This is a genomic window from Methylobacterium terricola (assembly GCF_006151805.1).
Lineage (GTDB): Bacteria > Pseudomonadota > Alphaproteobacteria > Rhizobiales > Beijerinckiaceae > Methylobacterium > Methylobacterium terricola.
Map to the genome: position 1 here is coordinate 54,667 of NZ_VDDA01000011.1, position 54,978 is coordinate 109,644.

Sequence of the window (54,978 nt, forward strand, 5' to 3'; positions counted from 1 at the left end):
TTTCCGCCAGTCGGAGCAGATCCCGACCCGGGTCCGCCTCGCCGTCGCCGAGCAGGTCGAGGGCGAGGGGGGGAACTGGCGCGCCGGCGGCCTGCTGGTGCAGTTCCTGCCGCACTCGCCCGACCGGGCGCGGCTGGCCGACCTTCCGCCGGGCGACCTGCCGGAGGGGCACGCGCTCCTCGACGACGCCGCGTCGCGGGAGGACGACGCCTGGGTCGAGGCCAAGTCCCTGATCGCGACGATCGAGGACCACGAGCTCGTCGATCCGACCGTGTCGAGCGAGCGTCTGCTCTACCGCCTGTTCCACGAGCGCGGCGTGCGGGTGTTCGAGGCGCAAGGCGTGCATGAGGCCTGCCGCTGCTCGCGCGACCGGGTGATGGGGATGATCCGCAACTTCTCATCCGAGGAGCGCCGGGACATCGTCGGTGAGGACGGCCGCATCGGCATCACCTGCGAGTTCTGCTCGCGGCACTACGATCTCGATCCGGCCGAGGTCGAGGCCGAGATCGCCCGTTCGGCCGAGGCCTGACGCGGCGAAAAGGTTGGGCGCGACGGAACTTTTCGCACCGCAACCGACTCTCCCTGCGCCCGAGCGTGTCGGGCGCACGAAGCCGGAGCCGTCGATGTCCCGCCCCTTCCTCGCCGCCGCGTTCCTCCTCGTCGCTGGCGCCAGCGCCGGTCTGGCGCAGGATGCGAGCGGCCCGAAACCCGTTCCCGGCACCCCGGCCACCCTCAACAACGACCTGCGGCCGACCTTCGTCGCGCAGGAGCCGAGCGACCTCATGGCCTCGAAGATGATCGGCCAGAGCATCGTGAACGGCGCCAACGAGACCATCGGCTCGGTGGCCGACATCGTGCTCGGGCCGGATCTCGCGGTGAAGTCCTACGTCGTCGGCGTCGGCGGCTTCCTCGGCCTCGGCACCAAGTACGTCTCCGTCGCGCGGGAGGCGCTGCAGGTCACCCGGGTCGACGACAAGACCCTGAAGGCCGTGATCAATACCGACAAGGACCAGCTCCGCGCCGCGCCCGAATACGTCTATCTCGGCCAGCAGCCGTCGAAGGCCGATGCGGCGAAGACGACCGACGCGGCGAAGACCGATACCCCGGCGGCCACCGGCACCACCACGACGCAGCCGGCGCAGCAGTAAGATCGACGTCTGGCGGGGCGGCGGCGGGCATGGCACGCTGCCGTCCGATTCACCGCCGGACGCTGGAATGCCCCTCGATCTCTATCTCGGCTTCGTCGCCGCCACGATCGTCCTGATCCTGATCCCGGGCCCCAACGTCGCCCTGATCGTCGCCAACAGCGTGGCCCATGGCAGCCGCTACGGCCTTGTCACCGTCGCGGGCACCAGCCTCGCCCTCGGGGTCCAGCTCGCTCTCACCGTCGCCGGCCTCTCGGCGATGCTGAGCGTCATGGCGACGTGGTTCGAGGTGCTGCGCTGGCTCGGCGTCGGCTACCTCGTCTGGCTTGGAATCCGGGCTTGGCGGGCTCCCGCGATCGACCTCGCGCAGACCGCACCGCAGCCACGGGCCGCCCGGAGAATCGCGCTGCGCGGCTTCCTCGTCGCGCTGACCAACCCGAAGACGCTGCTGTTCTTCGGCGCCTTCCTGCCCCAGTTCGTCAGCCGCGACGCCGATCCCCTCGGCCAGCTCGGATTGCTCGCCGCGACCTTCCTGGTTCTGGCGATTGGCCTCGACGCCGTGTGGGCCCTGGCGGCGGGACGGGCGCGAGCCGTGCTGGCGCGCGGGCGCTGGCGCAACCGGGTGACGGGTGGGCTGCTGCTCGGAGCCGGTTTGGGCTTGGCGCTGGCGCGGCGGCCTTGAGCCCGGTCCGGAACATCCGTCCCCGTTCAAAAGGAGAGCGTGTCGCCCCCTCCCGTGTGGGAGAGGGGTGAGGGGTCGGTGACGCACTTCGGTGTAAGACTCGGATTGTCGTGCTGGCGGACGGACGGCGGGAGCCTCATTCGGCACCGTCTCCACCCTCGCGCGATCTCCGATCGCGCCTGCCCGTCGCCCATGCCCCGTAGCGATACCGGGCAAGCCCGGGACCGCCTGGAGAGGGGATCCCGGGCCGGTTTGTCAGCGAATCGTCATCGCGAGGCGAAACGGCCTCAAACCGGGCTCCACCCCGCCGCGCAATCCCGCACCAGCTGCCGCAGGAAGCCCTCGCCCGCCTCGAGCGCCGCCAGCGTGATGTACTCGTCCGGCTGATGCGCCTGGTCGATCGAGCCCGGGCCGCAGACCACCGTCGGCAGACCGGCGAGCTGGAAGCGGCCGGCCTCGGTGGCGTAGGGCACCGTGATGGTGTGGTTGCGGCCGGCGAGCCGCAGGGCCAGGCGCTCGGCCGGGGAGCCGGGCTCCGGCGCGAGGCCCGGCACCGCGGCATCCTCCTCGGTCTCGACGCGGCCGTAATCGCCGAAGCGGTTGAGCCGCTCGCGGGTGACCCGCTCCACCTCCACGGCGAACAGGTTCGGGATCTCGTCGCGCGGGAGATCCGGCAAACCGCGGAACTCCCACTGGAACTCGCAGGCCTTCGGCAGGATGTTGCGGGCGGTACCGCCGCCGATCACCCCGACATGGACCGTGGTGTAGCCCGGATCGAACCGGCCGCTCGCGTCGCCGCGGGCCGCCACCTGATCGGCGATGCGGTTGAGGCCGGCCACCAGCTCGGCCGCCGCCATCACGGCATTGGCGCCCAGCGCCGGCTTCGAGGAATGCGCCTCGTGGCCGTGGACCGTGGTGCGGTAGGTGTAGATGCTCTTGTGGGCGTCGGCGACCTCGAGGTCGGTCGGCTCGCCGACGATCACTGCGCCCGGCCGCGGGAGATCCTCTCCGAAGCGGGCGATCACGTCGGCGACGCCGAGGCAGGTCAGCTCCTCGTCGTAGGAGAGCAGGATGTGGATCGGCGTCTTGAGATCGGCCGCCAGCATCTCCGGCACCAGCGCGAGGCAGAGCGCGTCGAAGCCCTTCATGTCGACGGCGCCGCGGCCATAGGCCCGGCCGTCGGCGATGCGCAGGGTGTAGGGATCGCTCGTCCAGGACTGCCCGGCCACCGGCACCACATCGGTATGGCCGGACAGCACCACGCCGCCGTCCCGCATCGGCCCGACCGTGGCGAAGAGCGCCGCCTTGTCGCCGGCCTCGTTGGGGGCGATCACGTAGGGCACGCCCCAGGCGTCGAGGTACTCCGCCACCCAGTGGATCAGCGGCAGGTTCGACTTCTGGCTCTCGGTGTCGAAGGAGACCAGCCGGGCGAGGAGTTCGAGCGGGGTCAGGCGGGGGCCGGTCTTGGTCATCGGGGCGGGCTGTCTCGCAGGTGAGAGAAGCCCCGGTCTTAGCGCAAGCCCTCCGCCCCCGACAGCCGCGCCGGCGCAATCACCCCCAGACGCCGGAGCACGGATGATCGCTAGTGCATCACCCGGCGCACATGCGGCGAATCGAGCGAGAAGGCCGGAATTGCCGCCTCGAAGCTGCGGCCGTCGGCGGTCGCCATCGTGTAGGTGCCCTCCATCGTGCCGTCCGGCGTCGTGAGGGGGCAACCGCTGGTGTAGCTGAACGATTCGCCCGGGCCGAGCACCGGCTGCTTGCCGACCACGCCGGCGCCCCGCACCTCCTGCATCTCGCCGCGCCCGTCGACGATGCGCCAGTGGCGGGAGCGCAGCTGGACCTGCTCGCTGCCGTTATTGGTGATCTCCACCGTGTAGGCGAAGAAGTAGCGGCCGCTGTCGGGCGAGGATTCCTCCTCGACGAAGCGCGGCTGCACGGCCACGCTGATGCCGCGGGTCTCGGCCTTGTACATCAGGGAACCTCCGCTGGCGGCCTGCGCGTAAGCGCGACGGCCGGCGGGCGTCGTGGTACGTCCGGCCTCCTGGATCGTCAATCGCCGACGATTGGAGTCGGTAATCCTGCACGAGGCGCCCCACCCGGTCATGAGGCTTCTTCACCCGTCCACAGGGCTCGCCGCCGCGCTCGCTCTCGCCCTGCGTGCCGACCTCGCCGCGCTCGCCCTGCTCGCCGCCTGGGCGGGGTCGGCGCTGCTCGGCCGGCAGCGCGCGGGAGCCGGGGAGGGGCCCTGGATCCGTGCGGCCCTCGCCCTCGCGCTAGTCTGGCGCGCGCCGGGCGGGCCGGCGGCGGCGCTCGTCGCGGCGCTCCTGCTGGAGATGGCGGCGGGCCGCCTCACCATCCTGCTCGCCGCCCGGACCGGGACCGCGCTGCCCGGGCCCGACCTGCATTCGCTGATCCTTGCCGGCGGCAAGGGGGCCGACCTCGTCGCCGCCGCCGCCTTCGCCGCCATGATCCTGTGGCCGGACCGGCTGGCCCCGATCGCGAGCGCGCTCGCCGGGCTGACCGCCATGGGGGCGATCGCGCGGGCGAGCCTGGCGCTTGCCGTGACGAGGGGCGTCCGGGACGAGGCGTGAGAGTCTTCACCTCATCGAAACCCTGGCCTACGACAAGAGACCATCGAGGATGGACAGGTCATGGTGAAGCTCGAGGACGGGATTCAATCGGCGGAGAGCATCGCAGGCCTCGCCGCCGCCGGGGTGATCCGGCCCGCGGCCGCGTTCGCGGACGACCAGATCCAGCCGGCGAGCCTCGACCTGCGCCTCGGCGCCCGGGCCTGGCGGGTGCGGGCGAGCTTCCTGCCCGGCCGCACCCGCGATGTCGCCGCCTGCCTCGACAAGCTGAAGCTGCACGAGATCGACCTGCGCCAGGGCGCGGTGCTGGAAACCGGCTGCGTCTACATCGCCGAATTGCAGGAGGGGCTGGCCCTGCCGCCGGACCTCGCGGCGAGCGCGAACCCGAAGAGCTCGACCGGGCGGATCGACGTGTTCACCCGCGTCATCACCGATCAGGCGCGGGAATTCGACATGGTCGAGGCCGGCTATGCCGGTCCGCTCTTCGCCGAGATCTCGCCCCGCACCTTCCCGGTCCTGGTGCGCACCGGCTCGCGCCTGTCGCAGCTGCGCTTCCGCCGTGGCGCGGTGCGGCTCGACGATGCGGCGCTGGCGCGCCTGCACGCGGCCTCGCCGCTGGTCGATGCCGCCGATCCCTCGTTCCAGGGCGGCGTCGCCGTCTCGGTGGATCTCTCGGGCTTCGACGGGCTGATCGGCTACCGCGCCAAGCGCCATACCGGCCTCGTCGATGTCGACCGTCCCCGCTCCTATCCGGTGGCCGAGTTCTGGGAGCCCCTGCGGGCCGACGGCTCCGGCACGCTGATCCTCGATCCGGGCCAGTTCTACATCCTGGCCTCGAAGGAGGCGGTGCAGGTGCCGCCGGACTTCGCCGCCGAGATGGTGCCGTTCGATCCCCTGGTCGGGGAGTTCCGGGTCCACTACGCCGGATTCTTCGATCCGGGCTTCGGCCATGCCGAGGCCGGCGGCAGCGGCGCCCGGGCGGTGCTCGAGGTACGCTCCCGCGACGTGCCGTTCATGCTGGAGGACGGCCAGATCGTCGGCCGCCTCGTCTACGAGCGCATGGCCCGGCGCCCGGCCGCCCTCTACGGCAGCGCCGCCGGCTCGAACTACCAGGCGCAAGGGCTGAAGCTGTCGAAGCACTTCGTCTGACGGAAGCCGCCTCCGGCGGCGAGGCGGGCTTTCAGCCCGCCGCCGCCTCGTCGAGCAGCCACACCGTCTCGCCCCGGGCCTTCGCATGGCCCGACGGCAGGTCCTCGCCAGCCGCGAGGCGGGCGAGCGGCGCCCGCTTGCCCGCGCCGGTGACCAGGAACAGGATCAGCGGCGTGGAGCCGAGGGCCGGCAGGGTCAGGCTGACCCGTGGCACGAAGGGCGCGAGGCCCGCTTCGGGCACCGCCACCACCCAGGCGTCGCGCTCGTTTGCCTCGGGCTTGCCCGGGAACAGCGAGGCGGTGTGGCCGTCCTCGCCGAGGCCGAGGAGCACGAGGTCGAAGAGCGGCCGGGCAGGGTCGAGGGCGTCGGCGCCGTACCAGGTCCGCAAGGTCGCCGCGTAGGCGTCGGCGGCGGCCTGCGCCGGGCGGTCGGTCGGGATCGGGTGCAGCTGGCCGTCCGGCACCCGATCCCCGAATGCCTCCTCGGCCAGGCGCCGGTTGCTGCCGGCCTCCGCATCGTCGCCGACCCGCTCGTCGCCGAAGAACCAATGCAGTCGGTCCCAGGGCAGCGCATCGCGAAACTCCGGCCCGGCGAGGAGCCGGTAGAGCAGCTTCGGGGTCGAGCCGCCCGACAGGCAGATCCCGACCCGATCCTGCGTCGCCGCTGCGACCGCGACCAGCCGCTCCGCCGCCGCGCGGGCGACGGCGTCGGAATCGGGCAGAACCTCGTGGCCCGCAGGGAGGGCGGTCATGGCTGATGCTCCAGCGAGCGCCAGGCGCGCCCATCCCGGGTCAACAGTTCATCCGCTTCCTTCGGTCCGGCGCTGCCGGCCCCGTAGGGGATGGTCGTGAGGTCGCCCTTGTCGGCGGCGTCGAGGATCGGCTGGACGATGCGCCAGCCGGCCTCGATCATGTCGGCGCGCTGGAACAGGGTCGGGTCGCCGATCATCGCGTCGTAGATCAGGGTCTCGTAGCCGGTGCTCGGCTCGGTCTTGAAGTAGTCCTTGTAGCAGAACCGCATGTCGACGCTGCCGAGCCGCACCGCCGGGCCCGGGACCTTGGCGCCGAATTGCAGCGAGATGCCCTCGTCGGGCTGGAGTTGCAGCACCAGCCAGTTCGGCACGTCCTCGCGCACGTTGGTGCCCTTGAACAGCGACAGCGGCGCCTGCTTGAAGCGGATCGCGATCTCGGTGTCGCGCCGGGTCATCGCCTTGCCGGTGCGCAGGTAGAACGGCACCCCCGCCCAGCGCCAGTTGTCGATGCCGAGCTTCAGGGCCACGAAGGTCTCGGTGTCGCTGTCGCCCGCGACCTCCGGCTCCTCGCGGTAATCCTTCACCGCCTTGCCCTGGACCTCACCCGCCGTGTAGCGGCCGCGCACCGCATCCTCGGGCCTGGCGGAGGGGGTGGCGAGCAGCACCTCCTCCTTCTTGTCGCGGACGGCCTCGGCCTCGAACGAGATCGGCGGCTCCATCGCCACCAGGGTGTAGAGCTGGAACAGGTGGTTCGGCACCATATCGCGGAGCGCGCCGGTGGCCTCGTAGAACTTGCCACGGCCCTCGACGCCCACGGTCTCGGCGACGGTGATCTGGACGTGGTCGATGTGATCGCGGTTCCACAAAGGCTCGAACAGGCCGTTGCCGAACCGGAACGCCATGATGTTCTGCACCGTCTCCTTGCCGAGGAAGTGGTCGATGCGGAAGATCTGGTCCTCGGACAGGACCTTCAGGATGTCGGCATCGAGCTGTTCCGCCGAGGGCAGGTCGTGGCCGAACGGCTTCTCGATGATCACCCGGCGCCAGCGATCCTCGCCCTCCTCGGTCAGCCCAGCCTCGCCGAGCCTCGCGATGGTCGGCCCGAACAGGCTGGCGGCGACCGCGAGGTAGAACAGCACGTTGCCGCCGTTCTCCTGGCCCGAGACCTCGGCGATCGTGCCCTTCAGCTCCTCGAAGGAGGCCGAATCCGACAGGTCGCCCGAGCGGTAGTGCACCCGCCCGACGAGATCGCTCCACACCCCCTCGTCGAACGCGCCGCCGCCGGCCTCGCCGCCCTTGGCGGTGATGAAGCCGCGCACGGTCTCGCTCAGCTCGGAGCGGAACTCCTCCGACGACATCTCCGAGCGGCTGACGCCGATCACGGAGAAGTCCTCCGGCAAGAGGCCCCAGCGGCCGAGATTGTAGAGCGCCGGCATCAGCAGCCGGTGGGTGAGGTCGCCGGTCGCCCCGAAGATCACCAGGGTGCAGGCGGGAGGGGGCGCGGCCCCCTCGGCCATGGAACTCGTCATTTCGGCTCCTGGTGGCCGCCGAAGCCCTTGCGCATCGCCGAGAGCAGCTTGTCGGCGTAGGTCGCACCCTGGCGCGAGCGGAAGCGGGCGTAGAGCGCGGCGGACAGAACGTGGGCCGGCACTGCCTCCTCGATCGCGGCGTTCAGGGTCCAGCGGCCCTCGCCGGAATCGGCGACGTGGCCCGAGAAGGCATCGAGGTTCTCGTCGCCGGCGAGCGCGGTCGCGGTGAGGTCGAGGAGCCAGGACGAGACCACGCTGCCCCGGCGCCACACCTCGGCGATGTCGCCGATATTCAGGTCGAAGCGCTGCGCCTCCGGCAGCTCGGTCGAGTTGGCGTGCCTGAGGATGTCGAAGCCCTCGGCATAGGCCTGCATCAGGCCGTACTCGATGCCGTTATGGATCATCTTGACGAAGTGGCCGGCGCCGCTCGGGCCGGCATGGATGTAGCCGTGCTCGGCGCGGGGGTCGCGGCCGTCGCGGCCCGGCGTGCGCTCCACCTCGCCGAGGCCCGGCGCCAGGGTCGAGAAGATCGGGTCGAGCCGGTCGACCGCCGCCTTGTGGCCGCCGATCATCATGCAATAGCCGCGCTCCAGACCCCAGACGCCGCCGGAGGTGCCGACATCGACGTAGTGCAGGCCCTTCTCGTCGAGCTCGGCGGCGCGGCGGATGTCGTCCTTGTAGAACGAGTTGCCGCCGTCGATGATCACGTCGTCGGGCTGCATCAGGCCGGCGATCTTCATCACCGTGACCTCGGTCGGGTCGCCGGCCGGCAGCATCACCCAGGCGGTGCGCGGCACGTCGAGCTTCGCGACGAAATCCTCGAGGCTGTCGGCGCCGACCGCCCCCTCCTGCACCAGGGCCGCCACGGCCTTGGGATCCTGGTCGAACACGACGGCCGTGTGCCCGTTGCGCAGCAGCCGGCGGACGATGTTGCCGCCCATCCGACCGAGACCGACCATGCCGAGTTGCATCGCGTCACTCCTCGCCGGCGAGGCCGGGGCCGGCGGCCCGTGGGCGTCGAGCCCTGTCTCGTCACTGGTCCGGTCCCCCGTTTCCGGATGGGAGAGGGGGGACCGGACAATTGCCCTAACTAAGCGCCGACTTCAGCCGGTCGAGCCCCTTCGCCACATCGCCCTTGATGTGGACGCGCAGGGCCCGGCGGCCGCGCTCGGAGAGCACGCCGAAATCGCCCCGCGCCTGGGCGGCGATCACCGTGGCGAAGCCGAGGCTCCGACCCGGGATGGCGAGATCGGGCGCCTCCGAGGTGATCTGCAGGAAGACGCCGCTGTCGGGCCCGCCCTTGTAGGCCTGGCCGGTCGAGTGCAGGAAGCGCGGCCCGAACTCGGCGCAGGTCGCGACGTGCTTGGCCTCGCGCAGCGCCACCCGGGCCTCCTGGAGCGGCTTCAGATGCTCCGGGTTGCGGGTGACGTAGGCGAGAAGGGCGACGTAGTCGCCCGGACCCACCCGCGCGATCTGCGCCTTGATCCAGCTGTCGGGATCCGAGCCGGCACCGGCCTGGCGCAGGGCCTCGGCATTGCCGGCATCCGTATAGAGGGCCAGCCCGTCATCCTCCGCCACCGGCGTCTCGGCCGGCAGGGCGCCGTTCGTCTCCGCGGCCGAGAACAGCTCGCGGGTCTTGATCTTGCTCGCCTCGACATCGGGCTGGTCGAACGGGTTGATGCCGAGCACCGCGCCCGCCACCGCCGTGGCGATCTCGAAGCGGAAGAATTCCTGCGGCAGGCTCGCCTTGGCGGCGAGCGCGATCCGCACCACCGGGTGGCCGGCCTCCTCCAGCGCCTTGACCGCCGCGTCCTGCGCGGCATCCGCCCCCTCGTCGAGGCGCAGGTACACGAAGACCCGGTCCTTGCCATAGGCAGCGGGAGCGGCCAGGGGCTCGCCGTCGATCGGGATGAGGCCCTTGCCCTCCTTGCCGGTCGATTCGGCGATCAGCTGCTCGGCCCAGGCACCGAAGGTGCCGATGCCCGGCGACGCGATCAGCGTGACCTTGTCGCGGCCCTGTTCGGTCGCGGCCTTGCCCAGCACCAGGCCGAGCTGCACGCCCGGATTCAGGTCCGGCGGCACGTCGGAGCCGCAGGAGCGCACCATGGTGCGGGCGCTCGCCAGGAACGCCGCCACGTCGAGGCCCATCGCAGCGGCCGGCACCAGGCCGAAGGCCGAGAGCACGGAGTAGCGCCCGCCGATCTGCTTCACGCCGTAGAAGATGCGCCGGAAACCGTCGTCCTTCGCTGCCTTCTCCATCGCCGAGCCGGGATCGGTCACGGCGACGAAGTGCCGGCCGGCCTTGTCGGGCCCGACCACGTCGCGCATCCGGCCGAGGAAGTAGTCGCGAAACACGTTGGGCTCGAGGGTGGAGCCCGACTTCGAGGCGACGATGAACAGGGTGCGCTCGAGGTTCACGGCGGCCTCGACCGCCCGGACCTCGTCCGGATCGGTCGAATCGAGGATGCGCAGGCGCGGGAAGCCCGGCTGCTGGCCGTAGGTCTCGGCCAGCACCTCCGGCCCGAGGCTGGAGCCGCCCATGCCGAGCACCACCGCGTCGGTGAAGCCCTCCTGCTTCACCTCCGCCGAGAAGGCGGCGTACTCGGCGGCCTTCCTGGCCTCGTCCTCGACGATGGTGAGCCAGCCGAGCCACTGCGCCTCGTCGGCGCCGCTCCACACGGAGGCGTCGCGCTGCCACAGGCGGCGCACCAGCCTGTCCTTGCGCCAGGTCTCGATGGCCTTCTTCAGCGTCTCGTCGAGGCTTCCGAGCGAGAGCGCCTGCCGGTCGAGCCCGGCGCCCAGGAATGTCTGGCGCTTGCCGGCGACCGCGCCGAGCAGCTTGTCGGCGGCGTCGACGAAGAGCTGCACGCCCTCCTCGACGAGCTGGCGCGCCACCGCGTCGATGTCGATGCCGGCCTTGGCGAGATGGGCCATCACCCGCTCGGCCTCGTCGACGCCCTCTTCCAGGCTCGCCCGCACCTTGCCGTGGTCGCGGAAGGCATCCATCGTCGCCGGCGGGATGGTGTTGACGGTGTTGGGGCCGATCAGCTCCTCGACGTAGAGCACGTCGGAATAGGCCTTGTTCTTGGTGCCGGTGGAGGCCCAGAGCAGGCGCTGCGGATGGGCGCCCTTCTCGGCGAGCGTGTGCCAGCGATCCCCGGCGAACAGCCGCTTGTAGCGCTGGTAGGCGAGCTTGGCGTTGGCGATCGCGACCTTGCCCTTGAGGCCTTCCAGGGCGGCCTTCTCGTCCGGATCGTTGGCCGCCGCGATCTTCTCGTCCAGCAGCTTGTCCACCGCCGCGTCGATGCGGCTGATGAAGAAGCTCGCCACGCTCGCGACCCGGCCGATGTCGCCACCCTTGCCCGCGAAGGTCTCCAGACCCTCGATATAGGCGCTGGCCACCTCCTCGTAGGTGTCCTGCGCGAAGAGCAGCGTGACGTTGATGCTGATGCCGTCGGCCGTGAGGTCACGGATCGCCGGGATGCCCGCGGGCGTCGCCGGCACCTTCACCATGAGGTTGTCGCGGGCCACGGCCTTGTGCAGGCGCCGCGCCTCCGCCAGGGTCTCCGCGGTGTCGAGGGCGAGATAGGGCGACACCTCCAGGCTGACGAAGCCGTCCTGGCCGCCGCTCGCGTCGAAGACCGGACGCAGCACGTCCGCGGCGGCCTGGATGTCGGCGATGGCCAGCCCCTCGTAGAGGTCGATCACCCGCTCGTCGCCCGCCGCCTTCAAGGCGTCGTCGTACTCGTCCGAATGGCCGATCGCCTTCTCGAAGATCGCCGGGTTCGAGGTCACGCCACGCAGGCCGTCCTCGTCGACCAGCCGCTTGAGACCACCCTCCTGGACGAAGCCCCGGGCCACGAAATCGAGCCAGACGGCCTGGTCCTGTTCGGCGTGCAGCGTCTTGAGCGGGTTCATGCCTGGGTCTCCGCGTGTTTGCCGCAGATGTGGACCGCAGGGGGGTTCTGTCCAGGGGGGAGGAGTAAAGGAAGCTTGGCCGTAAGGAAGAAAACGGCCCCGGGGCTGGGTGTCAGCGCTTGGCCGGCACGAGCGCCGCGATCGCGACCAGGATCCAGCCGAGGATCAAAATCATGCCGCCGCTCGGCGCGGCCATCGGAAACAGCGGCACCTGCAGCAGCGCCCGCACCGAGAGATCGCCGGAGAACAGCGCCAGGCCGAGGGCCAGGGCAAATCCCGCTGCCCGGGCTACCCCGGGATGCGCCCGCCCGCTGCCGGCGTGGAGCGCGAGGGCGAGAAGGGCAGGGGCATGGAACAGCAGAAACTGCGCTGCCGTCGCGAGGCTCGTCGCCCCGGCGATATGGGCAGCCGCCGCCGACAGGCCGACGCCGAGCGCGCCGGCGAGGCCGGCGAGCGCGACAAGGGCGCGATCGGCGGGGTGCATCACTCGCCGCGCTCGGACAGCAGCCGGGCGATGCTGGCGCGCAGGTCCGTCACGCCGTCGTCGGTGCGGCTCGAGGTCAGGATGATCTCGGGATAGGCCGCCGGCCGCCGGGCGATGGCCGCCCTCGTGGCATCGAGCCGGGATTCCATCTCGCCCTTCTTGAGCGCGTCCGACTTCGTCAGCACGATCTGGTAGGAGACCGCGGCCTTGTCGAGCCCGTCCAGCACCTCGGCGTCGTTCGGCTTGATGCCGTGGCGCGAGTCGATCAGCACGTAGACCCGGGCGAGGTTGGCCCGGCCGCGCAGGTAGGCGTGGATCAGCTCGGTCCAGGCCGCGACCTTGGCCTTCTCGACCGCGGCGTAGCCGTAGCCCGGCATGTCGACGAGGATGAGCTTGCCGCCGCCCACGTCGAAGAAGTTGAGCTGCTGGGTGCGGCCGGGCGTATGCGAGGTCCGCGCCAGGGCGTTGCGGCCGGTGAGCGCGTTGATCAGGCTCGACTTGCCGACGTTGGAGCGGCCCGCGAAGGCGATCTCGTGACCCCGCATCGGCGGCAGGATCTCGAGCTTGTCGGCGGCGTAGAAGAAGTCGGCGGAGCCCGCGAAGAGCAGCCGCCCCGCTTCGCGCAGGGCGGCCTCCTTCTCGGCCTCGGCAAGGGTCTCGTGCTGAGGCTGATCGCTCATCTCAGCTCTTGGCCTTCGCCGTCTTCGGTGCGCGGGAGAACGTCGAGCGCAGGTTGTCCCACAACTCCACCTTCACCCCGTTGCGCCGCATGATCACGTATTGCTGGATCACCGACAGGGTGTTGTTCCAGGCCCAGTAGATCACCAGGCCGGCCGGGAACGAGCCGAGCATGAAGGTGAAGATGATCGGCATGAAGGTGAAGACCTGCGCCTGGACCGGGTCCGGCGGCGCGGGGTTCATCTTCATCTGCACGAACATCGTGATGCCCATGATGATGGGCCAGATGCCGAGGTGGAGGAAGTCCGGCGGGGTGTAGGGGAGCAGGCCGAACAGGTTGAAGATCGAGGTCGGGTCCGGCGCCGCGAGGTCGCGGATCCAGCCGAAGAACGGCGCGTGCCGCATCTCGATGGTGACGAACAGCACCTTGTAGAGCGCGAAGAAGACCGGGATCTGCACCAGCACCGGCCAGCAGCCGGCGACCGGATTGATCTTCTCCTTCTTGTACAGCTCCATCATCGCCTGCTGCTGCTTCACCTTGTCGTCGGCGTAGCGCTCGCGGATGGCGGTCATCTCCGGCTGGACGGCCTTCATCTTGGCCATCGAGACGTAGGAGCGGTTGGCGATCGGCAGGAACAGCAGCTTCAGCAGGAAGGTGACGACCAGGATCGACACGCCGAAATTGCCGAAGAGCCGGTAGAAGAAGTCCAGCGCCTTGAACATCGGCTTGGTGATGAAGTAGAACCAGCCCCAGTCGATCAGCAGATCGAAGCGCTTGATGCCGAGCGACTTCTCGTAGCCGTCGATGGTGCCGACCTCCTTGGCGCCGGCGAAGAGGTGCTGCTCGGAGGTGACGGTGGCGCCGGGGGCGAGCGACTTGGCCTCGCCGAGGCTGCTCGCCTGGTAGACCTTGGTGGCGCCCTCGTCGCGCTCGGTGAACGAGCCGGTATAGGCGGTCTTCTGGTCCGGGATGGTGGTGGCGGCCCAGTACTTGTCGGTGATGCCGAGGAAGCCGCCGGTCACGCCGGCCCAGGAATGGCCGCGGGTACCGGGCGCGCCCAGCGGGTTCTCCTTGGCGAGCTTGTCGTAGGTGAATTCCTGCAGGCCCTGGTCGCCGAGCACGCCGATCATGCCCTCGTGGAGCACGTAGTAGCCCTGGGTGTGCGGCTTGCCCCAGCGCGAGACCAGGCCGTACGAGTAGAGCGTGACGGGGTTGGCGCCCTTGTTCTCGACCGCGTCGGCGACCGTGAACATGAACTTGTCGTCGACCGAGATGGTCCGGCGGAAGGTGAGGCCGGCGCCGTTGTCCCAGGTCAGGACCAGGGGCTTCTGCGGCGTCAGCACGTCGCCCTCGGCGGTCCAGAGCGTGTCGCCGCCCGGCAGCGGGCCGGCATTCTGGCCGACCCAGCCGAACTCCGCGTAGTACGGGTTGGCCGAGCCGATCGGCGACAGAAGCTCGATGCGCGGCGAGCTGTTGCTGACCGTCTCGTGGTAGTTCTTCAGCAGCACGTCGTCGACGCGGCCGCCCTTGAGCGCCACCGAGCCGGCCAGCGCCGGGGTGTCGATGCGCACCCGCGGCGAGCGGGCGAGCGCCTCGTCACGGCTCGCCGCCTGTGCCGGGTTGCCGCCGGGCGCGCCCGGCAGGGTGCCGGGCAGCGGGGAGGCGGGGCCGCCCTCGCGTGGGCTCGCCGCCGGACCGTCCTTCGCCGCCTGCGCCTGCTTGGCCAGCTGCTCCTGACGCTGGCGCTCGACCTGCGGCGCGCTGACGAAGTAGTTCCAGCCGAGCAGCACCGCCAGCGACAGCGCGACGGCGATGATCATGTTCGTCTTGTCGTTACCCATGGACCCGCGACGCCTGCCGCCAAAAGAGCGGGGCCGAGGGCGGGCCTGGCGGCCCGTATCCCGGCCCTCACGACCAACACGACGAGGCGATTCCGGCTGCCCGGGATCGCCTCACGAATTCCGTTTCGGGGCGGACGGCCCCGGTCCCGGGGCTGCCCCCGGCTTGCCAGCCTTCTGGCCCGCGCCCCGGCCCTTGCCGCCGCCCTTGCCGCGTCCCGGCCTGCCCCCGTCCGCGGAAGACGGTTTCGGTCCCCGCGGTTTCGTGACGATGCCGAGGGCCTGGCGGACATCCTCGATCAGCTGCGCGAAGGGCGCCGCGAGGGCGTCGCGCCGGCCGATCAGCACCACGTCGGCCGCCGTGTCGCGCTGGCCCGCGCCCGCCTGACCGGCCGCGATCTGCGCCGCGACCTTGAGGCGGCGGCGGATGCGGTTGCGCTCGGTGGCGTGGCCTTCCCGCTTCGTCACGGTGAAGCCCACGCGCAGGCCGCCCGGCGGTCCATCGTCCCGCAGGCGGCCCTGTGCCGTCAGGCGCTCGGTATGAAAACGGCGGCCCTTGGCCGCCGCCAGATAGTCCGGGCGCCGGGTGATCCGGCCGATCGGCGGCGGACCGCCGGGCTTCGCGGCGCTCTCCGGCACCGCGCGCCGACCTTACGCCGAAAGGCGCTTGCGGCCGCGGGCGCGGCGGGCGGCGATCACCTTGCGGCCGCCGACGGTGGCCATGCGGGCACGGAAGCCGTGGCGGCGCTTGCGCACGAGCTTCGACGGTTGATAGGTTCTCTTCACGGCTCGTTCTCCGAAGGCCGGGGCCGGCCGGGCGCGTGGCGCCGCCGAGGCCCTCGTGGTCCAGAATGTCTCGACGAAAGCGAACCGCGCCCGAATGGGGCGCGGTCACGTCGCGCCGGTGTATGGCGGAATGGCCCCTGCGAGTCAATCGCGTTAAGGATCGCCCTAAGGACCATTCCGGGTGTCCGGGACGGGCGTCCGCAGGGGAGGATACCGATGTTTGACGACGCCGAGAACCGGCCGCGGCCGCAAGGCCAGCATCAGATCGGCCAGCATCAGATCGGCCAGGATCTCTCCGCCCTGTCGGTGTCCGACCTCGACGAGCGGATCGATGCCCTGCGGCGCGAGATCGCCCGGCTCGAGGAGGACCGGCGTCGCAAGCAGGCCTCGCAGGAGGCGGCGCGGGCGGCGTTCAAGTTCTGATGTGGGATAGGAACGGGCATGTCCCGTTTCGGGACGTCTCGGGGCGTCACTATCGTTCTTGAGGTGCGCGCCCTCTCATCGACGCAGGGTTGCCGGGGGCCAGCGTCAAGCGGGGGCTTTCTCGTCGTCTCACCCGCGGCAGGGCTCTCCGCGGGGCGAAGCGATCGTCCGCGCCGCATCCGGCCACCGACGATCGGGTGAGACGTCCGCCGCCCTCCGGCGGAGGCCCCCTCCTATCCGATTGCGCTGCGGGCGCTTTCCCTACCCCGCTCGATCCGCATTAACCATTTTTTAAGCCTTCCGGGCGATAACCAAACCCGTCCAGCTTTCTGGATGTCGAGTGGTCTCTGTCCACTCTGTTTGATGCCTCCCTGTACGACTCTTTCAGCCGCCCCCCTGTGGGCGGCTTTCTTTTTTCCGGTTTCCCCGCTGTCCCGGCGGAATTTTCCCCAGCCCACGGATCGCCCGTCCCCCGGCCGCGTTGGCGTTAAGGTTAAGGACTGGTTGACGGGGCGCGTCCCGCGCTCTGGCGTTATCGTTGCGCCAGACAGCCCGAGCGCACCGTGGATGTCCCGTATCGAGGCGGGACCGGCGTCGCGGTGGCACAGGAGGGATCATGGGCGTGATGGACGTGATGTTTCGGGACGAGCAGCCCACCGTGCGCTTCGGCGAGACCTTCGTGGCGTCCGAGGGGTTCAAGATGCTGTTCCGCGAGGGCATGACCCTCGTCGAGGAGACCGCCGCCTACCTCGACGGTCCCGGCCGCGACGAATCGCGCCTGCTCGCCCGCCACGCCGCCCTGACCTATGCCAGCGAGAGCATGCGGCTCACCACCCGGCTGATGCAGATCGCATCATGGCTGCTGGTGCAGCGCGCCGTGTCCGAGGGCGAGCTGAGCCTGAGCGAGGCCGCCGAGGAGAAGACCCGGGTACGCCTCACCGCCGTCGAGCCGAACGAGACCGCGCCGGTCCTCGTCGCCGAGCTGCCACTGTCGCTCCAGGCCCTGATCGGCCAGTCGAAGCGCTTGCATGCCCGCATCCTCCACCTCGACAAGCTGATCTCCGACGACCGCCCCACCCCGGAGCCGCGGGTGAGCCCGGTCTTCGCCCAGCACGACCTGCTGCGGGTCGCCTTCGGTTGAGACCCTTGCGGGGGAGGGCGCCCATCGCGTCCTCCCCGGCACGACAGCGCCCGGGTGTCGGGCACGAAAAAAGCCCCGGCCTTGCGGCCGGGGCTTTTTTCGCGCGAAGCAGGGCCGTCAGGCTTACTTCTTGGCGTTGAACGAGATGCCGGCGAAGCGCGAGTTGAAGCGCGAGAGGCGGCCGCCGCGATCCAGGAGCTTCTGCTCGCCGCCGGTCCAGGCCGGATGCGTGCTCGGATCGATGTCGAGGTTCAGGGTGTCCCCCTCCTTGCCGTAGGTGGAGCGGGTCATGAACGAGCTGCCGTCGGTCAGCACCACCTTGATGAAGTGGTAATCCGGGTGCTCGGTCGCGGTGCGGGCCACCTTGGGGGTCGCGACCGACTTGCCGGCGGGGATCGCCTGCTTGGCGACGGGGGCTGCTTGCTTTGCCATGACGAATTCCTAGAGTGCGACCCGCGCCGAACGCTCCGCTTCGGGCCGCGGCCATTGATCGCGCGTAATCGGATGAGCGGCGGCCTATACCTCACCTCCGTGCGCCAAACAAGCGCCGGCACCCCGGACACCACGACAGTTCAGATGGCACGTTCCGATACAGCCCGCCCCCGTGCGTCCCTCGGGGCGCTGAAGCCCCTCGTCCCCTTCGCCGCGCGCTACAAGGGCCGCATCGCCGCGGCGATCGTGGCCCTCATCGCCGCCTCGGGGGCGACCCTGGTGGTGCCGGTGGCGGTGCGGCGGGTGGTGGATCTCGGCTTCGCCCATGGCGAGCTCGGGATGATCGACGCGTATTTTGGCGGGCTGATCGGCGTCGTGGCGGTCCTCGCGGTCGCCAGCGCCGCCCGCTACTACTGCGTCGTGACCCTCGGCGAGCGGGTGGTGGCGGACCTGCGCGCCGCGGTGTTCTCCCGCCTCACCACCCTCGATCCCGCCTTCTTCGACCGGTCGCGCAGCGGCGAGCTGGTCTCGCGCCTCACCGCCGATGCCGCGCAGGTGAAGTCGGTCTTCGGCGTCTCGCTCTCGATCCTGCTGCGCAACCTCTTCCTGTTCACCGGCGCGATCGGCATGATGGTGTGGACGAGCCCCCGGCTCTCGGTGCTGGTGCTGGCCGCGATCCCGCTCATCGTCTTCCCGCTGATCCTGTCCGGCCGCGGCGTGCGCCGCCGCTCGCGGGCGGCGCAGGACCGGCTCGCCGACGCCTCGGCCTTCGCCACCGAGGCGGTGGGAGCGGTGCGCACCATGCAGGCCTTCGGCATGGCGTCGGCCACCGCCACCCGCTTCGCCGCCGCCTCCGAGGAGGCGTTCCTCGCCTCCCGCGGCTCGGCGCGGGCGCGGGCGCTGCTCACGGGCGTGGCGATCTTCCTGATCTCCGGCAGCGTCGTCGGCGTGCTGTGGTACGGCGCGCAAGGGGTCGCCGCCGGCACGATCTCGGCCGGGCAATTGTCGCAATTCGTGCTCTACGCGGTGTTCGGCGCCAGCGCGCTCGGCCAGCTCTCGGAGGTCTACGGCGAGCTGACGCTGGCGGCCGGCGCCGCCGAGCGGCTGGGCGAGATCCTCGACACCGTGCCGGCGATCGGCGCGCCGGACCGGCCGCGCGCCCTGCCGGTGCCGCCGCGCGGCGAGATCGCCTTCGATCGGGTGCGCTTCCATTACCCCACACGGCCCGAGCACGCCGCCCTGCACGAGCTCAGCTTCGCGGTGGCCCCGGGCGAGCGCGTGGCGCTGGTCGGCCCCTCGGGCGCCGGCAAGAGCACGGTGCTGCAATTGCTGCTGCGCTTCTACGACCCCGAATCCGGCGCGGTCCGGGTCGACGGCGTCCCGGTCGACGCGGTCGAGCCCGAGGCCCTGCGTGCCCGCATGGCCCTGGTGCCGCAGGATCCCACCGTGTTCAGCGGCAGCATCCTCGACAACATCCGGTACGGCCGGCCCGAGGCCAGCGCGGCCGAGGTCGAGCGCGCGGCGGCGCAGGCCCATGCCGACGGCTTCATCCGCGCCCTGCCGCAGGGCTACGCGACCCATGTCGGCGAGCGCGGCATCACCCTGTCGGGCGGCCAGCGCCAGCGCATCGCCATCGCCCGGGCGATCCTGAAGGACGCCCCGATCCTGCTCCTCGACGAGGCGACCTCGGCCCTCGACGCCGAGAGCGAGCGGGCGGTGCAGGCCGCCCTCGACGTGCTGATGAAGGGCCGCACCACCCTGGTCATCGCCCACCGCCTCGCCACCATCCGGGCCGCCGACCGCATCCTGGTGCTCGAGGACGGCCGCATCGCCGAGCAGGGCACCCACGACGCGCTGCTGGCGCGGGGCGGGCTCTACGCGCAGCTGGCGGCACTCCAGTTCGGGGCCGGCGTCGATTTGGCGGGGGAGCGGCAGATCGTGGAGGTGTGAGGAGCGGGTACCGGCATCCTTGGGCGCTCGCGCGCCGGCGGGACCGTCGCCCCACGTCATCCCCGGGGCTCGCCGAAGGCGAGAACCCGGGATGACGTCGGGGGGTGGCAGGAACCACTGGACTGGATTTTCGGAGGCCAGCGCTGAGCCCCCGCTCACCGCTCCGTCAGCTTCATCTCGATCCGCCGGTTGCGGGCATACGCGTCCTCGCTGGTCCCGGCATCGAGGGGCTGGAACTCGCCGAAGGCGCCGGCGAGCAGCCGCTGGGGCGGGATGCCCTTCCCCACGAGGTACTGCACGACCGCGATGGCGCGGGCCGCCGACAACGCCCAGTTCGACGGGAACTGGGGCGAGTTGATCGGCCGCGCGTCGGTATGGCCATCGACCCGCAGCACCCACGGGATGTCGGCCGGAATCTGGCGGTTGAGTTCCAGGATCGCGCTCGCGATCCGGTCGATTTCCGGGCCCGCCTCAGGCTTCAGCACCGCCTGGCCCGCCGCGAACAGCACCTCGGATTGCAGCACGAAGCGGTCGCCGACGATGCGGATGTCGGAGCGGTTGCCGAGGATCTGGCGCAGGCGGCCGAAGAAGTCGGAGCGGTAGCGCGCCAGCTCCTGCACCCGCTGGGCCAGCGCGACGTTGAGGCGGCTGCCGAGATCGGCGATGCGGGCCTGGCTCTCGCGGTCGCGGGTCTCGGAGGCGGCCAGAGCGTCCTCGAGCGCGGCGAGCTGCTGGCGCATCGCCGCAATCTGCTGGTTGAGGAGGTCGACCTGGCTGAGCGCCCGCGTCGTCGCCCCCTTCTCGGCGTCGAGCTGGCGGCCGAGCTCGGCGGCCTTGCCCTGCGCGCCCTGATCGGTGGCGAGCAGGCCCTGGAGCCGTTTCCGCTCGGCTTCGGAGCCGGAGAGGTTCGCCCGGAGGGAGGCGGCGCTCTCCTCCAGCGCCCGCTTGCCGGAGCGTTCCAGCGCCAGCAGGTCGGTCAGTTCCGAGATCTGGCGATTGAGCCGTTCCAGCACCGTGTCGCGGCCGGACAGCTCCTGCGACAGGAAGAACTGGCCGGTGACGAAGATCGTCAGCAGGAAGACGACCGAGAGCAGCAGCGTCGTCAGCGCGTCGACGTAGCCCGGCCAGATGTTGAGGGCGCGGTCGCGCCGGACGAGGCGGCCGGCCATCAGCGGAGGGTCTCCGAACTCACTCCACCTTCTCCCGGGCGAGGCGGTCGAGCACCTGCTTCAGCTCGCGCTCGCGGTTCGCCTGGGCCTCGACCCAGTCACGGATCATCTGCTGCTCGGCCCGCATGTGCTGGACGAGGCCCTGGATGCCCTCGGCGAGGTTCGCCATCGCCTGCGTGCTCGCCCGGCCATGGGCGGTGCTGTCGCCGACGAGGGTGCCGAGCCGGGTCATCGCGTCGGCGATGTCCTTGAGCACCGCGTCGCCCCGCGGCGCCGGCTCGGTCGGTCGTGGCGCGGGAGCGGCGGCGAGCGCGGCGGCGGCCGGCACCGTGACGGGCACCGGCACCGGGGCCGGCGCGGGCCCTGCGGCGGTGACGAGCCAGTCCTCCAGCTCGTTGTAGAACCGGGTATGGGCCTGCCCCGCCTGGAGGTCGAGGAAGCCGATCACCAGGGAGCCGGCGAGGCCGAACAGCGAGGCCGAGAAGGCGAGGCCGATGCCCGACAGCGGCACGGCGAGCCCGCTCTTCAGCTCGTCGAACATCACCGCGGCGTCGCCGCCGCCGGCCCGCATCGAGCGGATCACCCCGCCCACCGCCGACAGGGTGTCGATCAGGCCCCAGAAGGTGCCGAGCAGGCCGAGCAGGATCAGCAGGCCACCGATGTAGCGCAGGATCTCGCGCCCCTCGTCGAGGCGCGAGGCCACGCTGTCGAGGAGCGGCTGGAACTGCGCCTGCGGGTGCGGGCGGCCGGCCTTCGCCTCGCGCAGGGCCGGTGCCAGGGCGCCGAGCACGCGGGGGCTGCCGGGATCGGCGGCGCCGGCCGCGGTGCGGTTGGCGAAGCGCACCTCGCGGAACAGGCGTTGCACCTGCCCGAAGGCCATGAGGATGGCGATCAGGGTCGCGCCGAGGATCAGGCCGTTGAGGCCCGGATTGGCCATGAAGGCCGGCACGATCTGGCGGTAGAGCACGAAGGCCAGGAAGCCGGCCAGCGTCAGGAACACCGCCATGCGGATGAGGTAGATCCGCGGCGATGTCAGGGGAGGGGACGCTGCGCTCGCCGCCATCGCGGGCTGTACTCACTGTCTCGGGGCCGCCCCCGCCGGTCGCCAGGGCAGCGACCGGCGGCGACCGGCCTGCCGGGGATCGACCTGCACTCTGCCGGGTGCGGCTTGGCCGATCAAGCCGGCGCGGACCGGGGTCCCGGGGTTTCGGCGCGCCGGACCGGATCAGTCCCAGTGCCGCGGCCAGGTTTCCTCGAGATGCGGGCCGAGCCGCACCGGGCTCACGCGCCGGGCGAGGCCGGTGGCGTCGTCGGTCTCGACCGCGAGGCCGCACAGGGTGCCCTCGCCGGTCGCCGCCTCCAGCCGGCTGCCCGGCGTCTTCTGGAGGAAGCGGCGCACCGGCTCGTCCTTCTGCATCCCGAGCACCGAATCGTAGTCGCCGCACATGCCGACATCGGACATGTAGGCGGTGCCGCCCGGCAGGATGCGGTGGTCGGCGGTCGGCACGTGGGTGTGGGTGCCGACGACGAGGCTCGCCCGGCCGTCGAGGAACCAGCCGAAGGCCTCCTTCTCGCTCGTCGCCTCGGCGTGGACGTCGACGATCACCGCGTCGGCGGCGTCGCGTAAGGGGCAGGCGGACAATTCGCGCTCGGCCGCCGCGAACGGATCGTCGAGGGGGTCGAGGAAGATCCGACCCATCACGTTGACCACCAGGACCCGGGCGCCGCTCGGCGTCTCGACCACCGTGGCGCCGCGGCCCGGCGTGCCGGGCGGGTAGTTCGCCGGCCGCACCAGCCGCGGCTGGCGGGCGATGAACACCAGCGCCTCGCGCTGGTCGAAGGAGTGGTTGCCGAGGGTGACCGCGTCGGCGCCGGCATTGATCAGCTCCTCGCAGATGCTCTCGGTGATGCCGAAGCCGCCGGCGGCGTTCTCGCCGTTGATCACCACGCAATCGAGGCGCCAGCGCTCGCGCAAGGCCGGCAGGCGCTCGCTCACCGCCAGGCGGCCCGGCCGGCCGACGACATCGCCGAGGAAGAGGAGGCGCATGGCGGGTGTCAGTCTCCGGTGGTCGCGAGGAAGCCCACCTCGGTGACGATGCCGTCGAGGGGCCGGTCGTGCGGGCCGTCCGGCACGCGCGGGGTCTCCTGGGCGGAGAAGGCGATGCCGATGGCGAGAGCGGGTTCGCGGGCGTCCAGGCGGGCCAGCGCCCGGTCGTAATAGCCCTTGCCGTAGCCGATGCGGTGGCCGCGCCGGTCGAAGGCGGCGAGCGGGACGAGGAGGGCGCGGGGTTCGACGATCGCGGCGTCGGGCCCGGGCTCGCTGAGGCCGAAGCCGCCGGCGGCGAGCGCGTCGCCCTCGCCCACGAGGCGGAACACCAGCCCGTCCGGCGTCACCTGCGGCAGCGCCACCGCCTGGCCGCGGGCCCGCAAGCTGACGATCAGCGGCCGCAGGTCGACCTCGCTGCGGATCGGCCAATAGGCCGAGACGATGTCGGCCGTCGCGATGTCGGGAAGGCCGAGCACGATCTCGGCGATGCGGCGGGAGGCCGCCTCGCGGGCCTCGACCGCCAGCCCGTCCCGCCGTCCCAGCGCCGCCTTGCGCAAGCTGGCCTTGTCCGGAGAGGCGGGAGAAACGTCCGTCGTCATGAAAGTCCAGCGCGGAGCCACGAGAGCCGTTGGAGAATCGATCCCGGGAAACCTACGAAGTAGGTGGGCGCCGTAATGCCCCGGTCCACGGACCAGGGCAGTGACAGCTCCCGAGGGAGTCGATAAGGCCCCGGGGAATGTGTCTCCTGACGAGAACCGCAGCCCCGCCGACCTCATGTAGCGCTGCCGGGGCGGTTGCGAAAGGGGGCGGGAGGGGGATTTGCGGGGGCGGGCGGGGAGCACGGTTCGACGTGCCCGCCATCTCGCCGATCGTCGATCCAGAGAGCGATGGGAGGCCGTCACGCCCGCACCCTCGACGCCATCCCGGGGCTCGGCGAAGTCGGGAGCCCGGGATCCATCACCGCTGACGTCGCACGGCGAGGCGGTCAGCGCTCCGCGTCATCCTGCACCGACAGCGCTGGCGGAACCAGGGTTCCGCTGCGCGGCGCCAGGATGGGGAGGATAGGATCACGTCCGTCGGCGAAGCCCGGCGATCTTCAACGCGCATGTCAGGACCCCATGAGCCCCAAAGCCGTCCTCGCTCCCGTCTTCGTCCAGGTCCTGCTGACCTTCGGCCTGCTGCTCTGGACCGGGCGCAAACGCTTCGCCGCGGCGCGGGTCGGACAGGTGAAGCTGCCGGACATCTCGCTCGGCGAGCGCACCTGGCCGGCGCCGGTGCAACAGGTCTCGAACGCCTTCGCCAACCAGTTCGAATTGCCGGTCCTGTTCTACGTCCTGACCGGCCTTGCCCTCGCGACCGCCAAGGCCGACCTCCTGTTCGTCGGCCTCGCCTGGCTGTTCGTGCTGACGCGGATCGTCCATGCGGGAATCTATGCCACCACCAACGTGGTGATCCGCCGCTTCCAGGCCTATCTCGCCGGGGCGATCACCCTGATGGCGATGTGGCTGATCTTCGGGGCAAAAATCCTCCTGGCATGAGGCGGCTGCTCGCCATCCCGGCGCCAGGAGGGTAAGGGAGCCGCCTCAGTAGCGCGGGGCCCGCGGCGGCGGGCTGCCGTATTCGAGCTGCGTCTTGGCGTCGTAGGGCCGGGGCGGCGGCGGGGTGAGGTCGACGGCCGGCGCCGCCGGGGCGGTGGCGCAGGCACCGGCCGCGAGCGCGATCAGGCCGGCGAGACTCACGGCGAGGGCGGACGGAATGGGACGAGGAATCATGCGGTCGGAACTCCGGCCTTGCGGGATGAACGGTCGAGGTGTCACGGCCGTGCGGGCCGAAAGCTTGGCCGTAAGGGGCCCGTCCCGCGGCGCGATCGTGGCGGTTTCGCGACCGGGAGTTGCACGATCGATGGTGGCGCGATGACCCCCGGCGCCCGTCTCTCCGCCGCCATCGAAGTCCTGGCCGACATCGCCGAGCGCCGCCGCCCGGTCGCTGACGCCCTGAAGGATTGGGGCCTCGCCCACCGCTTCGCCGGCTCGGGCGACCGCGCCACCATCGCCACCCTGGTCTACGACGCCCTCCGCCGCCGCGCCTCGGCCGCCTGGGTGATGGGCGAGGACACGCCGCGGGCCGTGCTGGTCGGCTCGCTGCGGCTTCAGCGCGGCCTCGCGGCCCAGACCATCGCGGAGCTGTTCACCGGCGAGCGCTTCGCGCCCGCCCCCCTCACCGGGGCCGAGCGCCTCCGGCTCGAGAGCGGCACGCTGGCCGATGCGCCGGTCCATATCGCCGGCGACGTGCCCGAATGGGTGGTGCCGTCGCTGCAGACGGCGTTGGGCGACGACCTCCTGGCCGAGTTGCGGGCGCTCGCCCGCCGCGCGCCGCTCGACATAAGGGTCAACACCCTCAAGGCGACGCGCGAGGGCACCCGGGAGGCGATGGCGCATTTGAACGCGGAGCCGACGCCGCTGTCGCCGGACGGCCTGCGGGTCCCGCTCGGCGAGGATGGCCGCGGGCCGGCGCTCCATGTCGAGCCGGAATTCCTCGAGGGCTGGTTCGAGATCCAGGACGAGGGCTCGCAGCTCGCCGCCCGGCTCTCCGGCGCGAAGCCCGGCATGGCCGTGGTCGATCTCTGTGCCGGCGGCGGCGGCAAGACCCTGGCGCTCGCCGCCCTGATGGGCAACGAGGGCCGGCTGATCGCCACCGACGGCGATCCGCGGCGTCTGGCACCGATCCACGAGCGCCTGCGCCGGGCCGGTGCCACGGCCGAAGTGCGCACGCCGCGCGGCGGCAAGGGCCGCCCGGACGTGCTGACCGACCTCGACGGCACCGCCGACCTCGTCCTCGTCGACGCCCCCTGCACCGGCTCGGGCACCTGGCGCCGCAACCCGGACGCCAAGTGGCGCCTGCGGCCCGGCAGCCTCGCGACCCGCGTCGCCGAGCAGGAGGCGGTGCTCGACCGCGCGGCGCGTCTGGTGCGGCCGGGCGGACGGATCCTCTACGTCACCTGCTCGCTGTTGCCGGAGGAGAACGACGCGGCGTTGGCCGGGCTGGCGGCCCGGCGCGACGACGTCGCGCCGACGGCGCTCGACCTGCCCGAGGCCGTCGCCGCCAGGGTGCGGCGCACCGCGCACGGGATCCAGATGAGCCCGGAGCGGACCGGCACCGACGGCTTCTACGTCGCGGCCCTGGAGCGCCGGCCGGATCGTCCCTGAGGCGCATCGCCCGGCCGCGCCGGTATTTTTTCGCCGTGCATCGGCCGCGGCTTGCCTTATGCAAGTCGGACGATCAGTCCCGCGGCCGGCGAGCCGTGGGACGATATCGGGGTCTTCGCGGAGTGTCGGACGGTCGGCATGGTGCTGCATCGCAGGACGTTGCTCACGGGAGCGGCCGGCCTCGCCCTCGCGCCCGCCGCCGTCGCGCAGCCGGCGGGCCCCGCCGGGCAGGAGCCGTCCGTGGGACAGGGCAGACCCGCAGGGCAGGATAAACCCGCAGGACCCGACGCGCCGCCCGAGACCATCCCCGGCGCGGCGCTTGAAGTGCTGCCGCTCTGGCCCGGCCGGCCGCCGGGGGGAGGGGGCCCGAATCCCGACGGGCCGCGCTTCGACGAGAGCCGGGAGGGCGTCGTCACCGGCGTCGCCGAGCCCTGCCTGCTGGTGATGCGCCCGGCGCGCTCCACCGGAACCGCGATGGTGATCGCCGCTGGCGGCGGCTACCGCCGGATCGATCTCGGCCACGAGGCGGTGCCGGTCGGCCGCTGGCTGAACGGGCTCGGCGTCACCGCCTTCGCGCTGGTCTACCGGCTGCCCGGCGAGGGGTGGGCCGCGGGGGCGGACGCGCCGATCCAGGATGCCCTGCGGGCGGTGCGCCTGGTGCGCGCCCGAGCCCGGCGCTACGGCTACGAGCCGAACCGCATCGGCGTGATGGGCTTCTCGGCCGGCGGCCACCTGATGGGCGCGGCCAGCACCCGCTTCGCCGCACCGCTCTACGCGGCCGTGGACGAGGACGACGCGCTCTCGGCCCGGCCCGATGTCGCGGCCCTGCTCTACCCGGTCATCACCCTCAAGCCGCCGTTCGACCGCACCTCGAGCCGCCGCGTCCTCGTCGGCGACAGCCCGACCCGGGTCGCCACCGAGGCCTACTCGGTCGAGACGCGCGTTCCCCCCGAGACCCCGCCGACCTTCCTGGCCCAGGCCGCCGACGACCCGATCGCCGTCGTCGACAATTCCCTCCTGATGTTCGCGGCGCTCCGGGCGGTCGAGGTGCCGGTCGAGATGCACCTGTTCGAGCGCGGCGGCCACGGCTTCAATCTCGGCGTGCCGGGCTCGCCCGCCGCGGCGTGGCCGGGCCTGTTCGCGACCTGGGCGCGGCGGCGCGGATTCATCCGGGCGTGAGAGACCGGAGTTTCGAAGCCTGGCGATCGCAGGGGCTGCGATCCCCATACCGCAGGTTCCAATCTGGATTGACACCGCCTCCGGCCCGGCCGCATCATCGGCCCCGTGAGCGCGCTGCCCCCCGATCCGAACCTCTCCGCCCCCCTCCGCCACCTCGAGGGCGACGTTCCGCCGGCGCCCGACTGGTTCCGGGACGCCGTCGCGGATCGGCCGCGGATCGGCCGCGTCGCCGTGACGGGCGCCGGTATCGAGACCTTCGTCTGGGGCAAGAGCGGCCGGCCCGGGCTGATGCTGCTGCACGGCAACGGTGCCCATGCCGGCTGGTGGCGCTTCATCGCGCCGTTCTTCGCCGAATCGCACCGCGTCGCCGCCCTGTCCTGGTCCGGCATGGGCGGCTCGGACTGGCGCGAGACCTACGACCTCGACACCTTCGCCGACGAGATCGGGGCGGCGGCGGAGTCGGCCGGCCTGTTCGAGGCGGGGGCGCCCGTGATGGTCGGGCATTCGTTCGGCTGCTTCCCGATGCTGACCGAGGCCGGGCGGGCGGCGGGCCGCTGGCGCGGCGCGGTGATCGTCGATCCGCCGATCTTCTCGCCGGAGCGCCGCGCCGGGCGCCGGCGCGAGGACGGGCGATTCGCGCCGCACCGGATCTACCCGACCCTTGAGGAGGCGCTCGGGCGGTTCCGCTTCGCGCCGATGCAGCCCTGCGAGACGCTCTACATCGCCGACCTGATCGCCCGGGAATCCTTGCGGGAGGTCGCGGGCGGCTGGAGCTGGCGCTTCGACCCGTCGCTCTGGGCCCGCCTCGCCCTGCCGGACCGGGCCGCGATGGTGCGGGAGGCGCGCTGCCCGCTCGCCCTCGTCACCGGCGCCCGCTCGGACCTGATGCGCCCGGCCGACGCGGCCTATGTCCAGGGCCTGCTGCCGCCGGGCTCGCCCCGGATCGACCTGCCGGAGGCCTACCATCACGTGATGGTCGACCAGCCGCTCGCCTTCGTGGCGGCGCTCCGGGCGCCGCTGGCGGTCTGGCCGGGCTGAAGAAGGCGGCCCGCACGGGGCCGCCCTCTCGCGTCAGGTCAGAAGCAGCGGCGCACCTTGCGCACCACCACCCGGCCGAACGGGCCGCGGGTGCGGGTCACCGCGACCGTGCAGCGCGGACCGCGGCGAACCACCCGACGGGTGACGTACTGCGCCTGCTCGATCGAGGCGACGGGCGCGACCGTACCGCCGGGGGCGACCGGCAGGGCCGAGGCCGGCGCGAGGCTCAAGCCCGTGGCGAGGGTGGCGGCGATCCCGAGGACGATGGCTCGCATGGCGAGGCTCCTTGTCTGGTGGGTTGGGGGCGCCTCCCTCGCTGTTAGCGCATGAACGTCCGGTTAATGCCGTGGACGCACCAGGGACCCGCATCCCGGCGCGTTGCGCGCGGGGCGGCCCTCGTCTAGTTCATCGGTCCATGACGACCGAGCACGACAAGATCCTCATCATCGATTTCGGCAGCCAGGTGACCCAGCTCATCGCCCGACGGGTGCGTGAGGAGGGGGTCTATTCCGAGATCGTGCCGTTCCAGGCGGCCGAGGCGGCCTTCGCGGCGATGAAGCCGCGGGCGGTGATCCTGTCGGGCGGGCCGGAATCGGTCACGGTCGCGTCCTCGCCGCGGGCGCCGCAGGCGGTGTTCGAAGCCGGCGTGCCGGTGCTCGGCATCTGCTACGGCGAGCAGACCATGGCGGCCCAGCTCGGCGGCGAGGTCGAGGGCGGGCACCACGCCGAGTTCGGCCGGGCCGAGGTCGAGATCATCGCCGACAGCGCCCTGTTCCGCGGCGTCTGGCACGTCGGCGAGAAGTACCCGGTGTGGATGAGCCACGGCGACCGGGTGACGAAGCTGCCCGACGGCTTCACCACCGTGGCGATCTCGCCCAACGCCCCCTTCGCGGCGGTGGCCGACGAATCCCGGAACTTCTACGCGGTGCAGTTCCACCCCGAGGTGGCGCATACCCCGCACGGCGCGCTGCTCATCCGCAACTTCGTGCGCGACATCGCCGGCTGCACCGGCGACTGGTCGATGGCCGCCTTCCGCGAGGAGGCGATCGAGCGGATCCGCGCCCAGGTCGGCGGCGCCAAGGTGCTGTGCGGCCTGTCCGGGGGCGTCGATTCGGCGGTGGCCGCGGTGCTGATCCACGAGGCGATCGGCGAGCAGGTCACCTGCGTCTTCGTCGATCACGGCCTGCTGCGCCAGGGCGAGGCCGAGGAGGTGGTGCGCCTGTTCCGCGACCACTACAACATTCCCCTCGTCCACGTCGAAGCGTCCGACCTGTTCCTCGGCGAACTCGCCGGGGTCACCGACCCGGAGGTCAAGCGCAAGACGATCGGGCGCCTGTTCATCGACGTGTTCGAGGCCGAGGCCAAGAAGATCGGCGGGGCCGATTTCCTGGCCCAAGGAACGCTGTACCCGGACGTGATCGAGAGCGTGTCGTTCACCGGCGGACCGTCGGTGACGATCAAGAGCCACCACAATGTCGGCGGCCTGCCCGCCCGCATGAACATGAAGCTCGTCGAGCCCCTGCGCGAGCTGTTCAAGGACGAGGTCCGGGTGCTCGGCCGCGAGCTCGGCCTGCCCGAAGCCTTCGTCGGCCGCCATCCCTTCCCGGGACCCGGCCTCGCGATCCGCTGCCCCGGCGAGATCACCGGCGAGAAGCTCGACGCGCTGCGCAAGGCCGACGCGATCTACCTGGAGGAGATCCGCAAGGCCGGGCTCTACGACACGATCTGGCAGGCCTTCGCGGTGATCCTGCCGGTCAAGACCGTCGGCGTGATGGGCGACGGCCGCACCTACGACCACGTCTGCGCGCTGCGCGCCGTCACCTCGGTCGACGGCATGACGGCGGATTTCTACCCCTTCGACATGGCGTTCCTGGGCCGGGTCGCGACCCGGATCATCAACGAGGTCAAGGGCATCAACCGGGTCACCTACGACATCACCTCGAAGCCCCCCGGCACGATCGAGTGGGAGTGAGGCGGGGGGATCGCGGCGAGGGGATCGAGGAATGCCGGGGCCGGCCCGCCGCGATCGATGGCGCCGGGCCGGGCTCGGGCAAGAAAGCGCTCAACCTCCCGCACCAAATCGCTTAGCCTGCCGCCGGGATGTCGCCCGGTGGAGCGTTGCGGATGGCGAGTGAGGGGCGCATGGCGGTGGGGATCCACCGGGACGAGCCGGCTGCCGATTCGGTCCTTCACCGCGCCTATTCCCAACTCGTCTGGGGCGTGACGGACCATGCCCTGTGCCTGCTCGACACGGATGGGCGGGTGGTGGCCTGGAATCCCGGGGCGGAGCGGCTGACCGGTTTTCCGGCGGCGGAGGTCCTCGGCCGCACCTTCGCGTATGACGACACGCCCGACGTGAGCGTCGCCGCCCTGGCGGCCGCCCGCGCGGCCGGACGCTACGAGACCGAGGGCTGGTGGCCGCGGCGCGACGGCAGCCGCTTCCGCGCCCAGACGGCCATCGCGGCGATCCATCACGGCGGGACGCTCGAGGGCTTCGCTCAGATCATCCGCGACGTGACCCCGCTGCGGGACGAGGGCGGCCAGTACGAGGCGGTGGCGCTGATCCTCGACCTCGCCCTCTCGACGATGTCGCAGGGCCTGTGCCTGTTCGATGCCGACCGCAAGGTGCGGCTGATCAACCAGCGCTTCTTCGAGATGTTCGCCATGTGCGGCAGGGGCGACCTCGTCGGTACCGCGATCGAGGCGATCTGGGCGCTGGTCTTCGTCGGGCCGGAGGCCGACTTCCGGGACGGCGCCGCGCTCGTCGCCGGGCACGAGGCGCTCCTGAACCGCGACGAGGCGATCGTGGCGACCACCCCGGACGGCCGCGCGATCGCGCTGGTGCGCCGCTCGGTGCCCGGGGGGGCGTTCGTCGTCACCTTCGAGGACGTGACGCGCCAGCGCCAGGCCGAGCTGGAGATCAGCCGTCTCGCCCATCACGACGCGCTGACGGGGCTGCCGAACCGGACGATGCTGTGGCGCCGCTTGCACGAGAGCGCCATCGACGGGGCGCTGCCGGCCGGCACCGCCCTGCTGTTCCTCGACCTCGACGGCTTCAAGGCGGTCAACGACGATCTCGGCCATCAGGCCGGCGACGCGCTGCTGCGTCAGGTGGCCGAGCGCCTGGGCCGCGCGGCACCGGAGCGGGGCATTCCGGCCCGGTTCGGCGGCGACGAGTTCGCCCTGCTGCTGCCCGGCGGCGCCGGCGAGCTGGCGGTGTCGCTCGCCGAGGGGCTGCTGATCGATCTCGCCCGGCCCTACCGGATCGAGGGCCAGCGCCCGTGCCATGTCTCCGCCAGCATCGGCATCGCCTTCGCGGAGGACGGCACCACGCCCGACGCCATGCTGCGCCAGGCCGATTGCGCGCTCTACGCCGCAAAGGCCGCCGGCAAGGCGGCGTGGCGCCTGTTCACCCCGGCCCTCGAATCCGAGCGCAGCGAGGAGCAGCGGATCGAGCAGGACCTGCACCACGCCGCCGAGTCCGGCCAGCTCCGCATCGCCTACCAGCCGATCATCGGCCTCGCCCACGGGGCGGTCAGCGCCCGGGAGGCGCTGCTGCGCTGGACCCACCCGGAGCGCGGCCCGGTCTCGCCCAAGCGCTTCATCCCGCTCGCCGAGAAGTCGGACCTGATCCGGGCGCTCGGCCTGTGGGTGCTGGAGCGCGCCTGCACCGATGCCGCCACCTGGCCCGACCCGGCCCGGGTCTGCGTCAACGTCTCGGTGCGCCAGCTCGGCGACGGCAGCCTGCCGAAGGCGGTGGAGGAGATCCTCGCCCGTACCGGCCTGCATCCGCGCCGCCTCGAGCTCGAGATCACCGAGACGGTGCTGAGCAACGCCGGCACCGGGATCGTCGACGATCTGCAGCTCCTGCATGCCATGGGGGTGCGGATCTCGCTCGACGATTTCGGCGTCGGCTTCTCGTCGCTGGCCCGGGTCCGCGCCTTCCCGTTCGACCGCATCAAGATCGACGGCTCGTTCGTGCGGGACGCGGTCGAGCGGCCCGATTGCCGGGCGATCGTCGGCATCGTCTCGGAGCTCGGGCGCCGGCTCGGCATTGAGACGGTGGCCGAGGGCGTCGAGACCCCGGCCCAGCTCGCGGTGGTGCGCGAGGAGGGCTTCACCGAGGCGCAGGGATTCCTGTTCGGCCGCCCCGTGGTGGTCCAGGCTCCCGCGGCGCGCGCCGTCGGAGCGTGACGCACCGGACGCCTGCGCACCGGCATGGCGAGGCGCAGGCGGACGGAGGGACGATCCGATCAGGCGATCGGCCCGGTGTGCTTCTCGAGCAGCGCCCAGGCGTCGTCGCCGAACTTGCCCTTCCACTCCTTGTAGAAGCCGGCCGATTGCAGCTTGGCCTGGAACGCCTTGGTGTCGACGTCCTGGATCGTGAGGCCGCGGGCGCGCAGGTCCTGCTCGGTCGTGCCGCTGCGCTGGGCCATGTCCGCGCGCTGCGCCACGGCCTGGGCGTTGAAGTGCTTGGCGACCACGGTCTTCACGTCCTGCGGCAGGCCGCGCCAGATCTTGCCGTTCGACAGGAGCCAGAAGCCGTCCCACATGTGGTTGGTCTTCGACAGGTACTTTTGCACCTCGTAGAGCTTGGCGGTGTCGATCAGCGTCAGCGGGTTCTCCTGGCCCTCGGCGATCTTCGTCTGCAGCGCCGAGTACACCTCCGCAAAGTTGATCGTCATCGGGGCGGCGTCGAACGCCTTGAACATCGAGGTCCACATCGGGCTCGGCGGGACCCGGATCTTGAAGCCCTTGAAGTCCTCGGGCTTCAGGATCGGCCGGGTCGACGAGGTCGTCTGGCGGAAGCCGTTCTCCCAGATGCGGTCGAAGGCGTAGAGGCCGGATTTCTCGATCTGCGCCCGCACGTGGGCGCCGAAATCGCCGTCCATCGCCGGCCACAGCTTGTCGTAGGACGACCAGGCGAAGCCGACGCCGCTGATCGAGGCCGCCGGCACCAGGGTGGCGAGGATCAGGGGCGAGAGGGTGAAGAATTCCAGCGCGCCCGAGCGCAGCTGGCTCAGCATGTCGGTGTCGCCGCCGAGCTGGTTGTTGGGAAACAGCTTGATGTCGACCTTGCCGCCGGTCTCCTCGCGAATCGCGTCCGCCGCCTTGGTCATGTAGACCGTGAGCGGATGGCTGATCGGGGTGTTGTTGGCCGCCTTCAGGCTGAACTCGGCGGCGTGCGCCCGGGTGATGCGCAGCACCGCCGGGCCCGCGACGGCGCCGGCAACGGCGAGATGCAGCGCGCGGCGGCGCGTGAGCGTGGTCATGGCGTCCTCCTGGTTGTCCGCGCCTCGCGCGGACCGATTCCCGTCGCCCGCGTCTCCCGCGCGGGTCCGTCGAGGCTTAAAGCACGTTTTTTCCCCTCCGGCATCCGACCATGGCGACCGGCCGGTCGTCGCGCCCCCGGCATCCCCTGTTCCGCGCGCGGCGAAATGCTCTAAGGAGAGCGCACCGCCCCGTGCGGGCGGCGCTTCGACCGGGCGCCGCGGTCCCGTCCGCGCCCGAGGGGCGCGGCCCGAAGGTTCGCTTTGCCGCCCGTCATGCCGCTCGTCCGTTCGATCCTGTTCACCATCGCCTTCTACCTCGTCACCGCGGCGCTGCTGATCGCCGGCCTGCCCACGCTGGTCAGCCGGCGCGGCGTGGTCTGGCTCGCCCAGACCTGGGGCCGCATCACGCTGACGCTGCTGCACGCGATCGTGGGCCTCAAGGTCGAGTTTCGGGGCCTGGAGCACCGGCCGGCCGGCGCCGTGCTGGTCGCCGCCAAGCACCAGTCGGCGCTCGAGACCGTCGCCCTCGTCACCGTGCTCGACGACTTCTCCTACATCCTCAAGCGCGAGCTGATGTGGCTGCCGCTGTTCGGCTGGTTCCTCGCCCGCAGCGAGATGGTGGCGATCGACCGCTCGAAGGGCTCCCGCGCCCTGGCGCTGATGAACGAGGAGGCCGCCGCCGCGATGGCCGACGGCCGCCGCCTGATCATCTTTCCCGAGGGCACCCGGCGCTCCGTCGGCGCGCCGCCGGCCTACAAGTTCGGCGTCGCCCACATGTACGACCGCCTCGGCGTGCCCTGCCTGCCGGTGGCACTCAATACCGGGGTGTTCTGGGGCCGCCGGCGCCTGACCTACCGGCCCGGCACCGCGGTCATCGAGTTCCTGCCGGTGATCCCGCCGGGTCTCCCGCGAGACGCGTTCCTGCCCGAGCTGCAGCGGCGCATCGAGACCGCCTCCGACGCCCTGGTGCGCGAGGCGGTCGCCGCCGACGGCACCGCGCGGGCGCGGGAGGGCTGACCACTCGACGCGCACGACGTCTCGACGGCGCAAGCACAGCCGTCGCGAGATCTCCGCAGCGGACCATTAACTCTTCGTAATCCGCGCAACGATAACGCCGCCCCGTGCATTTCTTGGGCCTCGCAACAGGAGGCTATGATGCGTTGGAGCATGGTGGCTGGCGCCACGATCCTGTCTCTCGGTGCCCTCGTCGGCACGGGAACGACCGCGGAAGCCCGTGACGGCTGCGGCCCCGGATTCCACCGGAACTGGCGCGGCTGGTGCCGCCCGAATTTCGGGCCGCGGGTTTTCTACGCCCCCGTCGTCGGCTACCGGACCGTGGTCGTCGGCCCGCGCTGGGGCTACCGTCCCTGGGGCTACGGCTACCGCCATGTCGGCTGGCATCGTGGCGGCTGGGGCCGGCCCTGGGGATATGGCGGCGGCTGGCATCGTGTCGGCTGGGGCGGCTGGGGCCACCACCACGGCTGGCATCACCGCTGGTGAGACAGCGTGCGGCGGCCGAAAATGCCGGCCGCCGCGCCCCTGCACCTTGAAGCGCCCGCGCCCTCTCTCCAGATCAGGTGGACACCGATCCTTCGCGCTTGACGGACCTCCGGAATCGGAACTAGGCTGGAACAAATGGCGAACAAACGAGCCCTGTCCTGGTCGGTGGCGATGCGGGACATCCAGAACGACCGCGCGAGGAGAATGGACGTGCGTGAGGAGCGCCTGAGAACGACCACCGGCCTGCGTGGCACCCCGGCCCTGCCGCTGAGCGCCTGGCGCGGCCAGTCGGGCCGCCGCTACGTGGTGGGCATCCACGCCCTCGATGACGACCCGGCCGAGGTCGGCGAGGCGGTGGTGATCGCAGTGCGCCGCGGCGGCGACGGCACCGCCGAGCTGGTGGCGGTGGCTGCGGCCGGCGAGAGCCCGCGCGAGCGCCTCGCCCGCGGCTGGCTCACCCGCGCGCGGGCCCGCGGGGCGACCGAGATGCACGTGCATCGCCTGGCCGAGGACGCGGCGGCGCGGCGGGCGGTGGTGGCGGATCTGGGCGGGGCGGTGGCCTGAGGCGGAGCCAGGACGGCATGCGGAGGCGGACGGCCGCCCCCGATCAGTAGATCGGCCCCGACGACCAGCTCGGGCTGATCGGCAGCGGCTCCGGCAGGGCCCGAGGCTCGGCGGTGAGCGCCGGCCGCGGCGCGGGGGAGGGGGCCGGGGAAGGCGGTGCGTAGGCGTGGACGGGCGCGGGACGGGGCGCCGGCGTGTGGGCGACCCGGGTTCCGGTCTCGCGGGCGCTCGTCGGCGACAGGCCGTAGGGATCGTCCTGCTCGACATCGACCGGCGCCGGATCCGGGGCGGGCTGCCAGGCCGGCGGCTTCTTGCGGATCGGCGAGAGCGGAGTGCCGGGCGGCGGCAGCTGCGATTCGTACTTGATCAGTGGCTTGCAGATGCGGCGCAGACCGCGCGGATCGTGCCGGGCGAGATCCAGGTGCAGGTGGTCGTAGTGGTAGATGTTCGACCCCGGCCCCAGCACCGTGGTGAAGTGGTTGCAGGCGCCCAGGAACACTTCCCGCAAGAAGCCCTGCTCGGCCTCGGTGCCGCGCCAGCCGCCCTTCACCGTCACCACGTAGCCGTCGGCGAAGCGGAAGGACATCACGTCGACGGCGTTGCCGAACGAGTGCTCGGAGAGCTTCGCCCCGACCTGGTTATTGCGGCCGCGGCAGGAATAGGAGCCGGAATTCATCTCGACCACCGGCTGGCCGAAATAGATCTGCGCCGCCGGCTGCACCGTGCCGGCGAGCCAGGCCTCGACCTCCGGGATGATCGGGCAAGCCAGCGTCATGCGCTGCTTGAGCGCCACGGTGCCGCCGGCGAGCCGGGTGACCCGGAACGGATGGACCATGCCGCAGACGCCCGGCCCGTCGATCTCCTTGACCGGCTGGATGTCCTCGCTCGGACGAACGAGTTTCTGGGCGAGGCAGACCTCTTCGGCCTGATTCCGCCAGGGTTCGCGCTGCTCAAACCGGTTGAGCGCGCATCCGGTGAGCCCCAGGCCGAAGAGCGTGAGGGCTGAGAACGCTACGATGCCACGACGCATGGTGCGTAACATGCGCACGATGCCGTAAACGCGCCGTCAACCCTCGCCGTCAGCGCTTGGCCCAGGATGGGGCGAATCACCCGTCCCCCTCAGGCGAACCGTTTGGCCCCCGCGACGCAGAGCACGACGAGGCCCGTCACGGCGATCATCGACGGGGCGACCGGCTCGCCGAGCAGCAGGCCCGCGAGCGCGAGGCCGAGGAAGGGCTGGAGCAGCTGGAGCTGGCCTACCCCGGCAATGCCGCCCCGCGCCAGGCCGCGGTACCAGAACACGAAGCCGATCAGCATGCTGAACACGGAGACGTAGGCGAGGCCGAGCCAGGCCGGCGCGCCGACCTGCGCGATGCCCGTCGGCCGGGTCGCGAGCGCCAGGAGCACCATCGCCGGCAAGGCGAGAACCAGCGCCCAGGAGATCACCTGCCAGCCTCCCAACCGGCGCGACAGGGCCGCGCCTTCCGCGTAGCCGAGCCCGCAGAGCAGGATGGCGGCCAGCATCAGCAGGTCGCCGGCCAGGGAGGCCGGCCCGCCCTGGACGAGCGCGAAGCCCGCCACCGCGGCGCTGCCGATCAGCGAGAAGACCCAGAACGCCGCCCGCGGCCGCTCCCCCCCGCGCAGGACCGCGAACAGGGCGGTGGCAAGGGGCAGGAGGCCGATGAACACGATCGAATGGGCCGAGGTCACGTGCTGAAGCGCCAGCGCCGTCAGCAGGGGAAAGCCCACGACCACGCCGAGCGCCACGATGCCGAGCGAGGCGAGGTCGGACCGGGCCGGCCGCGTCTGCCTCAAGCCCCACAGCAGGCCCGCGCCCAGGATCGCGGCGATCACCGCCCGGGCCGAGGTGAGGAAGAGCGGCGAGAAGCCGCCGACCGCGACCCGGGTCGCCGGCAGCGAGCCGCTGAAGATCACCACCCCGAGGAGCCCGCTGCCCCATCCATTCGCCGATCGCGGCATCATTCCGATGTCTCCGGTGCCGGGGACGGTCGTGGCGCGGGATCCCCTCTCCCGCACGGGAGAGGGAGGATGTGCGCCATAGCCTGTCCCGGACGCTTCCGCATATCCGGGAGACGTAGCGTCCCCGACATAGCCCGCGAAGGCACGGTCCCGTACGGTTGCCCCGAACTGTACGGGTGCGACGAGCCGCACGATCGGGGATGGCGCGATGACGGAAGGCGGCCGCACGGCGGCGGTCATGCAGGCGATCCGCGGGCGGATCGCGGCGCAGGGGCTGGCGCCGGGGGAGCGGCTGCCCTCGATCCGCGGACTCGCCGCCGCCATGGGCGTCTCGCCCTCGACCGTCGTCGAAGCCTATGAGCGGCTGGCGGCGGAGGGGGCGGTGCGCTCGCGGCCCGGCTCCGGCTTCTACGCGGCCGCCTCCGCCCCGCCTCTGACGCTGGCCGAGATCGGCCCGCGGCTCGACCGGGCGGTCGATCCGCTCTGGGTGTCGCGGCAATCCCTCGACGGCGAGCCGGATCTCCCGAAACCCGGCTGCGGCTGGCTGCCGCCGGACTGGATGCCGCTCTCCTCCCTGCGCCGGGCCGCCCGCGGGCTGGCCAGGGCCGAGGATGCGGTGCTGACCAATTACGGCGCCACGCGGGGGCCGCTGCCGTTGCGCCGGCTGCTGGCGCGGCAATTCGCCGAGGAAGGGGTGGGAATCGGTCCGGACCGGATCCTGCTGACCGGCTCCGGCACCCAGGCGATCGACCTGATCTGCCGCCTGCTGGTCCGACCGGGCGATGCGGTGCTGGTCGACGATCCGTGCTACTTCAACTTCCAGGCGCTGCTGCGTGCCCACCGGGCCGAGGTGATCGGCGTCCCCTACACCGAGTCTGGGCCGGACCCCGAACTGTTCGCGCGGATCGCGGAGGCGCACCGGCCGCGGCTCTACGTCACGAATTCCGCGCTCCACAACCCGACCGGGGCGACGCTCTCGCCCGCCATCGCCCACCGGATCCTCAACGCCGCCGCGGCGCACGAGGTCACCATCGTCGAGGACGACATCTTCGCCCCGTTCGAGCCCGAGCCGTCGCCGCGCCTCGCCGCGCTGGACGGGCTTGAGCGGGTGATCCGGATCGGCAGCTTCTCCAAGACCCTCTCGGCCTCGGTCCGCTGCGGCTACGTCGCCGCCAGGCCCGACTGGATCGAGGCGCTGATCGACCTCCAGGTGGCGACGAGCTTCGGCGGGGTCAGTCCGATGGCGGCGGACCTCGTCGCCGCTGCGATCGGGGACGGGGCCTACCGCAAGCACATCGAGGGCCTGCGCCGGCGCCTCGCCCGGTCGCGGCGCGAGACCGCCGAGCGGCTGGCGGATCTCGGCGTCCGGCCCTGGCTGATGCCGCGGGGCGGGTTCTATCTCTGGTGCAGCCTGCCCGACGGGCGCGACGCGGCGGCCGTCGCCCGGGCAGCCCTGCGCGAGGGGGTGGTGCTGGCCCCCGGCGACGTCTTCAGCGTGTCGCGCACGGCGACGCAGCGGATGCGGTTCAACGTGGCGCAGATGGGGGATGCGCGGGTGATGCCGGTGCTGGCGCGGGCGCTGGCGGCGTCGACGGCGTGAGCGCGCCTCCGGGATCGTGCGCCGCACGCGCGCCCGTCCTCCCGCCGCGGCCCTCGGCCTCGACCGGGACCGTCCCATGACCGAAGACGACGAGGCTGAGCGCGGCCATGGTCCAGGCGCAGAACGCCGCATAGAGCATCACCCAGCCGAAGCCGTGCAGGAGCGCCTCGCGGGCCGCCTCGGCGCCGACCGCCATCCCGCCCAAATCCCCGGCCGTCAGGTTGCCGGCGGCGATCGTCTCCGCCAGCCGGTCGAGGAGAGCGGACTCGGTCTGAGGCACCTGGCGCACGAGGCTGGCGCGAACGCCCTGCATCAGGATGGCGCCCATCACCGCGATGTTGATCGCCAGGCAGATCATCCGGGCGCTCATGTCCATGCCCGAGGCCATGCCGGCCCGCCCGGCCGGATCCATGCCGGCCCGCTCGGCCGGACGGGCGGCGGTCGCGGTGTTGGTGACCGGCGTGTTGGCGAGCCCGGTCACAATCCCGGCGAGAAGGCATCCGGGCAACAGGGCGGCCCAGCTCGCCGGAGCGGCGGCCGTGGCAACGCGCATCAGCGTGAAACCGAGCCCGATGGTGAGGAGACCGAGCGGGATGACGCGGTGCGGACCGCAACGCCGCAGCAGCACCTCGGCGAGGGGCGGGACGAACAGGGTCGGCAGCGTGTAGGCGAGGAGTGCGAGGCCCGCACTGACGCCGTCGAGCCCGAGCCCCGACTGGACGTGGATCGGCAGGTAGATCACGAACGGCCAGAAGCTGAAGTTCATGCCGCCCGCGCCGATGAGAGCCCCCGAGAAGCGGCGGATGCGGAAGGCCCGGACGTCGGCCATCGGCCGCGGCGTCCGGGTCTCGACGACGGCGAACAGGGCGACGCTCAGCGTGCCGATGACGGCCGCGAGGAGGCCGGCCGGATCGGCGGGCGAGGGCGCTTGTCCCCGACTGATGAGGAAGACGACGCAGAACACCGACGCCGACAGGGTGACCATGCCGGCGAGGTCGATCCGCAGAGCGTCGGGGTCCGAGGATTCCTCCACGCCGGCCCGGGCCAGGATCATCGCCACCACCGCCAGGACGGCGTGGACGAGGAAGACCCACTGCCAGGTCGACGCGGCGACGACGAGGCCGCCGACGAGCGGGCCGAAGCCGAGCCCGACGCCGAGGACGATGCCATACGCGCCGAAGGCCGTGCCGCGATTCGGGCCGTCGCGGAACTGGTGTGAGAGCACGGCGGTCTGGCAGGCCAGCATCGCGGCGGCGCCGGTCCCCTGGAGGAATCGGGCGGCGATCAGCCCTATCGCGCTCGCGGCGAGCCCGCAGAGTAGGGAGGCCGCCCCGAACACCGCGAGGCCAGCGAGGAAGACGCGCTTGCGGCCGAAGCGGTCGGCCAGGGCGCCCATCGCCATCAGCCAGGTCGTCATGGCGATGGTGTAGGCGTTCATGATCCATTGCAGGTCGCGGAAGTCGGCCCGGAGAACCTGCTCCAGGGTCGGCAGGACCGCCGGGACGCTGGAGATCTCCAGCCCTAGCATCAATGCGGAGAGGCAGACGGCCGCGAGGGCGGCGGCGTTGCGCGGCATGCAACGAACGGACATGGCGGTCCCTGGACGTCCCGCGGCCGCGACGGGGCGATCCTGCGCGACGGACGGTCGTCGCAGGGACAGGTGTCGCAGCAGCGGTGGGTGACGGTGCCCCGCACGTTGTCCCCGGCTGGACCATGACGCAACGGGATGTCCGCCTATTTCAGTGACAACGGATCGTGATGGATCGCCGCCATGCTGACGTTGGATGTCGACGCCGTCCGCGCCTTCGTGCTGGTGGCGGAGCACCGGAGCTTCACCCGCGCGGCGGAGGCGCTCGGCACGACGCAGGGCGCCGTCAGCGTCAAGCTGAAGCGGCTGGAGGACCGGATCGGCCAGAGGCTCATCGAGCGGACGCCCCGGCAGGTGCGGCTGTCGGCACAGGGCGAGACCTTCCTCGCGCCGGCACGCGACTTCCTGGCTGCGCACGAGCGCGCCGTCGCCGGGCTGACGGCCACACGCCGCCGCTTCCGGCTCGGCATCGCCAGCCACGTGATGGGACCCGAGGTGCCGACCCTGCTCGCGCGCCTGAGGACCGTCGATCCGGCCCTCACGGTCGAAGTCCTGCTCGACAATGCCTGGACGTTGATGGAGGCCCTCGATGGCGGGACCCTCGACGCCGTGATCATCCGCAGCGACGACGACCGGCGCGAGGGCGAGATCCTCGGGCCGGAACATGTCGGCTGGTTCGCCGCGCCGGACTTCGTGCATCGCGCGGGCGAGCCGTTGCCGCTCGCCACGCTCTCGCCCTTCTGCGCCATGCGCGATCAGGCGACGCGCCTGCTCGATCGCGCCGGCATCGCCTGGACGGAGGCCTTCGTCGGCGGCACGACCGCCAACGGCGCGGCGATCTCGGCCGGGCTCGCGGTCGCGGCCTTCCCGTGCCGGCTCGCCCCGGAGAAGGCCGTCGAGGTCGGCGGCCGGCTCGGCCTGCCGCCTCTGCCCTCGCACGACATCGTCCTGCACGCGTCCCTGTCCGATGCGCGGACGAAGGCGACGCTGCGCACCATCGCGGCGGCGTTCCGCGAGCATCGCACGCCGGCCGACTGTCCGGTCCTGCTGCAACGGACGTGAGGCGGGCCGCGTCGGCGAAATGAGGGAGAGGCTTCGGGAGGTGGTGCGGGCGGTCGGACTCGAACCGACATATCCGTGAGGACGGCGGATTTTGAGTCCGCTGCGTCTACCAATTCCGCCACGCCCGCGCGCGGTGAAGCCCCTCTCCTGTGCCGTGCGAAGCGGGAGCGTGTCAATCCCGTGCGGTGCGGCCGGAGCCGTGGCGATGCGAACCGCGTGGGTCTTTCGCCGTGTCCTTGGCGGGCGCCGTCTCCGGCGCCGCGTTGATGCCCGGCGCGATGCCGGGGGCGACCTGCTCGGCGCTCGGGCCCGCCTTCGGGTCGGGGGCCGGCAGGGTCGAGACGTCGTGCGAGCCCTTCACCGTCGTGGTCACCCCGGCCGGCTGTACCGCCGCGCCCGCGGGACGTTGCGGCCCGAGCCGGTCGACGAAGGCGCTGAACACGTCGCGCAGGCGGTCGCCGGGCTGGGCGTAGGCGCCGACCGAGACCGTCGCGGTCATGCCGGCGACCAGAGCCACGTTCGGCGGCACCTGCTCGATGCGGATCCGCACCGGCACCCGCTGGGCAAGCCGCACCCAGGTATAGACCGGATCGACGCCGGGCAGTCCTTGCGTGCTCGCTGCGGCGTTCGACGTGCTGATGCCGCGGGTGATGCTGTCGACCCGGCCGCGGATCGGCTCGGCATAGCCCATCAGCGCGGCGCTCGCCGGGTCGCCGACCCGGATGTGGCCCATCTTGGTCTCCTCGAAATAGCCGTCGATCCAGTACGAATCGGCGTCGATGACCGAGGCGTTGCGGGTGCCGGCGCTGGCATAGTCGCCGACGCGCAGGAGCAGGTTGGTGACGTAGCCGTTGACCGGGCTGCGCACCTCCGTGCGCTTCAGGTTGATCTCCGCCTGCGCGGCCTGGGCCTGGGCCTGGGCGAAGGCGGCCTCCGCCTGCTTGGCGGTACCGGCGAATTGCTGCTTCTCCTCGATCGAGGTCGAGACCGTCGTCAGCGCCTCGCGCCGCGCGGCTTGCGCGCGCTTGACCTGGAGGTCGGCGGCCCGGTTCTCGACATCGGCCTTGGCCGAATCGAGCGCGACCTTGAAGTCGAACGGGTCGATCACGTAGAGCACGTCGCCCTTCTGGACGAACTGGTTGTCGACCACGCGCAACTCGGTGATCTGGCCGGAGACCTGGGGGGCGATGCTCGCGACCTGGACCCGCACCCGCCCGTCCCGGGTCCAGGGCGCGGTGACGTAGTATTGCCAGACGATCAGGGCCGCGGCGGCGGCGAGTAACAGCACCACCAGCGTGGCCAGGATGCGCAAGAGGCGCCGTCCCCGGGTCGTCCGCTTGACCGCCACCGATCCTCTCCTCACACCAGCACGATCAAGAGCGCCAGGATACACACGTAGATGCCCGCCTCGGCGAGCGGCGGGTTGGCAAAGACGCGCTCGAACCGGATGAGGCGCAGGAGCGGCCGCAACAGCAGCAGGATCGCCAGGGCGGCCATGGCATAGGCGACGAAGGGAGAGACCAGCACCCCGCCGATCGTCAGCTCATGAAACATCGCCAGCCCGCGTCCCGGCCCGCCACAGGCCGAGGCGCCGCAGCACCCGGCCCTGACCCTCGACGACATAGGACGCGGTGGTGAGGTCGGCCACAACGCGGGTGGCGGTGCGGCGCGATTCCGCCGGGCCCGAGCGGGCGGCGGCCAGCAGGGCGGTGCCCGCCCGGCGCAGCGCCTCGCCGTCAGCCCCCCGCAGGGCGGCGCGGGCCGCCCGCACGGCGCCGTCATAGGCCGGCGCCCCGGCGAGCCGGTTCAGGCCGGCCTGCGCCCCGGCCGCGGCGGTGTCGAGGGCGGCGAGGGCGAAGGCGTGGCGCAGGGTGGCGCGGCGGACCGCGCCCGCGGTCCCGGCCCAGCCGGCGAACTGCACCACGCGGTCGGCGTCGAGGTTGACCCGCTCGTCGGCCTCCTGCGGCTCGCCCGACAGGGCGTCGATCACGTCGGCCCGGGCCGCTTGCAGCGACCAGCGCCGGCGCTGGGCGTTCGAGGTCGGCAGCACGATCCGGATCACCAGGAACAGGATCAGCCCGGCGACGCAGAACAGCACGCTCGAGGTGATGTAGGATTCCGGGTTGTAGGGCTGCGGGTTCGCCGGCGCGAGGACGACAGGGAAGAACACCAGCAGGATGAAGCCGAGGCTCGCGGTGGCGGGCCGCAGGCTGAGCAGGCAGGCGACGACGATCACCGGCGCCATCGCGATCGCGAGCAGCGGGAAGCCCTGGCCGCCGTCGAGCACGATGAACTCGACGATGCCGGCGCAGGCCGCGGCGAGCGGCATCCCCCAGAGCGCGCCCGTCGCGAAGCCGACCGGGTTCGGGTTGACCGAGGCGAGCGCCGCGAAGGCCGAGACCTGGAGCAGAGCCGCCGAGGTGGCGGGCCAGCCGCTCAGCACGAACAGAGCCGCGCTGATCGCGATCGTGATCACGACCCGGGCGGCGTTGCGCATCGCGTCCGGAAAGTCGCGGTGCACCGGCAGGCGCATGTCCCGCACCGGTTCGCGTCCGGTCTCCAGGGCATCGATGCCGTCCTCGGCGAGCCGGTCCTGACGCAGGAGGTCGATGGCGCGGCGGTGCAGCAGCACCGCATCGGGATCGGCGTCGCCGCTCGCCGCGAGGGCGTCGAGGCGGGCGACCAAGCCGGGCAGGGCGTCGCGGTCGCCATCGAGCCCGGCGAGCACCGTGGCGCGCACGGTCTCCGGGTCGCCCGAACGCGCGACGGCGAGCGCGAAGGAGCGGGCCGCGGCCACCGATGCGAACAGCGCCGCCACCGCGCTGCGTGCGCCCGCCGCCCGGTTCTCGCCGTCGTGGAACTCCGTCGCCACCACGCCGATCGCCTCGCGCGGGGCCGCCACCAGGCGCATCGTGTCGGCGGCGCTCTCGGGCCCCGGATCGCCCTCGCGCACGGCGCGGCGGACGAAGTCGCGCACCGCGTCGCGGGCCTTTGCCATGCCGGCGCTGAGGTCGGGGAACACGTAAGGGGCGCCGAGCGCGTCGTTGATGAAGGTGATCGACACGATCCCGAGCGTGATCGCGGCGACGCGGGCGACGCCGCTCTCGAACACCGATTGCGGCGCGTCGATGTTGTTGATCGCGATGATCGCCACCGTGTAGCCCGACAGCATGGCGCCGTAGGCCTTGGTGCCCTGCAGGTAGTTGGCGACGAAGACGCAGAGCCCCATCCAGAGCGCGAAGGCGACCAGCATCTCGACCCGGTCCTGCCCGAACAACGCGGTGAACAGGATCGCGACCGCGAAGCCGACCAGCGTGCCGAGGAAGCGGTAGGCCGCCTTCGACAGAGCCTGGCCGCGCCGCGGCTGGGCGAGGATCGCCACCGTGACGGCGGCCGAGGAGGCGCTCTCGAGCTGGAGCCAGAACCCGGCATAGAGCGCCAGCATCATGGCGAGCCAGATCCGTACGGCGTAGGCCCAGGAGGAGAGCGGCGGCGGCGCGAGGCGGTCGAGGACGGCATCGATCCAGCCCCGGCCAGCCGTCACCTCCGCCATCGTGCGCCTCCGCGGTCGATCGCGCCCGATTGGGATGCACAATTCGAATTCAGTGCTAGGCTGGGGCGAGCCGGGCGGAACGCATCCGGCCCGCGGCCGCGCGCCGCGCCAGAACAGCCAGCCGAGGAAGCGCCGATGAGCAAGCCAGAGATCCGCGTCGCGACGTTCGCGGGCCCCGGGGCGGAACCCGTCATCCAATCGGTGCCCTGGCCGAAGGTTCCGCGCAAGGCCGCGCTGATCAAGGTCGGCGCCTGCGGCGTCTGCGGCACCGACCAGCACATCCTCAAGGGCCATTGGCCCAAGCCCCTGCCGTGGCCGTTCACGCTCGGCCACGAGATCGGCGGCGTCATCGTCGAGAAGGGCGACGAGTTCACCGCCGACTTCATGGAGAAGCCGCTCCAGGTCGGCTCGAAGGTGATGATCCCGCCGCTGATGCCGTGCGGGCATTGCTATTACTGCGTCCACTACCCCGAGCAGGCCAACAAGTGCCTGACCCCGGTCTATTACGGGCGCTATCTCGGCTTCGACAAGGCGCCGCACCTGTGGGGCGGCTGGGCCGAGTACGTCTATGTCGACCTCGAGATGCTGCCGGGCACCAAGGTCTATAAACTGCCCGACGACATGTCGTTGCGCCTGGGCGCGCTCTCCGAGCCCCTGACCTCCTGCATCCGCGCCTTCAACCGGGCGACGCGGGCCGGCGGGTTCAAGTGGGGCGACACGGTGGTGATCCAGGGCTCGGGTCCCATCGGCATCCTGGCGGTGGCGGCGGCCCAGGAGATGGGCGCCGGCCGGGTGATCTGCGTCGGCGCGCCGGAGGAGCCGCGCCTCGCGCTCGCCCGCAAGTTCGGCGCCGAGGCCACCGTCGACATCACCAAGGTGACGACGCCCGAGGCCCGCATCGCCGCGGTGCGCGAGATCGTCGGCGGCTTCGGCGCCGACCTCGTCATGGATTGCTCGGGCCACCCGACCGCCGGGCCGGAGGGCATCGAGTTCCTGCGCGACGGCGGCACCTATGTCGAGATGGGCCAGTTCACCGATGCGGGGAAGATCGAGACCTCCTGGCATCGGATCTGCTCCAAGGACCTGAACGTGCTCGGCTCCTGGGCCTTCACCGGCAACGACCTGCCGCTCGGCGTCGACATGCTCTACCGCGCCCGGGACAAGTACCCGTGGCTCGAGATGCAGACGGTCTATCCGTTCACGCAGGAAGGCGTGTCGCAGGCTGTCGCCGACGCGATGGCGATGAGGACGGTGAAATCGACCATCGTGCCGTTCCCGGAACTCGTTGCCTGAGCCGATGGCGGGATCGGCGCGAAGGCGCTAGGCCGGAGGCTGTCGATTCGTCTGTCCGGAGCCCGCCCCCTTTGCGACCCGTGATCCTCGCCGCCCTGTTCCTCGCCTGCGCGCCGGCCCTGGCCCATGCGCAGGCGGGTCCCCAGCCCACCGGAACCTGGCTCACTCCCGGGGGTGATTCGCAGATTCGCATCGTCCGATGCGGCGCCGGCTATTGCGGCACCATCGCCAAGGTGCTGGCCGGCGAGACCAAGGACGTGAACAACCCGGATGCCGCCTTGCGCAGCCGCAGCCTCGTCGGCGTGGCGCTGAGCCGCGACATGCGGCCGTCCGGCGACGGCTGGGAGGGCTCGCTCTACAATTTCCGCGACGGCAAGACCTATTCGGGCAAGCTCGCCATGAAGGGGCCGAACGTGCTCGAACTGTCGGGCTGCGTGCTCGGCGGATTGATCTGCAAGAAGCAGTTGTGGACGCGGGTGGACTGACCGGCGCGGCGCAATCGAACCCTCCCCCTCTGCGGGGGAGGGATCCGGCGCAGCCTGCATCCCGCCTACAGCACCACCGCCCCCGCCCGGTTCGCCACCCGCATCTGCCACAGGCACAGGAGCGGCGTGACCACCAGCTCCATGCCGAGGGCCGCCAGCATGGTCAGCGACGGCACCCCGGTCAGCCACAGCCCGAGGAGCCGGGCGAGGCCGCCCAGCAGCACCACCATCGTCAGGAACCGGAACAGCGAGGCCTTGGTCTCGATCCCCGGGATGGTCGACCAGAACAGCAGGCCGATCCCGAGCAGCAGGCCCGACAGATAGCGGAAATGGCTGTCGGTCGAGACGTCGAAGGCGCCGCCGCCGAGGCCGGCCTGACCGAACAGCACGCCGTAGAGCCCGCCCAGCACCGGCACGAGCCCCGCCAGGGCTACCACGCGCTGAAGCGCCCGCCGTTCCGTCTCGAAGGTCATACTGCCTCGTTCCCTGGAAAAATTGCCCTGGCATTCCGCCCCGACAATCCGCCAGAGGGGGCCGGGTTCACCAATGGTGCAGCACTACCGCCTCGGCGAGGCATGCCGGCTTCTCGCCGCCCTCGATCTCCACCGTCACCCCGTAGGTGGTGCGCAGGCCCCGCGGCGGCACGTCGAGGCCGGAGGCCACCCGCACCCGGCCGCGCAGGCGCGCATTCACCACCACCGGCGCCGGGAAGCGCACCCGCTCGAGCCCGTAATTCAGGCTGAGGCGCAGGCCGTCGAGGCGGCGCACCCCGGAGATGAAGCGCGGCACCAGCGACAGGGTGAGGTAGCCGTGCGCCACCGTGGCGCCGTAGGGCGATTCGCGCGCGGCGCGCTCGGGGTCGACATGGATCCACTGGTGATCGCCGGTCGCCTCGGCGAAGCGGTCGATCATCGCCTGGTCGACGGTGATCCACTCGCCGAGGCCGATCTCCTGTCCGATCGCGGCCTTCAGGGCCTCCGGCCCGTCGAAGATGTGCATGCGTCTCCTCCCTTGCACCGCCACCTTAGGCCGGCGCTGCCGCGACGGCCACGCTCGATCGGGGATCGATACTCCGCGGGAGTGTTCTACTTAGACATGGAGAGTACCGGTCGAGGGAGCGTGAGCAGTGGGCCAGAAGAGCGTGCGGGTCGCGATCGCGGGCGTCGGCAACTGCGCCTCCTCCTTCGTGCAGGGCCTGACCTATTACCGCGAGGCCGGCCCCGGGGACGCGGTGCCAGGCCTGATGAGCCCCGATCTCGGCGGCTACCGGGTGGCCGACGTGAGCGTGGTGGCGGCCTTCGACGTGGCGGAGGCCAAGGTCGGCCGCGACCTCGCCGAGGCGATCCTGGCCGCGCCCAACAATACCGCCTGCTTCGCCGACGTGGCGCCGACGGGCGTCGCGGTGGAGCGCGGCCCGACCCTCGACGGGCTTGGCCGCTACCTCACGGCGATCGTGCCGGAATCGCCCGCGCGGCCGGTCGACGTCGCCGCGTCCCTGCGGCGCTCCGGTGCCGAGGTGCTGGTCTCCTACCTGCCGGTCGGCTCGCAAGCCGCCACCGAGTTCTACGCGGAAGCCGCGCTGGCGGCTGGCTGCGCCTTCGTCAACTGCATCCCGGTCTTCATCGCCTCGCATCCGGAATGGCGCCAGCGCTTCGCCGCGGCGGGGCTGCCGCTCATCGGCGACGACATCAAGAGCCAGGTCGGCGCCACCATCGTCCACCGGGCGCTGGCCCACCTGTTCCGCGAGCGCGGCGTGACGCTGGAGCGGACCTACCAGCTGAATTTCGGCGGCAACGCCGATTTCCGCAACATGCTGGAGCGCGAGCGACTCGAATCGAAGAAGATCTCGAAGACCCAATCGGTGCAGAGCCAGCTCGAAACGGCGCTGCCGCCGGACGACATCCACGTGGGACCCAGCGACTACGTGCCGTGGCTGAGCGACCGCAAATGGGCGCATATCCGGCTGGAAGGCACGGCGTTCGGCGGCGTGCCGCTGAACCTCGAACTGAAGCTGGAGGTGTGGGACTCGCCGAACTCGGCCGGCATCGTCATCGACGCGGTGCGCTGCGCGGCCCTGGCGCGGGACCGCGGCATCGCCGGGGCGCTGATCGGCCCCTCGGCCTGGCTGATGAAGTCGCCGCCGGAGCAGTTCACCGACGAGGAGGCGCATCGCCGGACGCTGGCCTTCGTGGCGGGCGAGGGGACGACCTAGACCCACATCCGTTCGTATCCCGTCGCCTTTCCCAGACGAGTGCAGCGTGAGCGGGAGGAGATCCGGGACCCAGCACAAGACGTCGCGAGGCGACTGCTCCTCTGCAGCGGCGCACCATACGGAGCCGCTTTGAGGCGAATCTGACGTCCAGATCCCGGATCTCCCTCCCCGTCGGTTCGGTCGTCCGGGAAGGGGCATTGCGGGAAACGGTCAAGCGGTGTCCAGCGGTTGATCCAACCGCCAGTCGATCGGCTCCAGCCCCTTCTCCTCCAGCCAGGCATTCGCCTGCCCGAACGGCCGGCTGCCGCGAAAATCCGCCCTGCGGTTGAGCGGCGAGGGGTGGCCGGCCTCCAGCACGAGGTGCTTGCTCGCGTCGATCAGCGCCGCCCGCTGGCGGGCCGGCGCCCCCCAGAGCAGGAAGGCCACCGCCGGGCGCTCGACCGAGACCGCCGACACCGCCTGGTCCGTCAGCGCCGACCAGCCGAGCTTCATGTGCGCGCCGGACTTGCCCGCCTCGACGGTCAGCGCCGCGTTCAGGAGCAGCACGCCCTGGCGCGCCCACGGGCTGAGGTCGCCGGATGTCGGCACGTCGGTGCCGGTCTCCTCCGCCATCTCGGCCAGGATCACCTTCAGCGAGGCCGGCAGCCGGCGCCCGCCGACATACGAGAAGGCGAGGCCGTGGGCGTCGCCCGGGGTCGGGTAGGGGTCCTGGCCGAGGATCACCGCCCGCACCGCGTCGAGCGGCGTCAGCGCGAGCGCGTTGAAGATGTTCTCCGGCGCCGGCAGCACCCGGGCGCCAGCCTCCCGGCGGGCATCGACCGCCGCCGCGACATGCTCGGCATTGCCGTCCTGGAAGAACGGCAGGGACAGCCACGGGGAGCCGGTGGCACGGAAGCGGGCGAGGGCGCCCGCCACGGAATCGTCTGTCGGCATCGGGCCTCAGTGTCAGTGGATCGTCAGTCGCCCCGTCGCGATGGTCAGAGGCGCGTGGGCGCGGATGTAGGACATCACCACGTTGGCGACGAGCGTGCCGTCGGTCGCGCCGACCACGGTCTTGCCGTCGGCCAGCATCCCGTAATCGTTGCCGCCGGCGAGCATGAAGTTGTTGGCCGCCACGCTGTAGGTGCGGCCCAGATCGAGGGGGGCGTCGCCGACGCGGACCGAGGCGACCCGCTTGCCGACCGGCGCAGCCGCATCGACCGTGACGGTGATCCCCGACACCTGCGGGAAGCGGCCGGCGGAGCGGCCGAGCTCGGAAAACCCGTTCTCCAGGGCGGCCAGCACCTGGGCGCCGGTGACCTTCACCAGCACCGAGGTGTTGCCGAAGGGCAGTTCGGTCAGCACGTCGCGGCGGGTCAGGTCGCTGTCGGCCGGATAGGTCCGGTTGCCGCGGATGCCGCCGCCGTTCATCAGGCCGATCTCGGCCCCGGCGGCATGGCGCAGGGCGTCGGCGACGAGGTCGCCGAAGGCGGCCTCGCCCCGGCGTACCGTCTCGATGCGGGTGTCGAGGGCGTTGGTCACCCGGCCGAGCGGCACGTCGAGCTCGCGGGCAAGCTCCGCCTCCTGGCGCTGCACCACCGTCAGCACCTCCGGGTCGGGCTCGATCTCGGCGGTGTCATGGATGCGGAAGGCGGCGGTCCAGGTCAGGCCTGCGCCGCTGCCCTCCGCCTTCACGTCGATGGCGGTGACGTATTCGGCATCGTGGCCCGATTCGGCGAAGACCGTGCGGCCGTCGTAGCGCAGAGCCAGGTCGTGGTCGTGGCCGGACAGCACGATGTCGGCGTGGCGGCTCGCCACCAGGGCGTCGTCGGTCGCCCGGTCGGTGTGGGTGACGACCAGCACCATCTCGGCGCCGGCCGCCCGCAACGCCGCCGCCTCGCGGGCGAGCGTCGCGACCGCGGGGCCGAAGCTCCAATCCCCCGATTGCGACTTCGCCGGGGTCTCGGGCAGCGCGAGGCCGACCACGCCGAGCCTGATCCCGCCGATGGTCAGGATCGTGGAGTCGCTCGTCCCCGGGACCGGCGTGCCGTCGACCCGGCGCAGGTTGGCGGCGAAGACCGGGAAGGTCGCGGCCCGCATCCGCTCCAGGTAGACCGCCTGGCCGAAATCGAACTCGTGGTTGCCCGGCACGAACACGTCGGGCTTGATCAGGTTGGTGAGCTCGATGATGTGCCGGCCCTTGTCGATCCCCGACATCAGCGAGGGCGAGAGCGTGTCGCCGGCATGGCAGACCAGGACCGGGCGGCCTTTCGCCCGCTCCGCCTTGACCACCGCCGCGAGCTTCGGAAAGCCGCCGCGGCCGTCGACCGCCCCCATCCGGTAGATGTCGTTGACGAGGACGAGCGTGAAGTCGACGTCCGGTCCCCGCGCGGCGGCCGGCCCGCCGGCGAATCCCGCAAGGCCGGCCCCGAGGCCGAGGGCGAGGGTCTGGCGGCGGCTGGGCGAGGTCATGCGGGGCTCCAAGCGGGCTGAGGATGCCCGCGACGGGTATGTCTCACGGTGATCTTGACCGTTGGATGTCGCCCGCGCACCGCGGTGCAGCGTCACGACGCGTTGGTTCGGGCGATCGTTGCGCTATGTAATCCGCGACCCGACGCGAAGACAGACGGGCCCGGCGCGCCATTCTCCGGGCCCCCAGAAGAGCAGACCGCACGACCATGAACGAGGTGACCCCGAACGCCGCGCTCGCCCGCGGCGCCACCCCCGTCGCCCAGGCTACCGCAGGGCAAGCGGGCGCTCTCCCGGCCGGCCACCCGGCCGTGCGCTGGGGCCGGGTCGGTGTGCTCCTGATGAATCTCGGCACCCCCGAGGGCACGAGCTACTGGCCGATGCGCCGCTACCTCAAGGAGTTCCTGTCCGACCGGCGGGTGATCGAGGTGCCGCGCGCGATCTGGTGGCCGCTCCTCAACCTCGTCATCCTGACCAAGCGCCCAGGCCCGAAGGGGCGCGACTACGCCTCGGTCTGGAACACCGAGAGGGACGAGGGCCCGCTCAAGACCATCACCCGCGGCCAGGCCGAGAAGCTGCAGGCGGCGATGGGGGACAAGGTCGTGGTGGATTGGGCGATGCGCTACGGCAAGCCCGAGGTGGACCAGCGCATCCAGGCCCTGCTCGACCAGGGCTGCGACCGCATCCTGCTGGTGCCGCTCTACCCGCAATACGCCGCCGCGACCTCGGCCACCGCCTGCGACCAGGCGTTCCGCGCGCTGATGAAGATGCGCTGGCAGCCGACCGTGCGGGTGTCGCCGCCCTACCACGACGACCCGGTCTACATCGAGGCGGTGGCGAGCGCGATCCGCCGCGACCTCGCCGCCCTCGACTTCGAGCCCGAGGTGATCCTGACCTCGTTCCACGGCGTGCCGAAATCGTACCTGATGAAGGGCGATCCCTATCACTGCCAGTGCGTGAAGACCGGCCGCCTGATCCGCGAGGCGCTCGGCTACTCGCCGGAGCGGATGCGGACGACCTTCCAGTCGCGCTTCGGCAACGAGGAATGGCTGAAGCCCTATACCGACGAGACCGTGAAGGAGCTGGCGGCGCAAGGCGTGAAGCGCCTCGCCATCGTGGCGCCGGGCTTCACCGCCGACTGCCTCGAGACGCTCGAAGAACTCGACGGCGAGAACCGGCACTATTTCGAGGAGGGCGGCGGCACCCATTTCGCCTACCTGCCGTGCCTCAACGATGGCCCGGAGGGCATGCAGGTGATCGAGCACGTCGTCGCCCGCGAGCTGAAGGGCTGGATCGACTGAGCGGTGGACGGGCCGCCGCCTCCGTCGCGGCGGCCCTGCGCTCGGGATAAGCTCGGGCATGACCACGACCTTCCTCCTGGGTAGCCTGCCGACCCCGATCGGCACGATGCTGCTGGTCTTCGACGAGGACGCCGCCTTGCGCGCCCTCGACTGGTCGGACCACGAGGCGCGGATGCGGCGCCTGCTGCGGCTGCATTACGGCACCGCCTTCGCCCTGAACGAGGTTGCCCCGCCGCCCGCGCTCGCCGCGCCGATCGCGGCCTATTTCGCCGGCGATCTCCGGGCGATCGATGGGCTGTCGGTACGCACCAACGGCACCGTCTTCCAGCGCGAGGTCTGGGCTGCGCTCCGGGCCATCCCGGCCGGCACCACCGTGAGCTACGGCGCCCTGGCGCAGCGGCTGGGCCGCGACAAGGCGGTGCGGGCGGTCGGGCTCGCCAACGGCGCCAACCCCGTCGGCCTCGTGGTGCCGTGCCACCGGGTGATCGGGGCCAATGACAGCCTCACCGGCTATGGCGGCGGGCTTCACCGCAAGCAGTGGCTCCTGGCGCATGAGGGCGTGACGCTCGGGGGGCGGCAGGGGAGGCTGGATCTGGGGTGAGGCGGATTCATCCTCGACGTGCCGCGCGACAGATGTGCCGTCTCCCTAAACTCTGATCGACTCGCACAGGATGAGGTTGCGGGTGGGGGCGGGTCTCGCCGGGCGGTCCATCCGGCTCGATGTCGCCCGCGAAGAGGGCTGGCGGCACCTCGCGGACCTCGTCCCGACCGCGGACGGCGTGGTGAACAAGGCCGGCCTCACCGGCGTCGAGACCGGGCCGGTCGCTCACCGACCCCGACCATGCGAGCCTGGCGGATTGGCAGGCGGTCCACCGGCTCGATCGTCAACTGCCGGGGGAGGGGTCCGGGCGCGAGGCGCGGATGGCGGCCCTGGTGGCGGATACCCCAGTCAAGCGCTGCGGGACGCCGAACGAGGCCGCGTCCATGACCGGGGCGGAACTCGGCCGGGGTGGCGACCTGCCGGCGGGCTCGGCGGCGACCCCCGACCGATCAACTCTGTCCGACGAGATCGTCTCGTCCGTGAGGTCATCGAGACCGAAGGACCGGAGAGTGATTCGCGCCGGCCCGCGCCCAACGGAAAAGGGGCCGCCTTGCGGCGACCCCCTTCCGTCTCTCGGGACTGAGTGACCTGGACTTAGAAGTCCATGCCGCCCATGCCGCCGCCCGGCATCGCCGGAGCCGCGGACTCCTTCTTCGGAGCGTCGGCGACCATCGCCTCGGTCGTCACGAGCAGGCCGGCCACCGAGGCGGCGTCCTGCAGCGCGGTGCGCACGACCTTGGCCGGGTCGACGATGCCGGCCTGGATCATGTCGACGTACTCTTCGGTCTGGGCGTTGAAGCCGTAGGTCTCCGAGTCGCCCTTGTCGCCGATCTTGCCGACCACGATCGAGCCCTCGACGCCGGCATTGCTGGCGATCTGGCGGATCGGGGCCTCAAGGGCCTTCAGGACGATCTTGATGCCGGCCTGGACGTCGGCGTTGTCGCTCGACAGGGCCGCCACGGCCTTCTTGGCGCGCAGGAGCGCGGTGCCGCCGCCGGGAACGATGCCTTCCTCGACCGCCGCGCGGGTGGCGTGGAGGGCGTCGTCGACGCGGTCCTTCTTCTCCTTGACCTCGACCTCGGTCGCGCCGCCGACGCGGATCACCGCGACGCCGCCCGCGAGCTTGGCCAGACGCTCCTGGAGCTTCTCGCGGTCGTAGTCCGAGGTGGTCTCCTCGATCTGCGCCTTGATCTGCTGGACGCGGGCCTCGATGTCCGACTTCTCGCCGGCGCCGTCGATGATCGTGGTGTTCTCCTTCTCGATGCGGATCCGCTTGGCGCGGCCGAGCATCGGGAGGGTCACGTTCTCGAGCTTGATGCCGAGGTCCTCGGCGATCATCTGACCGGAGGTCAGGATCGCGATGTCCTCGAGCATGGCCTTG

At 71.6% G+C, this 54,978-nt stretch carries 53 protein-coding genes, 1 tRNA gene, 1 other RNA gene and 1 pseudogene (2 of these 56 cut by a window edge); 24 read left to right on the forward strand and 32 right to left on the reverse strand.

Features of this window, described 5'->3' with window-relative positions; all coding sequences use genetic code 11:
- The 3 genes from FF100_RS21550 to FF100_RS21560 all read left to right on the forward strand — a co-directional run.
- Nucleotides 1-529: the 3' portion of an Hsp33 family molecular chaperone gene (locus FF100_RS21550; RefSeq protein WP_139037800.1), read on the forward strand. Its footprint begins 488 nt before the window's first position; the window shows 529 of its 1,017 coding nt (coding positions 489-1,017); its start codon lies beyond the left edge, outside the window; the stop codon is at nt 527-529.
- Nucleotides 530-623: 94 nt separating this feature from the next.
- Nucleotides 624-1,148: a PRC-barrel domain-containing protein gene (locus tag FF100_RS21555; RefSeq protein ID WP_139037801.1), complete on the forward strand. Its 525-nt coding sequence runs from the start codon at nt 624-626 to the stop codon at nt 1,146-1,148.
- 67 nt (nt 1,149-1,215) lie between these two features.
- The gene (locus tag FF100_RS21560; RefSeq protein ID WP_139037802.1) at nt 1,216-1,827 is read left to right on the forward strand and encodes a LysE family translocator; all 612 of its coding nucleotides are present in this window, start codon (nt 1,216-1,218) and stop codon (nt 1,825-1,827) included.
- 287 nt (nt 1,828-2,114) lie between these two features.
- On the opposite strand, the gene argE is transcribed toward FF100_RS21560, so the two are convergent.
- Both argE and apaG read right to left on the reverse strand, forming a co-directional pair.
- Nucleotides 2,115-3,299 (reverse strand): acetylornithine deacetylase, encoded by a 1,185-nt coding sequence (gene argE / locus FF100_RS21565; protein ID WP_139037803.1) that lies wholly within the window; start codon nt 3,297-3,299, stop codon nt 2,115-2,117.
- 110 nt (nt 3,300-3,409) lie between these two features.
- Nucleotides 3,410-3,802: a Co2+/Mg2+ efflux protein ApaG gene (apaG, locus tag FF100_RS21570; protein ID WP_139037804.1), complete on the reverse strand. Its 393-nt coding sequence runs from the start codon at nt 3,800-3,802 to the stop codon at nt 3,410-3,412.
- A 130-nt stretch (nt 3,803-3,932) separates the two neighbouring features.
- Between apaG and FF100_RS21575 the strand changes: the two genes are divergently transcribed.
- Together FF100_RS21575 and FF100_RS21580 are read left to right on the forward strand one after the other, a co-directional pair.
- On the forward strand, nt 3,933-4,421 hold the full coding sequence (locus tag FF100_RS21575; RefSeq protein ID WP_139037805.1) for a hypothetical protein: 489 nt from the start codon (nt 3,933-3,935) through the stop codon (nt 4,419-4,421).
- A gap of 60 nt (nt 4,422-4,481) precedes the next feature.
- Entirely contained in the window at nt 4,482-5,567 is a 1,086-nt protein-coding gene (locus tag FF100_RS21580; protein ID WP_139037806.1) for a 2'-deoxycytidine 5'-triphosphate deaminase, read from the forward strand.
- Between the two features lie 31 nt (nt 5,568-5,598).
- On the opposite strand, the gene pgl is transcribed toward FF100_RS21580, so the two are convergent.
- From pgl to rpmH, 9 genes are all read right to left on the reverse strand, one after another.
- Nucleotides 5,599-6,318, reverse strand: a complete 720-nt coding sequence (gene pgl, locus FF100_RS21585) for a 6-phosphogluconolactonase (RefSeq protein WP_139037807.1) — start codon at nt 6,316-6,318, stop codon at nt 5,599-5,601.
- On the reverse strand, nt 6,315-7,847 hold the full coding sequence (zwf, locus tag FF100_RS21590) for a glucose-6-phosphate dehydrogenase (RefSeq protein WP_139037808.1): 1,533 nt from the start codon (nt 7,845-7,847) through the stop codon (nt 6,315-6,317). Before zwf ends, pgl begins: the two co-directional genes overlap by 4 nt.
- Nucleotides 7,844-8,818, reverse strand: coding sequence for a phosphogluconate dehydrogenase (NAD(+)-dependent, decarboxylating) (gene gnd, locus FF100_RS21595; protein ID WP_139037809.1), 975 nt, complete (start codon nt 8,816-8,818; stop codon nt 7,844-7,846). The genes zwf and gnd overlap by 4 nt, the downstream gene beginning before the upstream one ends.
- Nucleotides 8,819-8,933: 115 nt before the next feature.
- Nucleotides 8,934-11,765, reverse strand: a complete 2,832-nt coding sequence (locus tag FF100_RS21600; RefSeq protein WP_139037810.1) for a bifunctional transaldolase/phosoglucose isomerase — start codon at nt 11,763-11,765, stop codon at nt 8,934-8,936.
- Between the two features lie 112 nt (nt 11,766-11,877).
- The gene (locus tag FF100_RS21605) at nt 11,878-12,249 is read right to left on the reverse strand and encodes a DUF423 domain-containing protein (RefSeq protein ID WP_139037811.1); all 372 of its coding nucleotides are present in this window, start codon (nt 12,247-12,249) and stop codon (nt 11,878-11,880) included.
- The gene (yihA, locus tag FF100_RS21610) at nt 12,249-12,929 is read right to left on the reverse strand and encodes a ribosome biogenesis GTP-binding protein YihA/YsxC (RefSeq protein WP_139037812.1); all 681 of its coding nucleotides are present in this window, start codon (nt 12,927-12,929) and stop codon (nt 12,249-12,251) included. The genes FF100_RS21605 and yihA overlap by 1 nt, the downstream gene beginning before the upstream one ends.
- A gap of 1 nt (nt 12,930) precedes the next feature.
- The gene (yidC, locus tag FF100_RS21615; RefSeq protein ID WP_139037813.1) at nt 12,931-14,769 is read right to left on the reverse strand and encodes a membrane protein insertase YidC; all 1,839 of its coding nucleotides are present in this window, start codon (nt 14,767-14,769) and stop codon (nt 12,931-12,933) included.
- Between the two features lie 111 nt (nt 14,770-14,880).
- Entirely contained in the window at nt 14,881-15,405 is a 525-nt protein-coding gene (locus FF100_RS21620; RefSeq protein WP_139037814.1) for a ribonuclease P protein component, read from the reverse strand.
- Nucleotides 15,406-15,417: 12 nt separating this feature from the next.
- A complete protein-coding gene (gene rpmH / locus FF100_RS21625) occupies nt 15,418-15,552 on the reverse strand; it encodes a 50S ribosomal protein L34 (RefSeq protein WP_010300405.1) in 135 nt (44 codons plus the stop codon).
- A 216-nt stretch (nt 15,553-15,768) separates the two neighbouring features.
- Here rpmH and FF100_RS21630 point away from each other — a divergent pair, with 216 nt between their 5' ends.
- Together FF100_RS21630 and rcdA are read left to right on the forward strand one after the other, a co-directional pair.
- The gene (locus FF100_RS21630) at nt 15,769-15,975 is read left to right on the forward strand and encodes a DUF1192 domain-containing protein (protein ID WP_139037815.1); all 207 of its coding nucleotides are present in this window, start codon (nt 15,769-15,771) and stop codon (nt 15,973-15,975) included.
- A gap of 616 nt (nt 15,976-16,591) precedes the next feature.
- Nucleotides 16,592-17,116 (forward strand): protease adaptor protein RcdA, encoded by a 525-nt coding sequence (gene rcdA / locus FF100_RS21635; RefSeq protein WP_139037816.1) that lies wholly within the window; start codon nt 16,592-16,594, stop codon nt 17,114-17,116.
- Nucleotides 17,117-17,239: 123 nt separating this feature from the next.
- Here rcdA and rpmE read toward each other — a convergent pair whose 3' ends face one another.
- Nucleotides 17,240-17,479 carry a 50S ribosomal protein L31 gene (gene rpmE / locus FF100_RS21640; RefSeq protein WP_246102221.1) on the reverse strand — a complete coding sequence of 80 codons (240 nt, stop codon included), beginning with the start codon at nt 17,477-17,479 and terminating at the stop codon, nt 17,240-17,242.
- Nucleotides 17,480-17,692: 213 nt separating this feature from the next.
- Here rpmE and FF100_RS21645 point away from each other — a divergent pair, with 213 nt between their 5' ends.
- A complete protein-coding gene (locus FF100_RS21645; protein ID WP_139037818.1) occupies nt 17,693-19,498 on the forward strand; it encodes an ABC transporter transmembrane domain-containing protein in 1,806 nt (601 codons plus the stop codon).
- 155 nt (nt 19,499-19,653) lie between these two features.
- On the opposite strand, the gene FF100_RS21650 is transcribed toward FF100_RS21645, so the two are convergent.
- The 5 genes from FF100_RS21650 to ssrS all read right to left on the reverse strand — a co-directional run bounded on the left by FF100_RS21650 (nt 19,654) and on the right by ssrS (nt 23,481).
- Nucleotides 19,654-20,667, reverse strand: a complete 1,014-nt coding sequence (locus FF100_RS21650; protein WP_139037819.1) for a peptidoglycan -binding protein — start codon at nt 20,665-20,667, stop codon at nt 19,654-19,656.
- A 19-nt stretch (nt 20,668-20,686) separates the two neighbouring features.
- A complete protein-coding gene (locus FF100_RS21655) occupies nt 20,687-21,730 on the reverse strand; it encodes a MotA/TolQ/ExbB proton channel family protein (RefSeq protein ID WP_139037820.1) in 1,044 nt (347 codons plus the stop codon).
- 162 nt (nt 21,731-21,892) lie between these two features.
- The gene (locus tag FF100_RS21660) at nt 21,893-22,714 is read right to left on the reverse strand and encodes a TIGR00282 family metallophosphoesterase (RefSeq protein WP_139037821.1); all 822 of its coding nucleotides are present in this window, start codon (nt 22,712-22,714) and stop codon (nt 21,893-21,895) included.
- An 8-nt stretch (nt 22,715-22,722) separates the two neighbouring features.
- On the reverse strand, nt 22,723-23,313 hold the full coding sequence (locus tag FF100_RS21665) for a 5-formyltetrahydrofolate cyclo-ligase (protein WP_139037822.1): 591 nt from the start codon (nt 23,311-23,313) through the stop codon (nt 22,723-22,725).
- A 10-nt stretch (nt 23,314-23,323) separates the two neighbouring features.
- Nucleotides 23,324-23,481, reverse strand: a non-coding RNA gene (gene ssrS / locus FF100_RS21670) — 6S RNA.
- A gap of 351 nt (nt 23,482-23,832) precedes the next feature.
- Between ssrS and FF100_RS21675 the strand changes: the two genes are divergently transcribed.
- Complete coding sequence (locus tag FF100_RS21675) at nt 23,833-24,252, forward strand: MAPEG family protein (protein ID WP_139037823.1); 420 nt, start codon at nt 23,833-23,835, stop codon at nt 24,250-24,252.
- A gap of 45 nt (nt 24,253-24,297) precedes the next feature.
- Here FF100_RS21675 and FF100_RS21680 read toward each other — a convergent pair whose 3' ends face one another.
- The gene (locus FF100_RS21680; RefSeq protein ID WP_048435485.1) at nt 24,298-24,486 is read right to left on the reverse strand and encodes a hypothetical protein; all 189 of its coding nucleotides are present in this window, start codon (nt 24,484-24,486) and stop codon (nt 24,298-24,300) included.
- Between the two features lie 141 nt (nt 24,487-24,627).
- On the opposite strand from FF100_RS21680, the gene FF100_RS21685 reads away from it, so the two are divergent.
- The 3 genes from FF100_RS21685 (at nt 24,628) to FF100_RS21695 (ending at nt 28,137) form a co-directional block, all read left to right on the forward strand.
- A complete protein-coding gene (locus tag FF100_RS21685; RefSeq protein ID WP_139037824.1) occupies nt 24,628-25,920 on the forward strand; it encodes an RsmB/NOP family class I SAM-dependent RNA methyltransferase in 1,293 nt (430 codons plus the stop codon).
- Nucleotides 25,921-26,058: 138 nt separating this feature from the next.
- Nucleotides 26,059-27,099, forward strand: a complete 1,041-nt coding sequence (locus FF100_RS21690; protein WP_139037825.1) for an alpha/beta hydrolase — start codon at nt 26,059-26,061, stop codon at nt 27,097-27,099.
- Nucleotides 27,100-27,204: 105 nt separating this feature from the next.
- The gene (locus FF100_RS21695) at nt 27,205-28,137 is read left to right on the forward strand and encodes an alpha/beta fold hydrolase (protein ID WP_205824971.1); all 933 of its coding nucleotides are present in this window, start codon (nt 27,205-27,207) and stop codon (nt 28,135-28,137) included.
- Between the two features lie 38 nt (nt 28,138-28,175).
- On the opposite strand, the gene FF100_RS21700 is transcribed toward FF100_RS21695, so the two are convergent.
- The gene (locus FF100_RS21700; RefSeq protein WP_139037826.1) at nt 28,176-28,412 is read right to left on the reverse strand and encodes a hypothetical protein; all 237 of its coding nucleotides are present in this window, start codon (nt 28,410-28,412) and stop codon (nt 28,176-28,178) included.
- Nucleotides 28,413-28,552: 140 nt separating this feature from the next.
- Here FF100_RS21700 and guaA point away from each other — a divergent pair, with 140 nt between their 5' ends.
- Nucleotides 28,553-30,109, forward strand: a complete 1,557-nt coding sequence (guaA, locus tag FF100_RS21705; RefSeq protein ID WP_139037827.1) for a glutamine-hydrolyzing GMP synthase — start codon at nt 28,553-28,555, stop codon at nt 30,107-30,109.
- Between the two features lie 152 nt (nt 30,110-30,261).
- The gene (locus FF100_RS21710) at nt 30,262-32,331 is read left to right on the forward strand and encodes a putative bifunctional diguanylate cyclase/phosphodiesterase (RefSeq protein ID WP_171070285.1); all 2,070 of its coding nucleotides are present in this window, start codon (nt 30,262-30,264) and stop codon (nt 32,329-32,331) included.
- A gap of 59 nt (nt 32,332-32,390) precedes the next feature.
- On the opposite strand, the gene FF100_RS21715 is transcribed toward FF100_RS21710, so the two are convergent.
- A complete protein-coding gene (locus FF100_RS21715; RefSeq protein WP_139037829.1) occupies nt 32,391-33,410 on the reverse strand; it encodes a TRAP transporter substrate-binding protein in 1,020 nt (339 codons plus the stop codon).
- 273 nt (nt 33,411-33,683) lie between these two features.
- Here FF100_RS21715 and FF100_RS21720 point away from each other — a divergent pair, with 273 nt between their 5' ends.
- From FF100_RS21720 to FF100_RS21730, 3 genes are all read left to right on the forward strand, one after another.
- Entirely contained in the window at nt 33,684-34,427 is a 744-nt protein-coding gene (locus tag FF100_RS21720; RefSeq protein ID WP_139037830.1) for a lysophospholipid acyltransferase family protein, read from the forward strand.
- 138 nt (nt 34,428-34,565) lie between these two features.
- Nucleotides 34,566-34,910, forward strand: coding sequence for a GCG_CRPN prefix-to-repeats domain-containing protein (locus FF100_RS21725; RefSeq protein WP_342779019.1), 345 nt, complete (start codon nt 34,566-34,568; stop codon nt 34,908-34,910).
- Nucleotides 34,911-35,045: 135 nt separating this feature from the next.
- A complete protein-coding gene (locus FF100_RS21730) occupies nt 35,046-35,474 on the forward strand; it encodes a hypothetical protein (protein ID WP_139037832.1) in 429 nt (142 codons plus the stop codon).
- 43 nt (nt 35,475-35,517) lie between these two features.
- On the opposite strand, the gene FF100_RS21735 is transcribed toward FF100_RS21730, so the two are convergent.
- Nucleotides 35,518-36,504 (reverse strand): extensin-like domain-containing protein, encoded by a 987-nt coding sequence (locus tag FF100_RS21735; RefSeq protein WP_139037833.1) that lies wholly within the window; start codon nt 36,502-36,504, stop codon nt 35,518-35,520.
- 89 nt (nt 36,505-36,593) lie between these two features.
- Entirely contained in the window at nt 36,594-37,454 is an 861-nt protein-coding gene (locus FF100_RS21740) for a DMT family transporter (protein WP_139037961.1), read from the reverse strand.
- 208 nt (nt 37,455-37,662) lie between these two features.
- Here FF100_RS21740 and FF100_RS21745 point away from each other — a divergent pair, with 208 nt between their 5' ends.
- Nucleotides 37,663-39,054 (forward strand): aminotransferase-like domain-containing protein, encoded by a 1,392-nt coding sequence (locus FF100_RS21745; protein ID WP_139037834.1) that lies wholly within the window; start codon nt 37,663-37,665, stop codon nt 39,052-39,054.
- Here FF100_RS21745 and FF100_RS21750 read toward each other — a convergent pair.
- Nucleotides 38,981-40,645 (reverse strand): MFS transporter, encoded by a 1,665-nt coding sequence (locus tag FF100_RS21750; protein ID WP_205824973.1) that lies wholly within the window; start codon nt 40,643-40,645, stop codon nt 38,981-38,983. The genes FF100_RS21745 and FF100_RS21750 overlap by 74 nt on opposite strands.
- A gap of 180 nt (nt 40,646-40,825) precedes the next feature.
- On the opposite strand from FF100_RS21750, the gene FF100_RS21755 reads away from it, so the two are divergent.
- Nucleotides 40,826-41,704, forward strand: a complete 879-nt coding sequence (locus FF100_RS21755) for a LysR family transcriptional regulator (RefSeq protein ID WP_139037835.1) — start codon at nt 40,826-40,828, stop codon at nt 41,702-41,704.
- Between the two features lie 41 nt (nt 41,705-41,745).
- On the opposite strand, the gene FF100_RS21760 is transcribed toward FF100_RS21755, so the two are convergent.
- The 4 genes and pseudogenes from FF100_RS21760 to FF100_RS21775 form a co-directional block, all read right to left on the reverse strand.
- Nucleotides 41,746-41,832, reverse strand: a tRNA-Leu gene (locus tag FF100_RS21760).
- 347 nt (nt 41,833-42,179) lie between these two features.
- Nucleotides 42,180-43,052: pseudogene (locus tag FF100_RS21765) on the reverse strand (efflux RND transporter periplasmic adaptor subunit); the annotation flags it as partial.
- 11 nt (nt 43,053-43,063) lie between these two features.
- Nucleotides 43,064-43,258, reverse strand: a complete 195-nt coding sequence (locus FF100_RS21770) for a DUF1656 domain-containing protein (RefSeq protein ID WP_139037837.1) — start codon at nt 43,256-43,258, stop codon at nt 43,064-43,066.
- Nucleotides 43,248-45,257 carry an FUSC family protein gene (locus FF100_RS21775; protein ID WP_139037838.1) on the reverse strand — a complete coding sequence of 670 codons (2,010 nt, stop codon included), beginning with the start codon at nt 45,255-45,257 and terminating at the stop codon, nt 43,248-43,250. The genes FF100_RS21770 and FF100_RS21775 overlap by 11 nt, the downstream gene beginning before the upstream one ends.
- 135 nt (nt 45,258-45,392) lie before the next feature.
- On the opposite strand from FF100_RS21775, the gene FF100_RS21780 reads away from it, so the two are divergent.
- Nucleotides 45,393-46,550, forward strand: a complete 1,158-nt coding sequence (locus tag FF100_RS21780; RefSeq protein WP_139037839.1) for a zinc-binding dehydrogenase — start codon at nt 45,393-45,395, stop codon at nt 46,548-46,550.
- 71 nt (nt 46,551-46,621) lie between these two features.
- Entirely contained in the window at nt 46,622-47,035 is a 414-nt protein-coding gene (locus FF100_RS21785; RefSeq protein ID WP_139037840.1) for a DUF2147 domain-containing protein, read from the forward strand.
- A 65-nt stretch (nt 47,036-47,100) separates the two neighbouring features.
- Here FF100_RS21785 and FF100_RS21790 read toward each other — a convergent pair whose 3' ends face one another.
- A complete protein-coding gene (locus FF100_RS21790; protein WP_139037841.1) occupies nt 47,101-47,508 on the reverse strand; it encodes a DUF4345 domain-containing protein in 408 nt (135 codons plus the stop codon).
- Nucleotides 47,509-47,575: 67 nt separating this feature from the next.
- Entirely contained in the window at nt 47,576-48,034 is a 459-nt protein-coding gene (locus FF100_RS21795) for a MaoC family dehydratase (protein ID WP_139037842.1), read from the reverse strand.
- Between the two features lie 127 nt (nt 48,035-48,161).
- Between FF100_RS21795 and FF100_RS21800 the strand changes: the two genes are divergently transcribed.
- Nucleotides 48,162-49,247, forward strand: a complete 1,086-nt coding sequence (locus FF100_RS21800; protein WP_139037843.1) for an inositol-3-phosphate synthase — start codon at nt 48,162-48,164, stop codon at nt 49,245-49,247.
- 210 nt (nt 49,248-49,457) lie between these two features.
- On the opposite strand, the gene ung is transcribed toward FF100_RS21800, so the two are convergent.
- Both ung and FF100_RS21810 read right to left on the reverse strand, forming a co-directional pair.
- Nucleotides 49,458-50,180, reverse strand: a complete 723-nt coding sequence (gene ung, locus FF100_RS21805; RefSeq protein ID WP_139037844.1) for a uracil-DNA glycosylase — start codon at nt 50,178-50,180, stop codon at nt 49,458-49,460.
- A gap of 12 nt (nt 50,181-50,192) precedes the next feature.
- Nucleotides 50,193-51,698, reverse strand: a complete 1,506-nt coding sequence (locus tag FF100_RS21810; protein ID WP_139037845.1) for a bifunctional metallophosphatase/5'-nucleotidase — start codon at nt 51,696-51,698, stop codon at nt 50,193-50,195.
- A 206-nt stretch (nt 51,699-51,904) separates the two neighbouring features.
- On the opposite strand from FF100_RS21810, the gene hemH reads away from it, so the two are divergent.
- Both hemH and FF100_RS21820 read left to right on the forward strand, forming a co-directional pair.
- The gene (gene hemH / locus FF100_RS21815; RefSeq protein ID WP_139037846.1) at nt 51,905-52,996 is read left to right on the forward strand and encodes a ferrochelatase; all 1,092 of its coding nucleotides are present in this window, start codon (nt 51,905-51,907) and stop codon (nt 52,994-52,996) included.
- A 58-nt stretch (nt 52,997-53,054) separates the two neighbouring features.
- Nucleotides 53,055-53,597 carry a methylated-DNA--[protein]-cysteine S-methyltransferase gene (locus FF100_RS21820; RefSeq protein WP_139037847.1) on the forward strand — a complete coding sequence of 181 codons (543 nt, stop codon included), beginning with the start codon at nt 53,055-53,057 and terminating at the stop codon, nt 53,595-53,597.
- Between the two features lie 594 nt (nt 53,598-54,191).
- Here the strand turns inward: FF100_RS21820 and groL are convergent.
- On the reverse strand, nt 54,192-54,978 hold the 3' end of the coding sequence (groL, locus tag FF100_RS21825) for a chaperonin GroEL (RefSeq protein ID WP_139037848.1). Its footprint extends 854 nt past the window's final position; 787 of the gene's 1,641 nt are visible here — the last part of the coding sequence; its start codon lies beyond the right edge, outside the window; its stop codon occupies nt 54,192-54,194.

Coding starts and splice junctions, on each gene's coding strand:
- argE (WP_139037803.1), bottom strand. CDS start 3,299: ATGACCAAGACCGGCCCCCGCCTGACCCCGCTCGAACTCCTCGCCCGG.
- FF100_RS21795 (WP_139037842.1), bottom strand. CDS start 48,034: ATGCACATCTTCGACGGGCCGGAGGCCCTGAAGGCCGCGATCGGACAG.
- FF100_RS21790 (WP_139037841.1), bottom strand. CDS start 47,508: ATGACCTTCGAGACGGAACGGCGGGCGCTTCAGCGCGTGGTAGCCCTG.
- FF100_RS21690 (WP_139037825.1), top strand. CDS start 26,059: ATGGTGCTGCATCGCAGGACGTTGCTCACGGGAGCGGCCGGCCTCGCC.
- gnd (WP_139037809.1), bottom strand. CDS start 8,818: ATGCAACTCGGCATGGTCGGTCTCGGTCGGATGGGCGGCAACATCGTC.
- FF100_RS21750 (WP_205824973.1), bottom strand. CDS start 40,645: ATGTCCGTTCGTTGCATGCCGCGCAACGCCGCCGCCCTCGCGGCCGTC.
- FF100_RS21700 (WP_139037826.1), bottom strand. CDS start 28,412: ATGCGAGCCATCGTCCTCGGGATCGCCGCCACCCTCGCCACGGGCTTG.
- FF100_RS21770 (WP_139037837.1), bottom strand. CDS start 43,258: ATGTTTCATGAGCTGACGATCGGCGGGGTGCTGGTCTCTCCCTTCGTC.
- FF100_RS21605 (WP_139037811.1), bottom strand. CDS start 12,249: ATGCACCCCGCCGATCGCGCCCTTGTCGCGCTCGCCGGCCTCGCCGGC.
- FF100_RS21655 (WP_139037820.1), bottom strand. CDS start 21,730: ATGGCGGCGAGCGCAGCGTCCCCTCCCCTGACATCGCCGCGGATCTAC.
- FF100_RS21715 (WP_139037829.1), bottom strand. CDS start 33,410: ATGACCACGCTCACGCGCCGCCGCGCGCTGCATCTCGCCGTTGCCGGC.
- FF100_RS21645 (WP_139037818.1), top strand. CDS start 17,693: ATGGCACGTTCCGATACAGCCCGCCCCCGTGCGTCCCTCGGGGCGCTG.
- FF100_RS21745 (WP_139037834.1), top strand. CDS start 37,663: ATGACGGAAGGCGGCCGCACGGCGGCGGTCATGCAGGCGATCCGCGGG.
- FF100_RS21630 (WP_139037815.1), top strand. CDS start 15,769: ATGTTTGACGACGCCGAGAACCGGCCGCGGCCGCAAGGCCAGCATCAG.
- yidC (WP_139037813.1), bottom strand. CDS start 14,769: ATGGGTAACGACAAGACGAACATGATCATCGCCGTCGCGCTGTCGCTG.
- FF100_RS21675 (WP_139037823.1), top strand. CDS start 23,833: ATGAGCCCCAAAGCCGTCCTCGCTCCCGTCTTCGTCCAGGTCCTGCTG.
- zwf (WP_139037808.1), bottom strand. CDS start 7,847: ATGACGAGTTCCATGGCCGAGGGGGCCGCGCCCCCTCCCGCCTGCACC.
- FF100_RS21685 (WP_139037824.1), top strand. CDS start 24,628: ATGACCCCCGGCGCCCGTCTCTCCGCCGCCATCGAAGTCCTGGCCGAC.
- FF100_RS21575 (WP_139037805.1), top strand. CDS start 3,933: ATGAGGCTTCTTCACCCGTCCACAGGGCTCGCCGCCGCGCTCGCTCTC.
- FF100_RS21735 (WP_139037833.1), bottom strand. CDS start 36,504: ATGCGTCGTGGCATCGTAGCGTTCTCAGCCCTCACGCTCTTCGGCCTG.
- FF100_RS21720 (WP_139037830.1), top strand. CDS start 33,684: ATGCCGCTCGTCCGTTCGATCCTGTTCACCATCGCCTTCTACCTCGTC.
- FF100_RS21650 (WP_139037819.1), bottom strand. CDS start 20,667: ATGGCCGGCCGCCTCGTCCGGCGCGACCGCGCCCTCAACATCTGGCCG.
- FF100_RS21660 (WP_139037821.1), bottom strand. CDS start 22,714: ATGCGCCTCCTCTTCCTCGGCGATGTCGTCGGCCGGCCGGGCCGCCTG.
- hemH (WP_139037846.1), top strand. CDS start 51,905: ATGAACGAGGTGACCCCGAACGCCGCGCTCGCCCGCGGCGCCACCCCC.
- rcdA (WP_139037816.1), top strand. CDS start 16,592: ATGGGCGTGATGGACGTGATGTTTCGGGACGAGCAGCCCACCGTGCGC.
- FF100_RS21775 (WP_139037838.1), bottom strand. CDS start 45,257: ATGGCGGAGGTGACGGCTGGCCGGGGCTGGATCGATGCCGTCCTCGAC.
- guaA (WP_139037827.1), top strand. CDS start 28,553: ATGACGACCGAGCACGACAAGATCCTCATCATCGATTTCGGCAGCCAG.
- FF100_RS21680 (WP_048435485.1), bottom strand. CDS start 24,486: ATGATTCCTCGTCCCATTCCGTCCGCCCTCGCCGTGAGTCTCGCCGGC.
- FF100_RS21820 (WP_139037847.1), top strand. CDS start 53,055: ATGACCACGACCTTCCTCCTGGGTAGCCTGCCGACCCCGATCGGCACG.
- FF100_RS21780 (WP_139037839.1), top strand. CDS start 45,393: ATGAGCAAGCCAGAGATCCGCGTCGCGACGTTCGCGGGCCCCGGGGCG.
- FF100_RS21710 (WP_171070285.1), top strand. CDS start 30,262: ATGGCGAGTGAGGGGCGCATGGCGGTGGGGATCCACCGGGACGAGCCG.
- apaG (WP_139037804.1), bottom strand. CDS start 3,802: ATGTACAAGGCCGAGACCCGCGGCATCAGCGTGGCCGTGCAGCCGCGC.
- FF100_RS21810 (WP_139037845.1), bottom strand. CDS start 51,698: ATGACCTCGCCCAGCCGCCGCCAGACCCTCGCCCTCGGCCTCGGGGCC.
- FF100_RS21600 (WP_139037810.1), bottom strand. CDS start 11,765: ATGAACCCGCTCAAGACGCTGCACGCCGAACAGGACCAGGCCGTCTGG.
- FF100_RS21555 (WP_139037801.1), top strand. CDS start 624: ATGTCCCGCCCCTTCCTCGCCGCCGCGTTCCTCCTCGTCGCTGGCGCC.
- FF100_RS21725 (WP_342779019.1), top strand. CDS start 34,566: ATGCGTTGGAGCATGGTGGCTGGCGCCACGATCCTGTCTCTCGGTGCC.
- FF100_RS21560 (WP_139037802.1), top strand. CDS start 1,216: ATGCCCCTCGATCTCTATCTCGGCTTCGTCGCCGCCACGATCGTCCTG.
- FF100_RS21580 (WP_139037806.1), top strand. CDS start 4,482: ATGGTGAAGCTCGAGGACGGGATTCAATCGGCGGAGAGCATCGCAGGC.
- FF100_RS21730 (WP_139037832.1), top strand. CDS start 35,046: ATGGCGAACAAACGAGCCCTGTCCTGGTCGGTGGCGATGCGGGACATC.
- pgl (WP_139037807.1), bottom strand. CDS start 6,318: ATGACCGCCCTCCCTGCGGGCCACGAGGTTCTGCCCGATTCCGACGCC.
- yihA (WP_139037812.1), bottom strand. CDS start 12,929: ATGAGCGATCAGCCTCAGCACGAGACCCTTGCCGAGGCCGAGAAGGAG.
- FF100_RS21740 (WP_139037961.1), bottom strand. CDS start 37,454: ATGCCGCGATCGGCGAATGGATGGGGCAGCGGGCTCCTCGGGGTGGTG.
- FF100_RS21755 (WP_139037835.1), top strand. CDS start 40,826: ATGCTGACGTTGGATGTCGACGCCGTCCGCGCCTTCGTGCTGGTGGCG.
- ung (WP_139037844.1), bottom strand. CDS start 50,180: ATGCCGACAGACGATTCCGTGGCGGGCGCCCTCGCCCGCTTCCGTGCC.
- FF100_RS21665 (WP_139037822.1), bottom strand. CDS start 23,313: ATGACGACGGACGTTTCTCCCGCCTCTCCGGACAAGGCCAGCTTGCGC.